This window comes from Rhodococcus sp. UFZ-B548 (genome assembly GCF_903819475.1).
GTDB lineage: Bacteria > Actinomycetota > Actinomycetes > Mycobacteriales > Mycobacteriaceae > Rhodococcus_F > Rhodococcus_F erythropolis.
In genome coordinates this window covers 1-57,671 of sequence record NZ_CAIJDS010000032.1, presented here as the reverse complement: position 1 = coordinate 57,671, position 57,671 = coordinate 1, and the positions used below count along the sequence as shown (strand labels likewise).

Genomic DNA, 57,671 nt, shown 5'->3' with positions numbered 1-57,671 from the left:
TTTTTCGTGTCGTTCGAGTGAAGGTACGGGCATGTCCATAGGTGTGGGAGTGCGAATCGGCACATTGGTGTCGACGGCTGTAGTTGCGTCCAACGATCCGGGTTCGGCCGATCCGGTGGTGTTGGTCAGGGACACGATTCTCAATCAACGCAAGGACGGAACGACCGTGCTCGGCGGTACCGAGCAATTGGGTGCCGGCCGTGAATTCTCGGAATCATGGTCAGGTTTTGTCGGCCGTGTGGGGGACCCGAGTGGCGTCTCCGGAACGGCCGATACCCGTTACCGCGCCGAGGATTTGGTGGCGACGTCGATTCGCTGCCTGTTGCAGGAATGCGAGCCGCTGCCCGATCGTGGTGGTCGAAGTGGGGGAGCGCCCGACATCGTCGCGACCTACCCGTCGCGCTGGGACTCGTCCACAGCGGCCCTCATGCAGGATTCACTGGTCTATGCAGGCCTCGAGCGGGTCACTCTCGTCTCGGACGCCGAGGCGGTCTCGGCGTGGTTCGAGTCGGAAATCGCGGCACTCGCCGGCACGCTCATCGGCATCTATCACGTCGACGACACCGGGGCAGCGGTCACGCTGGTGCGTTCGGGCGTCGCCGCCGGCCGCGCATTCGGCTTCGCCGGCGACGGGAGTTCACCGAGTTCACGCCTCGCGACGGCACTGGGTGCGTTCGGTTGGATGCCGGAGAACCTGGACGCCGTAGTCGTCACCGGTGACGGAGAACCGGCGACAGACAAAGCAGCCATGATGTCCATAGCGGCCGGAATCGCCGAAAAGCTCGGTGTCAGATGTGAACTCGGGCCCGGACCGGAGCAGTCGGCCGCGCTGGGAGCCGCAATTCTGGCTGCCGGTTTCACCTCGACGTCGCACACGATCGTTCCGATCGGTTTGCCGCCTTCACACGACGTGACGGAGGTGTTCGACACTCTCGGACGTGAGAAGGTGGCGGCTGAAACTGCAACCGGGGTGGCAACAGTCGAGCCGGAAACTGCAGTTGTCGCAGGCGAATCGGAGTCACGCGGTTCCAAGCGTGTGCTCATCGGCCTGACGATTGTGGTGGTACTCGCAGCACTTGCAGTGCTCGCGTATTTCCTGCTGCTTTGAGCAGGACAGCTATCTAATCGGTAACACCGTTACCGGGACCCACGTTGCGGCTGTTTCTCGTCCGCAACTCTCGCACATACTCGGCCGGCGCTCCGGCAATCTCGGCGGCGTCGGCCATCACGCCGATGTAGCGGGCCGACGGCAGTCCGCCTTCGTACGCATCCATGACGTAGAGCCAAGCGAGCACCGCATCGCCTGCGGTGTCGACCCGCACGCGGATCTTGCGGTGCAGACCGAGTTCGGCACCTTCCCAGCGGTCCAGACTCACTTCGTCCTCTTCCGGGACGTCGTAGAGGACCACGAAAACACTGGAATCGGGGTCTTCGACCACGGTGGCGAGAGCCCCCTCCCAGCCGAGGTCCTCGCCGCTGAAGGTCAGGCGCCAGCCTCGCAGCCACCCTGTCCCGGACATGGGCGAGTGTGGGCAGCGCAACAACATCTGCTCGGGATGCATGTTGGAACCGTAGGCGGCATAAATCGACACGGGCGCAAGCCTAAACCGTGGTCCGAGGGTGTGGCGAAGCGGACCACCGGACGCAAGTAATCTGGTACAAGCACTGCGCGACACGTGGTGCTCGAATAGCGTGACACTGGTCGACGGGAGACCCCTGCCGGCCACGCGAGGACTTGGAGGACACATGACCCGGATCGTGATCATCGGTGGCGGACCCGCCGGCTACGAGGCGGCACTGGTAGCCGCGCAGCACGGGGCCACGGTCACCCTGGTCGATTCGGACGGCGTCGGCGGCGCGTGTGTGCTGTTCGACTGTGTCCCGTCGAAGACGTTCATCGCGTCCACCGGAATCCGCACCGACATGCGTCGTGCATCCGACCTCGGCATCACTCTGGATCCGGAGCAGGCTTCGGTGTCACTGCCGAAGATCCACTCCCGAGTCAAGAGTCTCGCGTTGTCCCAGTCCTCGGACATTCGCGCACGGTTGCAGACGGTCGGCGTCGAGGTTCTCTCCGGCACCGCCGAACTGACCGATCCGCTCCTCGGTATGGCAGCACACCAGGTTCGCGCGACGCTCGGAAGCGGCGAGCAGAAGACCATCGACGCAGACGTCGTGTTGATCGCCACCGGCGCCAGCCCCCGCATCATCCCGGGAGCCGAGCCCGACGGTGAGCGAATCATGACGTGGCGTCAGCTCTACGACTTGGACGAGCTGCCCGAGCACCTGGTCGTGGTCGGTTCCGGTGTCACCGGTGCCGAGTTCGTCTCCGCCTACACCGAGATGGGCGTCAAGGTCACACTCGTGTCCAGTCGTGACCGTGTTCTGCCCGGCGAGGATGCCGATGCGGCGCTCGTGCTCGAGGACGCCCTCGCCGAGCGCGGTGTCACCCTCGTCAAGCACGCCCGCGCAGACGCCGTCGAGCGCACCGAGAAGGGCATCATCGTCAAGCTCTCCGACGGCCGCACGGTCGAAGGAAGCCACGCACTGATGACCGTCGGTTCCGTCCCCAACACCAACGGTCTCGGCCTGGAGCGCGTCGGCATCGAGTTGGACAAGGGCGGCTACCTGCGTGTCGACCGGGTCTCGCGCACCACGGTTTCCGGTATCTACGCCGCCGGTGACTGCACCGGACTGCTCCCGCTCGCGTCGGTGGCTGCGATGCAGGGACGTATCGCGATGTACCACGCACTCGGTGAAGGCGTCAGCCCGATCAAGTTGAAGACCGTTGCGTCGGCCGTCTTCACGCGCCCCGAAATTGCAACGGTGGGTGTTTCGCAGGCAGCGATCGACAACGGAGAGGTGCCTGCTCGCACCGTCATGTTGCCGCTCAACACCAACCCGCGCGCCAAGATGTCCGGTTTGCGCCGCGGCTTCGTGAAAATCTTCTGCCGCCCGGCTACCGGCGTGGTCATCGGCGGTGTTGTGGTCGCGCCCACCGCTTCGGAACTCATCCTGCCGATTGCGATCGCCGTGCAGAACAACCTGACGGTCAACGACCTGGCTCAGACGTTCTCGGTGTACCCGTCGCTGACCGGATCGATCACCGAGGCAGCTCGTCAGCTCATGCGTCACGACGACCTGGACTGAGAACGGACCAGAGTCTTCTTACAATGTGAGAAGACTGTTTCACATACTGAAGTATTGGTGAGATAGTCGAGATACCGACCGAATCAAGGGTCGGTATCTCGGCGCTCTCCCGCCCCGTTGACCCAGGACGGCTCAGGGTGTTTTCCTCTGACCTTCATTCTGCGTGCCTGGGAGCTTCACATGACACACGCCGCGCTGTCCGCTCGTATGGACGGACTCCGTAGTTCTGCAATTCGCGATCTGCTCACCTTGACTGCCCGACCCGACGTCATCAGCTTGGCCGGCGGACTACCCGATCCTGATTTCATTCCGCGGGAACGAATCTCGAAGGCAGCCCACGACGCACTCGGTGACCCCTCGTCCGTTCAATACGGCGAGACGTCAGGCCTGCGGCGCCTCCGTGAGGTGATCGCCGAGCGCGAATCCTCCAAGATCGGGCGGGCGCTCGACGTGTCCGAAGTTGTGATCACACACGGTTCTCAGCAAGGTTTGAGCCTGCTCGCGCAGGTCCTCCTCGACGCCGGTGACGTTGTGGTCGTGGAGGAACCGGCATATACCGGTGCGCTGCAGGTCTTTCGGACGGCGCAGGCTCGTCTCGTCCCCGTCCAGTTGGACGAGGACGGAATGGACACCGACGCGCTCGAGGCGAAACTCGCCGCCGGTCTTCGGCCCAAAGTTGTGCACACCGTGAGCAATTTCCACAACCCGCGGGGCGCGGTGCTTTCGGCGCCGCGGCGAGCGCACTTGGCGGCGCTGGCGGACCGATACGGGTTCTGGGTTCTCGAGGACGACCCGTACGGCGAACTGTACTTCGGCGAGAAACCGCCCGCACCGCTGGCGGCGTTGTCGGACAGGGTGATTCGGCTGTCCAGTGCTTCCAAAGTGTTGGCACCGGCGCTGCGCATCGGCTGGCTGCACGGCGACCGAAAGGTCTGCGAGGCGGTCGAACTGATCAAGCAAGGCGCTGACCTGTGCGGGTCTTCGCTCACCCAGCAGATCGCCGCAGACCTCTTCTCCGACGTCGAATGGTTCGAAACGCACCTCGACAAGCTCCGGGAAGGTTACGGCGCCAGAGCGAAGGCGCTGGTCACGGCCGCCGAGACGGAATTGAGTGGGCGTGCACGCTTTTCCGAGGTCCGCGGCGGGATGTTCTGTTGGATGGATTTCGTCGACGACGTCGACACCACCGAACTCCTGGGTGCCGCGCTCGAGCATGGCGTGGCATTTGTCCCAGGTTCGGCCTTCGCGGTCGAAGCTGACCTCGGTCGAAGCGCTCGATTGTGTTTCGCGACGTATCCCGAATCCGTGCTGGTCGATGCCGTCGGCAGGCTCCGGAAGAGTGTTACCGCAGGTACAGCCTGACCTTGTCGATAGTGTTGCGGAGCAGATCGATCTCCGTGCTCGATGGTGGGGTGGTGATGGTGACGTGATCGGCGACGGCGAGGTCCCATCCTGTCGATTCCCTGACCTGATCGACCGAGATTCCCTCGTGGACGCTGGTCAACTCCAATTCGCCGCCGGGGCCCTGGTGTGTCAGGACGCCGAGGTTGGTGAATACCTTGGTCACTCCTGCACCTGCCGGCATGATGCCCTTACCGCTGGCGTGGGCGCGGGCAGGGCTGGGTGAGGTGCAGAAGTCGAGCTCGGCCGGAAAGGAACTGAGGTCGTGGCGACGCATCACGACGAAGATCTCGGCGGCGTTCGCGATGATCTCGACGGCCCCGCCTGCTCCGGGCAGTCTGACCGTCGGGTTCTTCCAGTCACCGATGAAACTTGTGTTCAGACTGCCCGTTCGATCGATTTGAGCGGCCCCGAGAAATCCGACGTCGACGTTGCCACCTTGCAGGACGTAACCGAAGAGCGCGGCCATGCTGAGCACGGATTCGGCACCGGAGACAACCACGGAGTCCGCGATACCCTCGGCCATTGCCGACGGATGTGCACCGCACACTCCGGATTCGTAGATCAGCTCGACGTCCGGATTCGACGTGTGCCGCGCGAGATCGACTGCGAGCGTGGGTAGCCCAACTCCGGCGAAGACCCGGCGCTTACCCGCCAATTCGCGTGCCGCGACGGCGACGATCGTTTCGGTGGAGGTGGTGTTACCGGTGTCGATCGTGGTGGTCATAGTCTGCTCCCGTAGTCGACTGGTGTGGAGAGTTTTGGTCCGACCTCGAGATCCGACCAGTAGTCGGCTCCGAGTTTGGCGAGATACTCGCCGTGACTGTCGAGTGCGTACACCCATTCGTCGAGCCAATTTCTCAGCTGTGAAGGGTCTTTGGAGATTTCGGTCCAGCGTCGGTAGAAGCCGCAATCGCGGTCGTAGTATCCCTGCGCGTACGACGGGTGTGCGCCGCGCGGGCAGACGACAACCGCGTCGACTGCATGTGAGGGAATCAGAGTTCGGCTCGGGTCTGACCTGATGACCTCGTCGTCGACCAGTTCTTCGACAACGACGATTGCCTTCTTCGCGGCGTACACGGCCTCTTGCTGCACCCCGGCGATGCCCCAGATCTGCGCGTTCCCGGACGTGTCCGCTCGCTGTGCGCCGATGATCGTGACATCCGGATTCAATGGCGGCACAACGTAGACGCTCCCGCCGCCGTACGGGTCCTCGACGAGTCTCAGTTGTGGGTTGAGTGCGGGTAGATCACTACCGGCGTACGACCGTAGCGGGAAGAAGGGAAGCCTGGCGGCTCCCGCCTGATACCGGCACACCATGCCGTAATGGCTGTATTCCTCGACTTCGAGGGGGAGCGGGTCCTGGTTCTCGATGCGTCTGCGTAACTCGTACAGAGAACCTGCGGAGCCGCTGGCGAAGAACGAAGCGACCAGCTTTCGGACGCAGCCGGCGGCGACGAGTTGATCGGAAACGATGTCCGGCGTCATCCGGCACAGCGTGAGGTCCTTCCTGCCCTGCCGGATGATCTCGTGTGCCGCGGCAAATGGAATGAGATGCGAAAAGCCCTCCAACGCAACAGTCATTCCGTCGCCGACGTATCGACCGATGGCCTCTTTCATCGAGAGCGTCTTGTCCACGTGTGTACCTCTTCTTACGTTCTCGCGCACTTGGTCGGTTTCGGAAACTTGACATGGTCGGCCGGTGTGGCGCAACAATGTCGGGTGGAAATTCATCAGATCAACGCATTTCTCGCGGTGGCTGAGGAGCTACATTTCGGCCGTGCGGCTCAGCGCCTTCGGATTGCGCAACCGCCGCTGAGTCGAACGATCAGGCAATTCGAGAAACAGCTCGGTTCGCCGTTGTTCGATCGAAGTACTCGAACTGTGCGGTTGACTGCTGCCGGTGAAGCACTGCTGCTTCCGGCGCGCGAAATTCTGGACGCGTGCCGGATGGCCGAGATCGCGGTATCCGCGGCAGGCCAGGGAACGACAGGTCGCGTTCGCCTGGGCTTCGCGGGAACCTCGTCGCACCTACTCGTCGGGCGGTGGGCGAAATTGGTGAGAAAGACGAATCCCGGTATCGAATTTGTGCTCGACAGTTCCGCTTTCGCGAACGAGGCGTTGTTGATGTTGCTCGATCGACGCCTCGACATCGGGATGGTCCGGTGGACCGTCCCGCCGCTCGGGATCACGTCGAGATTGATCGCCGAGGAGAACTTTCTGGTTGCCATGTCGAAAGACCATCCGATGGCGTCGAGGGAATCGGTTCGGTTGATCGAATTGGAGTCCGAGAATTGGGTGACGCTTCCGGCGGAGCCGGGTTCGATTCTGCGGGAGTCTCTGCTCTCTGCGTCGAAGAACGCAGGATTCCTGGCTCGAATCGTGCAGACGGCACCGGATTCGATGTCGTTGATCGCGCTGGTGTCCGCGGAAATCGGATGCTCGTTGACTATTTCGTCGGTGGCCCAAAGCATCGTGAACCCTGATGTTGTCTTTGTTCCCGTCATGGATCCACCTCCTCCCCTTCAACTGCGTATCGCCTGGCGAGATGGAGACGACAGACCTGCGCTTCTCGAAGTGTTGAAATTGTCCGAGCAGGCGCTGCCGTCCCTGGCTTAGACGGTTGCCCGACCGGTAGGAATTTCACCCGCTTCGGACTTCGGCGAGTTTGCAGTATCGGCAAGAGCGTTCTCGAGTTCGAGCTCGTCGTAATCCGCTTGCTCGGCCGTCGAGAGTTCGCTTGCGTTGTAGCCGGTACGTCGGAGCAGGAGAAGGGTGCAGATCAGCGAGACAAGTGCGTACAGTCCGGACACGATCGCGACCCCGACGATGTTGCCTGACGTGTTGAGCATCCACTGCGCCAGTACCGGAGTTCCGCCGCCGACGACAAGGGAACACAGTTGATACGCCGTCGACAGACCCGTGTAACGGATGTTCGCAGGGAAGGCGCGAGCGAGAACGCCGGCGATGGCGCCGTAGAACATCGAGTGCGGGATCGTGGCGAGACACATCGCAACGACTGCGATGGTGAAGTTCCCGGTTCTGATGGCAAAGAACATCGCGGGCATGAGAACGAACTCCGGTATCACCATCAGGCACATGGCCTTCCGCATGTCTATCTTGGAAACCAGAACGGCCCCGAACGGTTGGACGATGAACTGCACGACAAGTGCGATCGCGATAGCGGCGAGGAATGTGCCGCGGTCGTATCCGAGTTCTTTTGTAGCCCAGGACAATGCGAAGGTGTTCTTGAAATAGGTGACCTGGGCGAGGGGGAGTGCGCCGGCGCCGAGGAGAACCAGCACCCAATGCTTGCGCAATACTTCGGCGAGCGGAAGTTTGACGACCTTCTTGCGGGCGAGAACGGCCTTCATCTCGTCGGACTCTTCGAGTTTCAGGCGAATGATCATGCCGAGGATGACCAGGCCTGCCGAAACGAGAAAAGGGATTCGCCAGCCGTAGAGAAGGAATGACGGCGTCGGCATCGAGGACAGCAGGAAGAATGCGATGGTTGCCAACAGATTTCCCGCGGGGGAGCCCTGCTGAGCGAACGCGGAGTAGAGGATGCTCTTGCCCTTCGGTGCGTTCTCGCTGGCGATGAGTACCGCGCCACCCCACTCACCACCGACCGCAATTCCTTGGATCACGCGAAGGGTGACCAGACCGATCGGGGCCCACATGCCGACCTGCGCGTAGGTGGGGAGGAGTCCGATCCCGACAGTGGCGACGCCCATCATCATCAAGGTGATGACCAGAGTGTTCTTGCGCCCGATCCGGTCTCCGAGATGACCGAAGATGATCCCGCCGATCGGCCTGGCGAGGAACCCTGCCCACAGGGTGATGAAGGCGAGGAGCGTGCCGACTCCGTTCGGCAGCGTGTCGGAGAAGAAGATCTCGCCGAATACCAGGGCAGCCGCGGTGCCGTAGATATAGAAGTCGTACCACTCGATGGTGGTTCCGATGAATGAAGCGATACCGGCTCTTCGTGCCTTGGCGTTGATCTCCTCGGAACTGCGAGTGGGTGAACTCATGCGTGGCGACCTTTCTCTGCAACATTCGCGGCGCCGAAACGTGGCGCGCCTGAATGAGATTCGCAGAGTGGTGTAGGTCACGTCCAATACCAACTTGGTCGCCTATTGATACCTCAGGAGTATCAATAGGCGACCATGATCAGCTCTTCCGGTATGGAAGGATCGGGGTGATTACTCGGACCAGTTGTACGTCCGCTCGACGGCCTTGTTCCACTCCGCGTACAGCCGTGACCTTTCGGACTCGTCCATCGCCGGTTCCCAGGTTTGGCCGACGGCCCAGTTGTTGCGGATGTCTTCGGTGTCGGCCCAGTAACCGATGGCGAGGCCCGCTGCATACGCAGCGCCGAGTGCTGTCGTTTCGTTGACCACCGGGCGGATGACGGGAACTCCGAGGATGTCCGACTGGAACTGCATCAGGGTTTCGTTGACCACCATGCCGCCGTCGACCTTCAGCGCGGACAGTTCGACTCCCGAATCCGCACGCATGGCGTCGATGACCTCACGGGTTTGGTATGCCGTCGCCTCGAGCGCCGCGCGAGCCAGGTGTCCCTTGTTGACGAACCGCGTCAGGCCGACGATCACGCCGCGTGCATCCGGTCGCCACCGGGGTGCGAACAGTCCGGAGAACGCGGGTACGAAGTAGGCGCCGCCGTTGTCGTCGACACTCGCGGCGAGCGGCTCGATGTCCTTGGCGTTCTGAATGATTCCGAGATTGTCCCGAAGCCACTGGACCAAGGAGCCGGTCACCGCGACGGAACCTTCGAGTGCGTAGACGGCAGGGGCTTCGCCGAGTTTGTAGCAGACGGTCGTCAGCAGTCCGTGCTTGCTGTGCACCGGCTTCGTTCCGGTGTTGAGAAGCATGAAATTGCCGGTGCCGTAGGTGTTCTTGGCTTCACCCTCGGAGAGGCAGGCCTGGCCGAATGTGGCTGCCTGCTGGTCACCGAGGATTCCGGCGACCGGCACACCGGCGAGATTGCCGCGAGGACGGCCGGTGCCGTAGACCTCGGACGAACTACGGATTTCCGGGAGCATCGACATCGGGATTCCGAAGTCCGCGCAGATCGATTCGTCCCACTGAAGGGCCTCGAGATCCATCAGCATCGTGCGTGACGCATTGGTGACATCTGTCACGTGAACACCGTCGGTCAGGTTCCATACGATCCACGTGTCGACGGTGCCGAAGCACAATTCTCCGGCCTCCGCTTTGGCTCTCGCGCCGTCCACGTTGTCGAGAATCCACCGGATCTTCGGCCCGGCGAAGTAGGTCGAGAGCGGCAGCCCGGTCTTGTCTCGGTACTTGTCCGGACCCTCGTCGCCGCCCAGTTCGACACACAGTTGATCCGTGCGCGTGTCCTGCCACACGATCGCGTTGTAGATCGGCTTGCCCGTCGAACGCTCCCAAACGACGGTCGTCTCACGCTGATTCGTGATTCCGACGGCCGCGATGTCGGCCCGCGTGAGGTCGACCTTCGCGAGAGCGCCGGCCACCACCTCCCGGGTGTTGATCCACAGCGCAACCGGGTCGTGCTCGACCCAACCGGCACGCGGGAAAATCTGCTCGTGTTCTTTCTGCGCAACGCTCACCACGGCGCCGTCGTGATCGAAGATCATGCAGCGGCTCGACGTCGTGCCTTGGTCGATGGCGGCGATGTATTGATTCACTGTGCTCCTATGTTCGGGCGCGTTCGCAGTTATCCGTGCGCTGTCGCAGTATGTGGATCAAGCTACTAGCCTGTAAACGGATTCGTCGTCGACTTACAGGAGACCGGGTTGAGTAAGCAGCAAGGTGCGCAGTTTCTCGGCCCGCAGCAGCGTGAAGCTGCTTGGGAACAGCTTCAGACCGAGCAATTCGACGTCGTCGTTGTCGGCGGCGGTGTTGTCGGTGTCGGAGCTGCGCTCGATGCGGCCACCCGCGGACTCAAGGTTGCGTTGGTCGAGGCCCGTGACTACGCATCCGGCACGTCCAGTCGCTCGTCGAAGATGTTCCACGGCGGTCTCCGCTATCTAGAGCAACTCGAATTCGGCCTCGTTCGTGAAGCATTGCGTGAGCGCGAACTCTCGCTGACCACGCTCGCTCCGCACCTGGTCAAGCCGCTGAAGTTCCTGTTCCCTCTGGCTCACCGAGTGTGGGAGCGCCCGTACATGGCGGCGGGAATCTTCCTCTACGACCGAATGGGCGGCGCAAAGTCGGTCCCCTCCCAGAAGCACTTGACGCGGGCGGGCGCGCTACGCATGTCGCCGAGCCTCAAGCGCAGTTCGCTGACCGGTGGCATCCAGTACTACGACACCGTCGTCGACGACGCTCGGCACACCATGACCGTCGCACGGACCGCTGCACACTACGGCGCGGTCGTCCGAACGTCGACGCAGGTCATCGGCTTTCTGCGGGAAGCGGATCGGGTCTCGGGAGTTCGTGTTCGCGACTGCGAAGACGGCCGTACCGCCGAGGTCAAGGGTCACGTCGTCATCAATGCGACCGGTGTCTGGACGGACGAGATCCAAGCGCTCTCACGTCAGCGCGGACGGTTCCGGGTGCGAGCGTCGAAGGGCGTACACATCGTCGTCCCGCGCGATCGCATCGTCAGTGAAGCCGCCATCATCCTGCGTACCGAGAAGTCGGTGCTGTTCGTCATTCCGTGGGGCAGTCACTGGATCATCGGCACCACTGATACCGACTGGAACCTGGATCTCGCACATCCGGCGGCAACCAAAGCAGATATCGACTACATCCTCGGCCACGTGAACTCCGTCCTGGTCACGCCGTTGACGCACGCCGACATCGACGGTGTGTACGCCGGCCTGCGCCCGCTGCTTGCCGGTGAAAGCGATGAGACGTCGAAGCTCTCGCGCGAGCACGCCGTTGCCCGTGTGGCTCCAGGTCTGGTCGCCATCGCCGGCGGAAAGTACACGACGTATCGGGTCATGGCGGAAGACGCCGTCGACGTCGCAGCAGAAGACATTCCGGCGCGGGTTGCGTCGTCGATCACGGAGAAGGTACCGCTCGTCGGCGCCGACGGATACTTCGCGTTGATCAACCAGACCGTGCAACTGGGCGAGCAGTACGGCTTGCATCCGTATCGCGTCAAGCACCTGCTCGACCGCTACGGTTCGCTCATCACCGAGGTCCTCGAACTCGGCCGGCAGACACCGGAGTTGTTGCAGCCCATCACGGACGCGCCCGATTACCTTCAGGTCGAAGCTGTGTACGCCGCCGCGGCCGAGGGGGCACTGCACCTCGACGACATTCTGGCCCGCCGTACGCGTATCGCAATCGAATATCCGCATCGTGGTGTCAACTGCGCACAGCAGGTCGCCGGATTGGTTGCCCCGATTCTCGGTTGGGATGCCGCCACCGTCGAACGCGAGGTCGACACGTACCGAGCGCGTGTCGAAGCCGAAATCGAGTCTCAGACCCAGCCGGACGACGAGTCGGCGGACGCATTGCGCGCCGCAGCGCCGGAGTCGCGGGCCGAGATCCTCGAGCCCGTCGTCGTGGTGCCGGATCGGGTCTGAGTCGCCTGTCGTTTGTTCTCGGTCTGTCGCGGGTAGGCGGATGGCGAATCACCACCCGTGTCAGCACAGACCGGTCGAGCGTCGCCCAGGAGGATCTCAATGTTCGGTAATCGGTCGCGATCTGCTGAGGAACACATAGCTACCGGCTATCTGGTCACTCACCTGTGCGGAGCGATGGTGGGGCTGCAACTCTCGCGGTCACTCTCGGACTCGTACGGCGTCTGGGCCGACGGTGAGCTGGACTCGTTGCCGGGTGAGCTCGAGTACGAGATCGAGCAGCTGCTGCAACTGATCGAGGACACCCAGGGCATATCTCTGCCCCGGTACTCCAAGATCGACGCGACGGTCAATCGGATCAGACGTCTCGTCCATGTCGACGCCATCTGGCGTAATCGCCTCGTGAAGTTGGCAACGCTCGAGATCATGCGGACCGCGCTGTGCGGCAAGAGTGCGATGTGGGAGGTCCTGCGAGACATTCCGGCCGGGGAGACCGAGGAGCAGTATCGCGAACTCAACGACCTGGTGTCCAAGCAGATCACCACGGTCACTGCGCTGCATCACCGCGCAGCTACGGAGGCTTTTCAGGGGACGGACGGGCGGGAATCGGCGAGCGGCGGCGACCCCATCAGGTCGAGTAAGTAAGGTTTGTACCGTTCGATGAAGAATTCGATGAACGGTAGACCCCGAGGTGTATGGAGATGGCTGAGCGCGACCAAGCACTGACAGAACCCAAGGCAGTGTTCGCGGCGTTGGCGGAGATCCTCTACTCCGCGGCAGACAGCGCCGAGGTGTACTCCGCGATCTGTTCGGCGGCTGTCGAGTTGATTCCCGGTTGCGACCACGCAAGTCTGATGCTGCGACGTGGAAACACCAACGTCACCGTAGCGGCGAGCGACGAGATCGCCGATTATGCAGACGATCTCGAGCGTGCCACCGGTGAGGGGCCGTGCATCGACGCCCTCGATACGGAGGCGCCGCAACTCGAGTCGGACCTTCGCACCCCGAATCAGTGGCCCGAGTTCGCTCGGAAAGTAGTGGCAGAGACACCCATTCGCGGATCGATGGGGTTCCGGCTGATGGTAGATCGTCAGAAGTTCGGTGCCCTCAACCTCTTCTCGGACACTCCGGGGGCTTTCACCGAAACCGTTGCAGACCACGCGATCATGTTGGCGTCATTTGCATCCGTGGCCGTCACTGCGCTGACGCGAGGCGAGGACGCCGACTCGCTGCGACGTGGTCTGGCAAGCAGCCGCGAAATCGGTCAGGCCGTCGGTCTGCTGATGGCACTGCATCGTGTGTCCGACGACGAGGCCTTCGACATTCTGGTGCGAACCTCACAGAACATGAACGTCAAGATCGCCGAATTGGCGCGCAAGGTCATCGTCCAGCATCGTTCGACTCTGGACTGAGCGCTTCGTTCGTCCCGGGAGCGCCGAGGAGTTGAGATCGCTTGCGATCCACCGTCTCTCGAAGAGCTGTCACCACCGCTGCGACCTCCGGGCGTCGCAAGGATTCCGAACGGGCCACCAACCAGTACGAAAGTCTGACTTCGATGTGAGCCGGTAGAACGCGAATCAAATCGTCGTGCTGCTCGGCCATGAAACAGGGGAGAAGGCCGATGCCGGCACCCGCGCGCGTTGCCTCGATGTGGACGAACACGTTGGTGGACGTGACGGCCTCGCGCATGGAAACCGTGAGCTTGCGGGCCAGATCGAGTTCGTCGACCTGCAGCATCGAGTCGATGAAATACACGAGCGAGTGTTCGGCCAGCTCTTCGGCACTTTCGGGAACAGCATTCTGACGTAGATACTCTCGGGAGGCGTACAAACCCAGCGCGTAGTCGGCCAGATGGACGGCCTCGGCGCGGTGAACTTGAGGTTTGCCGACAACAACCTCGATGTCGAGCCCCGAGCGTATCTGCGACGCCTTTCTGGTCGCGACGACTATCTCCACGCTCACGCGAGGATGGCGTCTGCGAACCGCTGCGCCGGCGGGGGCCGCGATGTATGCGCTGAAGCCGTCGGTGGCCGAGACCCGCACGACGCCGTCGAGTTGCTGCTGACCGGTGGAGTCGAGTGCCAGTTCGTTCACCGCGGCCTCGATGCGCTCGGCCGCGCTGAGGGCTTGTCTGCCCAGGTCGGTCAACTCCCAGCCGCCGGACGAGCGGACCAGTACACGGCCGCCGAGGCTCTTCTCGAGCGAGGCGATGCGGCGCGAAATGGTGGTGTGGTTGAGGCCCAGGTCGTCGGCGGCGGTGTTGAAGCGGCCGGTGCGACCGACCGCGAGAAGCACCAGTAGGTCGTCCGGGCTCAGTCCGAGTGTCATATCTGCATTTTTGCACCTGTATGGTGCGAGATTTGTCATTGTCGTGCCAAGAATCTGCACCGATACTCATCGAGTCACAAAAAATGTGCGAGCGGTCACATTCCTGATCGTGAAGAGCAGGCGAATCGCGAACTGAAGACGAGGGAGTCCACGATGAGCGTCGACAACATGCCGAAACCCGAGAGCCAAGCCCCACCATCGGGGCTGAAGAAGGTGGTCGGCGCCTCGATGGCGGGCACCGTGGTCGAGTGGTACGAGTTCTTTCTGTACGGCACGGCGGCCACGCTGGTCTTCAGCAAAGTCTTCTTTCCTGGCGGCGGCAACGAGCTGGATGCGATCATCGCGGCTTTCATCACCTACGCCGTCGGATTCGCCGCCCGGCCACTCGGCGGAATCGTCTTCGGATATTTCGGAGACAAGTTCGGCCGGAAGCAGTTGTTGCAGTTCAGTTTGCTGCTGGTCGGTGCCGCGACCTTCCTGATGGGCTGCCTACCGACCTACGGTCAGATCGGCTACTGGGCGCCGGCACTGCTGGTCACGCTGCGCTTCATCCAAGGATTTGCTGTCGGCGGCGAATGGGGTGGGGCGGTACTCCTTGTCGCCGAGCACAGCCCGAATCGATCTCGCGGGTTCTGGTCGTCCTGGCCTCAGGCCGGCGTGCCGATGGGCAACCTGGTGGCCACTGTCGTGCTGTTGATCCTGACGTCGACGCTCTCGGACGAATCCTTCATGAGTTGGGGCTGGCGCGTTGCCTTCTGGCTCTCCGCGGTGATCGTTCTGGTCGGGTACTACGTTCGGACCAAGGTCACCGACGCTCCCATTTTCATTGCGGCGCAGAAGGAAGCAGAACTGGTCAAGGCAACCTCGTACAGCGTTTTCGAGGTGGTCAAGCGTTACCCGCGCGGAGTGTTGACCGCGATGGGCCTGCGTTTCGCCGAAAACGTCATGTACTACCTCGTGGTGACCTTCTCGATCACCTACCTCAAGGTCGTCGTTCATGCGGACACGGCGCACATCCTCTGGTGGATGCTGATGGCACATGCCGTGCACTTCGCAGTGATTCCGTTGGTGGGCAAACTGTCCGACACGATCGGTCGACGCCCGGTGTACATGATCGGCGCCGTCACCGCCGGAACATGGGGATTCTTCGCCTTTCCGATGATGAACAGCGGGCACAATGCAGTCATCTTGTCGGCAATCATCATCGGGCTCGTGTTCCACGCGTTCATGTACGCAGGCCAACCCGCGATCATGGCCGAGATGTTCCCGACTCGGATGCGCTACTCCGGTGTCTCCCTGGGTTATCAGGTCACGTCCATCGTGGCGGGTTCACTGGCTCCGATCATCGCGACCGGATTGCTGAGCAAGTTCGACTCCTCGGTCCCCATCGCGATCTATCTCCTGCTGGCATCCCTGGTCACCATCGTTGCAGTCATTTTCGCGCGGGAGACCAAGGGAATCTCGCTCGAGTCCGTCGACGCCGCTGACGCCCGTGTTCTCGCCGACGAGCGGGCCGGTGTGTCTGTATGACGCTGACCGGAAAGTCTGCTCTGGTCACCGGTGGTGCCAGCGGGATCGGCGAGGCGTGTGCTCGACTCCTCGCCGCCCGCGGCGCGCACGTGACCGTCGCCGATCTCGACGACGTCGCCGCGAAGTCGCTGGCCGAGGAGATCGACGGCACGGCGTGGGCCGTCGATCTCCTCGACACCGACCAACTCGTGGATCTGTCACTCGAAACGGACATACTCGTCAACAACGCCGGCATTCAACGGGTCAGTCCTATCGAGGATTTCGACGTCGAGGACTTCCGGAAGATTCAGCGCCTCATGGTCGAAGCGCCGTTCCTCCTCGCTCGGGCCGCCCTGCCGTACATGTACCGCAACAGTTTCGGTCGCATCGTGAACATTTCCTCGGTCCACGGGCTCCGCGCTTCGGCATTCAAGAGTGCATACGTCACGGCTAAGCACGGACTCGAAGGACTGTCGAAAGTTGTTGCGCTCGAAGGCGCCTCACACGGTGTCACCAGCAACTGCGTCAATCCGGGCTATGTCCTGACGCCACTGGTGCGATCCCAGATCTCCGACCAGGCAAAGGTTCACGGAATCAGTGAATCCGAGGTTGTCGAAAAGGTGATGCTCACCGAGAGCGCAATCAAACGGATGGTCGAGCCTGCGGAGGTGGCATCGCTGGTGGGCTGGTTGGCATCGACCGATGCGTCGATGGTGACGGGGGCGTCGTACACCATCGACGGAGGGTGGAGCGCCAGCTAGACCACCCGAGCTGCTGGGTTTTTCACGCTTCGGGGATCTCGATTCCGAACTTCTCGCGAGTGATGACCTCGGGTTCGGGACCACCGCGAACTCCGGTGTCGAGTGCGTCGATTGCGGAGAGTTCTTCGGCGGTGAGTTCGAAGTCGAACACGTCGAAGTTCTCCGCGATGCGCGAGGGAGTCACCGACTTGGGGATCACCTGGCGGCCCTGCTGGAGGTGCCAGCGGAGCATCACCTGTGCGGGAGACTTGCCGTGAGAGGAAGCGATAGCGCCGATGGTGGCGTCCTCGAGGGTTGAGCCGTGAGAGCCGTCGCGATAGAACGTGATTCCGCCGATCGGTGACCATGCCTGAGACAGAATGCCGTGATCGGCGTCGGCCTCGAGCAAGGTCGACTGCCTGAAGTATGGATGGACCTCGATCTGGTTGACCGCCGGCACTACGGACGTTGCGTCCAATAGTCGGGTGAGGTGATCCGGCATGAAGTTACTGACTCCGATGGCACGAACCTTGCCGTCTGCGAGAAGTGTTTCCAGGGCCTTGTATGCGTCGATGGTGCGCTCGAACTCGCTCGGCAACGCCTGGTGAAGGATGAGGAGGTCAAGTTGCTCGACTCCGAGTTTGCCTGCGCTCTTGTCGAAGGCGTGCAAGGTCTCGTCGTATCCGTAGTCGGTGATCCAGACTTTCGTTTCGACGAAGATCTCACCGCGATCGAGACCGGATCGCCGGATCGCCTCGCCGACACCCTTCTCGTTGCCGTAGGCCGCAGCCGTATCGATATGGCGATAACCCACCGACAGCGCGGACTCGACTGCGGCGACAGTTTCGTCCGGCGGGGTCTGGTAGACGCCGAAGCCCAGCGCGGGGATGTCGACGCCGTTGTTCAGTTTCAGGCTCGGGATGCTCATGTCGTCCACGGTAGCGGCGGCCACTGGTTCGGTGGGAGTGACTGCTCAGCCGGGTAACGGCAGTACCTCCCTCAACCGGCAGTACTTCAGCTCGGTTGGCAGGTGCCGCCGATGGGTAAAGCCTGCGCTCGTTCGCCTACCCAGCGGCCGATGTCGCTGAGCATCGCAGTACCGTCGGCGAAAGTGCCCGAGTCCGGCTTGGCTGCGATGGCGACAGCGAGTTGTCCGGTGCCGCTGCTGATGATCCCGAATTGGCGGACCAGATAGCCGCCGTCGTCGTCAGGCCCCCACCCACCCTTGAATCGAGCGGTTGGGATCACTCCCAGGCCCCAATGTTGGTCGGGGCTGATGCTGCCCATGAGCCCGAAGACTTCGATGGCGTCGCTCCGGCATGGCAGGGTGGCGGCGAATTGCGCTTGGACGGCAAGTGGCCATTGTGTTTGACCGAACGAGCTGAATTCTGGTCGTAGCGTGCGTGATTCCACGGTGGTGGACATATCGCCGGAGGCCACGAGGACTGACTCGACCTTCGCTGCGGCAGTGGTCGGATCGCCGAGGCCTCGCCACAGTTCTTCGGCTGATTCGTTGTCGGAGGTGGTGATCGCCTGCTCGACCGTGGTGAGTTGTGTGCTGTCGGTTTCGTGGAGGGCTGCGATGGACAGTGGGACTTTGATGGTGGACCAGGCGACTCCGTTCTGCCACTCGCCGGCAACGAGTGACTGACCGCCGCCGACGGGCACGAGTGCGATACCCACGACGCCGCCGAGGGTGTTGCCCAGAGCCTCGAATCCGGCGAGCGGGCCGACACCGTTGCCCGGGGCGGCAGGAGTCTCTGTCGGCTCCGGTGGAACGACGACGATCTCGGTGATCGTCTCGACCTTCTCCGACGGCTCGTCTCGCGTCGGAATCGTGCAGCCCGCGAGGGCTGCTGCAGAAGCAGTGGCGAGCGCAACCGCCAGGAGTCGTCGGCGCGTCCCGCTACGAGCCTCGCCGCACTGCTCAATAGACATAGACCACCGCGTTGTTTCCGCCGGTACACGTGACGACTTTGTTGCCGGCGCAGTTCATCGAGTACCGAGTTCCCGTGACCGGACTGACCGCGCTGATGGAGACCGGGCCGCCGCGTCGGCCCTGGCTCACGTACTGGTAGCGCACTTCTTCGGCGAACTCACAAGACGTCACGCTGGTGCCGACGGCGGACGTTGTGAATTCGTTGTTCGAGAACACCGATCCACAACGCGCTGCGCTGGCAGGGACCGACTCGTTGGGCGCGGGTGTGACGACGCCGTTTTGCGGCGCGGCCGCGGGTGAGGTGATCACCACGGTTTCCGTGCGTGCGGAGTTCTCGTCGGAATTGTCGTTCAAGACAAGAGGGAGAACCCATACGTAGACCACGACGGCGACGAGTGCGACTGTGACAACTCCCAGTAAGACCCACAGCCATGCATACGATTTCGGCGGGCGGGGAGGCATCGGCGAATATCCAGTGCCTTGACCGTATGGGGGCCGGGGCGGGGTGTAAGCAGGCTGATGTCCCGAGTACGGCGCCTGACCGGGTGTGATGCCCGGCGGCGGAGGAGGGGGCGGAGGGAGAGGCGTCGTGTGGTTGGGGTCGTTGTTCCAGGGATACGGCGGCTGTGGTGTTGTCATTTCGGGCTGCTCCTCTGCCTACTTGATAGAAGTGGGCCGAGTTAGTCGTCGATCACCGCACATCGAAATTACCGATTGTTAGGTTTCTGCGAATTGCCCGTCTTAGTTATATACGACCGGTCTGACTTCTTTTGCACTTGTGGCTCGTCAATGAGTGAGCACTATCTTCAAGCCGACTATGAGGGTGGCGACGGCAGCGAGGCCGAAGGCTGCCAGATGTGTGTTCGTGCTGACTTTCTCGCCGTGAAGACGGCTGATCACGTAACTGGTGGATCCGATGCGCAGGATCAAGACGATTTCCGCGATCAACTGCGCCGTCCGTGGTTCCAGGAAGTTGAACCACGCCGTCGCGAGAATGGCGACAGGAACAACCGCGGAGGTGAGGATCGGGACAGAATCGCGCAGCGAGTCGATTCTCTCCGCGGTGGTGAGACGGCGGTCGTTGCGAATGCTCTCGCCGACGCTCTCGGCAAATGTGTGGGCGATGTACGTCGACAATGCCGTGCCGACCACAATCGCGGCGCCCAGCGATTCCTGAGATTTCGTCACCGGGACGAGTGCGGCGAGGACAAGAATGTTGCCGTAGATGTACGCGGTGGTTCTCGCCGCCACACGTTCTTGTCCCAGCGGCGCACCGTGAGACGTGATCGGCCGGTTCAGCAGTGTTCGCAGGTCCCACTCCATGTTCAGAGCATGGCAGATCAGACCCTCGGGCTGTAGTGCATCGGATTATCTCGCTGCTCGAGCGGAGGTAGATTGCGCGCCGGTGTGTGGACCAGTGGTGCCCCGGCGGGAATTCTGCCGCTGGCTCGGTCCCATCCCGCGCGAGCGCGCGGTTGATACCGGTATCGCCACGGCACCAGGCGGAAGACGGCGTTGACGGTGCGGCCGACAGCGTTGTGAATTTTCTGATCGCGACTGGTCCACGAGTAGCCGAGAAGGTCGCGAACCGGTTGGTCGTACATGCCCACTGTCAGCCACACGAATCCGCGGGCGAGGGGAATCCGCGTGAGCCGCCACAACGGATCGGGTAGCCACGTCATGTACGGGGGCTTTCCCAGCCCCGACAAATCCAAGACGTCGCGGGTCGCTTTGTTGTCTTCGAGTACGTTGCGGCACATGTGGTCCCAATACTCCTGAAATGCTTCCCAGGTTTCGGGAACCGGGCGCATGCTCATCCCGTACAGGCGGTACCACTGAATGTGCTCGGTGAAGAGTTGTCGTTTCTGGGCCTCGGTCAGGCCACCGGAGAAGTTCTCGGCGGTGACGATGGTGCCCATGAAGAATGTCGCGTGCGCCCAGTAGAAGGTGTCGGGATCAAGTGCGTGGTACCGGCGTCCCAGCTTGTCGATGCCCTTGATCCGTGTGTGATAGCCACGGACTTCTTCGGCTGTCTGCTGCGCGCGATCGCCGTCGAAGACCACGCCGGCAATGGGATACAGCGAGCGGTACAGCCGTTCCCAGCGCTCGTCGAAGAACTGCGAGTGCTCCTCGACCCCGGCGCCGAGACCAGGGTGCATGTTTTGCATCGAACCTGCCCAGACACCTTGGAGCATCCCGCGCCAGTCGCCGAAATACTTCCAGGTCAGGGAATCCGGACCGAGGGGAACCGGGGTGCTGCTGTCGCCAAGTTGACTACGCATGTTGTCAGATTAGGATCGACAACAGCGGTAGTCAAGGATCGAATACCGGGTGCATTGAAGAACAAGTGTCGGCGAAGTGGGGAAGTTGTGAGCATCGAAGAACGCAGGGCCACTCGAAAGGCGACGTTGTTCGACGTCGGAGTGACACTGCTCGGTGCGGTCGACGGTCCGGCCGTCAACGTGCGAGCGGTCTGCAAGGCCGCTGGTCTGACCGAGCGGTACTTCTACGAGAGCTTCACCGATCGCGATCAGTACGTTGTCGCGGTCCACACGTTTGTCGCCGAGCGCGCGCAGTCGGCGCTCGCCACGGCAGTGGAGTCCGAGACGACATCCGAGGCAGTCGCCACCGCTGCGGTCGACGCTTTCGTCAAGCTGATGGTCGACGACCCGGCAATGGGGCGAGTGCTTCTGATCGCTCCGCTCTCGGAGCCGGTGCTGAGCGGACGCGGTATCGAATCGATGCCGGCGTTCGTGGACCTGGTGTACGACCAGTTGTCCGAGATTGCTGATCCGGTGGACAAGCAGCTGGTGGCAGTCGGGCTGGTCGGGGCGTTGTTCACACTGTTCATCGGTTATCTGGACGGCTCGATCGTCGTCGAGCGCGAGCGATTTGTGCGCCATTGCGTCCGGCTGCTGATCAACGCTAACCAGGCGTGAACGGCTGGCACACGGGGCAGAAGAAGATATTTCGCTCGGTGAGCTGATCCGGTCCGAGGGTGTCTTCTCTGATGCGGGTTCCGCATCGGCGGCAAGGTTTTCCGCGTCTGCCGTACACCCACGTTTGCCTACCTGGGCGGGTGTCGCCGGTGGTGACCCGGATGCGACGCGACTTGTTGACGTTGATGGTGCGGAATGACAGATCCACAATCGCGTCGAGGTTCCCGGCGCGGTGTGTCGGCGTCTTCGGGTGAATGCCTCGTAGGAAGCAGATCTCGTTGCGGTACACGTTGCCCAGTCCGGCCATCACGCGCTGATCCAGGAGCGCGATTCCGATCGGTACGGAGTCTGCAGCGCGAAGATTCTCGACGGCCACGGAACTGTCCCAATCGGTCCCGAGCAGGTCCGGTCCGAGGTGCCCGACGGCCTCCTGTTCCTGCCCCAGTTCGAGGATCTCGGTGACTCCCAGTGAAAAGCCCACTGCTACAGAGTCTTCGGTGGCCAAGATTATGCGCGCTTGGTGGGCGGGTCTGCGCCAGCGCTCGCCGGGGCGATAAATCTGCCACTGACCCTCCATCTTCAGATGCGTGTGAATGGACGCTTCGCCCACGCGGATCAGCAGATGCTTTCCGCGGCTGGCGACGGAATCCACACGATGTCCCGATAAATCGACGGTGGCATAGCGAGGAACGCGGACATCGCAGGTGGTGAGTACCTTCTCGGCCAGGGCAGCGCGCAGATCGTTGGCGGCCCGCCACACGGTATCGCCCTCAGGCATGGTCGCCGCTCCAGCACTTCACGATCGCAACCATCATGACCTCAATCCTCATGACCTCAACCGGAATCCGCGAGGAGTGGCGGCGAAGCCGGCTTCGACCAGGACGGGAGCAAAATCGTTGCCGTGGATGGTCTCTCCGTCGACCTTCTCCACTACCAACTTGTCGACAGCGCGAGAAGTCACCTTCTGGGCAAGCGACAGCGCTGCCAGGCGCAAAGTTCCGCTGTCGTCGGTGAATGTCAGGATGGTGCGACCGCCGCGCTCGACGAACAGAACCAACTCGCCCTCCATCAGAACGACCAGTGCTCCCGCCTTACGTCCGGGTCGGTGTCCGGGTGACTCTTCGCCCCCCGACGCCGGCCACGGCAGTGCTGCGCCGTATGGATTGGCCGGGTCGCACGCCGCGAGAGTAACTGCAGCCGAGGAGGTGTGGCGCCCCTCGATGGAATCACCGAACGTGCGCAAGCGGTCGACCACGGGAGGCGTCGAGAATTGAGCGCCGCCCAGGGTGTCCACGAAGTATCCGCGTCGAGCGCGCCCGTTGTCCTCGAATGTGCTCAGTACCTTGTAGATCAACGCGAAACCGCCCGGCACGTTCTCGCTCATCACCGATCCGCGGGTGACGACGCCGTACCGTTCGAGCAACAGATCGGCCGTGGCGTGCGCCCGGATGGTCGGGTCCGGTTCGATGGCCGGCAGCTGGAACCACCGACCGGAGGCGGTTGCCGGTCCCGTGCGAGCCGGGGTTGAAGCGCGCGCCATTCCGCGGTACGGACGGGCACGAGGAACACGTCGAGGCGATCGGTGACTTGTGGTGGTTCTGGTGGTGTCCGAGAGAAGTGCGCGCAGCGGTGCGACGGTGTCGTTACCGATGTGTCCGAGCCACACCAACTCCCACAGTGCCGTCGTCACCGCACTGTCGACCGTGTCTGCAGCCGACTCCGTAGTTTGCAACGCGTCGACCAACTGGCGGAAGAAGTAGGCACCGCCGCCGGACAGCAGGTCGAGGATGCGCTTCTGCAACTCCGAGACGTCGGTGTCGGCGGGCGAATTGAGCGTGATCGGTGCCAGGTCGGCGGGGTGCAGAACTACCCACCCGTCTTTGCCGGAGATTGCTCCGGATCCGGACCACAGGACTTCACCCGTCGAGGTGAGTTCGTCCAACATCGCGGGGGAGTAGTCGGCGACTCGGCTCGGCAGGATCAACGATTCGAGAGCGGACGCCGGAATCGGAACGCCGGCAAGTTGATCGACTACCGTTGCAACACCGTCGATTCCGCGCAGCGTGCCGCCCACATGCTGCCAACCGGGAAGGAAACGTCCGAGCGTTGCGGTACTGACCGGCTCGACCTCTTGCCGTGCCGCGGCGAGCGAGCGACGCCTCAAGCGGCGCAGGACTTCGGCGTCGCACCATTCGCTCCCAGTTGCAGACGGGCGGAATTCTCCTTCGAGAACACGCTTTTCGAGCGCGAGCCGACCGAGAACGTCACGCGCGACGGATACTCCGATACCGAAGCGTGCAGCCGCATCCGTGAGAGTGAATGGTCCGTGAGTGCGTGCGTATCGGCTCAGGAGGTCGTCGAGTGGCTGATCGACCGGCTCGATGAACGCGGCCGGAACCCCGATGGGTAGGGGAACGCCGAGTCCATCGCGAAGGCGCGCTGCATCTTCGACGACGGTCCACCAGCTCTCGCCCGCATAGGAGACGTGGAGGGCACGTTTGTCTGCGACCAACTTGTCGAGCCACGAGACCGGATCTTCGAGACAGCGTTCGGTGACTTCTTCGGTGGTCAGCGGGCCGAGCATACGGAGGAGGTCGGCGACGCCCTCGAGGTCCTTGGCCTTGCGGTCCGGAGCGAGCCGTTGCAGTTCACGTTCTGCCTGCTCGATCACTCCGGCGTCGAGCAGCTCGCGCAGTTCGACGCGGCCGAGGAGTTCGGCCAACAGCGTGGAGTCCAACGACAGTGCGGCGGCGCGTCGCTCGGCCAGGGGGCTGTCGCCCTCGTACATGAACGCGCCCACGTAGTTGAACAGGAGCGCACTTGCGAACGGTGAAGGCGAGGGCGTCTCCACTTCGACTATTCGAATCTGGCGCCGTTCGATCTTGCCGAACAATTCCTTCAGTGCCGGCAGGTCGTAGACGTCCTGCAAGCACTCACGCACGGTCTCGAGCAGGATCGGGAATGTCGGGAACTTGCGAGCGACGTCCAGCAGTTGCGCCGACCGCTGACGTTGCTGCCACAGTGGAGCACGCTTGCCGGGATTGCGGCGTGGGAGAAGCAGTGCGCGGGCGGCACATTCGCGGAATCGGGAGGCGAACAATGCCGAGCCACCCACCTCCTGGGTGACCAGATCTTCGATGTCCTCGACGTCGAAGGTGAACAGTTCGGCGCCGGGAGGTTCGTTCTCGGTGTCGGGGAGACGGATGATGATGCCGTCGTCGGAGGCCGTCGGACTGGAATCGACGCCGTATCGTTCCTGCAAGCGGGCCCCGATGGCGAGGGCCCACGGTGCGTGAACCCGTTGGCCGTACGGGGAATGCAGCACCAGACGCCAATCGCCGAGTTCGTCGCGGAAGCGCTCGACAACCAATGTTCGATCCGACGGGACCTGCCCGGTGGCATTCTTCTGCTCACCGACGAGTTGGATCAGATTGGTTGTGGCGTTGTGATCGAGCCCGCCCACGCGACAACGCTCGACGACGTCGGCTTCGTTACCCAGCGCGGTCTCTCGAACGAATTGTCCCAACGCCTGTCCGAGTTCGGCAGGGCGACCGAGTCCGTCGCCATGCCAGAAGGGCAAACGACCGGGCATGCCGTAGGCGGGGCTGACCAGAACCCGATCGAAGGTGATCTCCTCGATCCGCCAACTGGTGGCGCCGAGCGCAAAGACGTCACCGACCCGGGATTCGTAGACCATTTCTTCGTCGAGTTCGCCGACTCTTGATGCTTTCTCACCGACCATGTAGACCGTGAAGAGGCCGCGGTCGGGGATGGCGCCGCCGGAAGTGACTGCCAAGCGCTGCGAACCCGGGCGGCCCGTCAGAGTGTTGGACTCGCGATCCCAGACCAGGCGCGGACGTAATTCGGCGAACTCGTCCGAGGGGTACCGCCCGGCGAGCAGATCCAGAGTCGACTCGTAGGCCGAACGGGGAAGCGTTGCAAAGGAACCGCTTCGGCGCACCGTCTCGAACCAGTCGTCGACGTCGATCGGTTCCAGAGCGGTGGCCGCAACAGTTTGCTGGGCAAGGATGTCGAGGGGATTGGCGGGAACGGCCATCGCCTCGATCTTGCCTTCGACCATGCGCTCGACGGTCACCGCGCAGTGAATCAGGTCGGTGCGATGTTTGGGGAAGACGACGCCTCGTGAGATCTCGCCGACCTGGTGGCCGGCGCGACCGACACGTTGCAGGCCGCTGGCAACCGAAGGCGGCGCCTCCACCTGGATGACCAAGTCGACGGCGCCCATGTCGATTCCGAGTTCGAGACTGCTGGTGGCGACGACGCATCGCAATCGACCCGATTTGAGGTCGTCTTCGATGAGGGCTCGCTGGTCTTTGCTGACCGATCCGTGGTGGGCGCGAGCAAGGAGGGGTTCTGCGCCGTAGTTGACCTCGGTGGGAGCTCCGATCTGCGCGGGCGGGCGAGGTGTTTTCTCGACGGCCAGACCGATGCGTTCTGCATGAATCTCGTTGAGCCTGGCCGTCAATCGTTCGGCGAGGCGCCGAGAGTTGGCGAACACGATGGACGATCGGTGATCGAGCACGAGGTCGACGATCTGTTCCTCGACGTGGGGCCAGATCGAACCGGCTTGCGGGGTGGGGGATTCGGAACCGTCGGCGGGCGTCGCGATACCCAATTCGGTCATGTCCTCGACGGGGACACGGACCGTGAGATCGAAGGTCTTGGCGGCAGGCGGTGCCACGATTCGGATCGGTGCCGAACCGGCGAGGAACCGCCCGATCTCCTCGTGGGGACGGACAGTGGCCGACAATCCGATGCGTTGCGCCGGACGCTCGAGCAAGCCGTCCAGACGTTCCAGAGAGAGCGCAAGGTGCGAGCCGCGCTTGGTACCCGCCACCGCGTGAACCTCGTCGACGATCACGGTGTCGACGCCGACCAGTGTTTCCCGGGCAGCGGAGGTGAGCATGAGGAACAACGACTCCGGCGTCGTGATCAGGATGTCCGGGGGTCGTTTGATCAACGAGCGCCGATCGGCCTGGGACGTATCACCGGAACGGACACCGACGGTGATCTCGGGCGGAGTGAGGCCTAGACGCTTCGCCGTCTGCGTGATGCCGACCAGCGGCGCGCGAAGGTTCCGCTCGACGTCCACACCCAGCGCTTTGAGCGGCGAAATGTAGAGGACTTTGGTGGCGCGTTCGCCTTCGTCCTTGGCGGCGAGTTGATCGAGGGCCCACAGGAACGCCGACAATGTCTTGCCGGAGCCGGTGGGCGCGACGACAAGTGTGTGAGAGCCACTCGCGATGGATTCCCAGGCGCCGAGCTGCGCAGCAGTCGGAGCGCTGAAAGCGCCGCCGAACCACTCGCGTGTGGCGGGCGAGAACCTACCGAGGACGTTGGTCACGACCACCATATTGCCCCTTCCCACCGACAGCGTGTTCGTGCCTGCAGCCGAAGCGCAGAGCATACTATTTGCCCTGTTATAGCGATTCTCTTGTTATCGAGAAGGCGAGTGCCTGATGGAAGCAGTCAAGATTGTCCTCGAGCTGGCGGTAGTGCTCGGGGCGATTGTCATGGGTACCAGATCGAGCGGTGTCGCTCTCGGTCTGTGGGGCGGCGCAGGTGTTGCCGTCCTCGTGTTCGTCTTCGGAGAGGACGTCGGCAGTCCGCCGGTCGACGCTCTCCTCATCGTCCTGTCCGTCGTCCTCGCGTCGTCGATGATGCAGGCGGCCGGTGGTATCGACTGGATGGTCACCATCGCGGCCAAGTTGATCGAATCTCGCCCGAAACAGATCACGCTGATCGCGCCGTTGGTGTCATTCCTGTTCTCGGTCGGTGCCGGCACGTCCAACATCCTCTACCCACTGCTCCCCGTCATCTACGACGTCTCGTACAAGAACGGTGTGCGGCCGTCACGACCGCTGTCGCTGTCAGTTGTCTCGACCGGTGTGGCGCTGGCGTGTAGTCCGGTGTCCGCGGCAATGGCGGCAATGGTCACGCTGACCGACGTGCCGCCTTACGATTTCGAACTCATCGACATCATCAAGATCACCTTCCCGGCTGCTGTTGTCGGCATCGTCCTTTCCTCCATCGCTGTCAACCGACTCGGCAAAGATCTCGACGACGACCCGGAGATACAGGCAAAGATGAAGTCGGGCGAATTGGCCGGACCTGGTGCAGCCTCCAAGACCGAACTCGTCTCGACGAAGACCGGACGAAACGCGGCACTGATCTTCCTGGCCGGCGTCCTGGCTATCGTGATCTTCGGCCTGTTCAAGGGGATTCGTCCCGAAGCTGCCGACGGTACTCCGATGGGGATGACACCGATCATCGAAATGCTGATGTTCGTCGTGGGTACGTTGATCCTGCTGGTGTGCCGCCCGAATGTCGCCGACGTGCCGTCGTCGACGGTGTTCCGTGCCGGTATGGTCTCGGCCATCGCGCTGTTCGGTCTGGCATGGCTGACGGACACGTTCATCAGCGCCCATTCCGAGCTGATCACGAGCACCGTCGGCGACTGGGTCAACGCCGCGCCGTGGATCTTCGCGCTCGGTGTCTTCCTGGTCTGTGTACTGACGACCAGTCAGTCGACCGCTACGAGGACCATCGTGCCGATCGGTCTCGCTGCCGGGATTGCACCCGGTCTGGTGAGCGGAATGTGGGCCGGAGCGTTTGCCGGCGTCTATCTGTTGCCGACAAACGGTTCGCAGATCGCGGCTGCGAACTTCGACCTCTCGGGCAGCACGAAGCTCGGTTCCAAGCTCGTCGACCACTCGTTCTTCCTGCCGACCATCATCTTGGCCGTCACGACGATTGCGGCCGGCGCGTTGTTCGGAGTGGTGCTCGGTTGAGTATTGCGGCTGAGTCAGCCCTGAGTGACAGCGCTGAGTCAGCTGTTGCGGTAGTGGTCCCAGCTCGCCTTGCACGCGTGGGCGAGCTGGTCCACCCGTTCGGCGTCGGGTGTAGGCCAGTCGACGCCGGGTTCCATGATGTAGGCGGCCAGTTCGTCTCCCAGTAGGAATTCTCGTTTGAATTCGGCCTGAACCGCGCTCAACGCGATCCCGGCTTCGGCGGCGCGGGCGCTCAATTCGGCGAATCTGGCTCCGGCTCGAATGATTTCGAAACTGCCGAGGTACGGCTGATTGAGAGCGACGGCATCCGGATCGTCGACCTGAAATCCCTTGCGATGTGAGATCGCAAGTGTGCGAATGAGCTCCGGATCCATCGTCACGGGATTGTCGCCGCGTCGATTGCCGTCGTGGTCGCCACGATTGGAGAGCGCGACGACGTCGGGGAGCCGATCTGCTTCCGGCCGTTCGACATTGACGGCGCCGTCCTGCCGGGTGGTGTGGTTCATCGTGTCGTGGAACGACAAGGTCGTGAACGATCGACCGAGTTCGAAGCTCTTCGCCACCATGGCTTCGATCAGTGCGTCGCGAGTTCTCTCGTAGACGCCCAAACCGTGTTCAGCTGTCTCGGTGAAGGTCTCGGCGAGGTCCTTCCAACCCGCGTCGTCGGTCGGCTCGAGCAGCAGGGGGTAGAACGAGAAGGTGACAGGGCGAACTGCGTCGACACCGGCGAGGTCCGCTTTGTTGCCGGCACCGGCCTCGTGGACGCGGGCGAATGCTTCGCGCAGTGACGCTTCCAGGTTTTCGGGCTTCGCACGGTTGGGATCGCGAATCATGCGAGGGTGCGGATTCTCCACGTACACGATGCGCGAATCGATTTCGGCCCAACGGCGCACGATGGGACTGGTGGACATGTCGGTGAAGTCGAACTGCAGCCGCTGTGTGAACTCGGGTGCGAGAAAACGTGAGAGTTCTGCTGGAATCGCGGAACCCGAGTGTGGGCAACTGACAAGAAGGTCGGCTTCGGCGATGGCGTCGTCGAGACTGCGGGAGTCGCGATCGGCATAGAACGTCAGGTCCTCCGGCGTGAACACGGTTCCGGCCGGGATGAGTACTGGTTCTCCACTGGTCATGAGCCCCAGCGTAATCGAGTACAACCGTGCGTACTCAGTATCCGCTGAGTCGTTCCACGAGAGCTGTTTTGATCTCCGGGCGACCAGCCGCGACAAGAGTGAAGGTGGCTTCACGCATGAGCCGCTCGGGGGTGTTGCTGCCGACCAGAGCGCGGCTTCCGGTCGCAGTCACGAGTGCGGCCGACGCGCGTATCGCAAGTTCCGACGCTCGGGCGCGGGCGGCCGACATGTCGCCGCCGTCGCGCAGTGCTGCATCGAGATCGGCGCGCGCCCGGGTGGCTTGTTCCTCGAACGCGTCGGTGTCGACTCCCAGATCCGCGAGTTCGGTGACAGCACGGCGGGTGATGCCCATGGCCATCGCGCCGTTGAGCCACAAGCCGGGGAGCTGGGTGCTCTGGAATTGTTCGTCGCTGACGACAGCACAGACGTCGGTATCGGGAATTTCGAAAGCGTCGAACACGATTCGGACGGTGTTGCTCCCGCGCGCCGCGATCAGTGGAAGCTCCTCGATCGTCAGACCCGGGGCCTCGCCCACCGGTACGACGGAATGAACGATAGAATTGTCGAACTCGTCGCGCGCCGACACCAAGAGAACATCGACGATGCCCCAACCGGTGACGAAGGGTGCGATCCCGTCGAGGACGTAGCCGTCGTTCACCCGCTTGGCCCACAGGAGCGGTGGGCGGGGGATAGCGCCGGCATAGGCAACCCCACCGCGAATCGTGCCGGAAACCAGACCGTCCCAGTATTGTTCGCGCAGAGACGTATTGGTACTCGCTGCCAGGGCCCCGACGACGCCGTGATGCTGCATCCAGGTGAACGTCGTCGCGAGGCAACCGCCGCACAAGGTTTCGAGGACCTCGACCAGTTCTTCGCTGCTGGGGCCACCGTCACCGAGGGCGGCGATGCCGTAGAAGCCGTCGGCGGCGAGCGCGTCGAAATGGCTGCTGGGGATTTCTCCGTCGGCGTCGACGCTGTCGGCGACGGGAAACAGAACGGTATCGGCGATCTCACGCGCAAGTTCCGGCCACTTGGTCACGCTGTCAGGGTAAGCCGTGAGCCGGGGTTGTGGTGTGGAACTGAAACGGTGGCGTATCTAGAAGGACGGCGGTGAACTCACGATGAGGAATCTCGCAACTGCAGCGGTGCGATTGAACCACCGATGCGGGATGGTCGAGGTGTAGAGGAGGGTATCGCCGACATGAAGAACGTGATGCTCGTCCAGCCCGACCTCGACCTCGACAGATCCTTCGAGAACATGAATGAATTCTTCGCCGGCATGCTCGGTGTGCTCACCTGCCTCGGAGTGAGGTGCTGCCGTGATCTCGTTGGGTTCCATGGTCCGTGAACCGGTCGAGCAGAATCGGATCACCGAATCGTGTGCCAGTTCGAAGGTTCGCCCCTCGCCGGCGCGGACGAGGCTGGACGGGGTTCGCTCGCCCTGTGCCAAGAGTGAGTGCGCCGTGGTGCCGAGAGATTGCGCGAGGCGATGAAGGTTCATGACGCTGGGTACTGCGTGCCCGTTTTCGGTTTGGCTCAGGAATGGCTGCGACAACCCTGACTTCACGGCAACCTCACGCAACGTCAAACCGGCTTCTTTTCTCGCTGTCCGCACGGCTGCCCCGATTGCGGTCGCTATCGCTCTCTGGTCGTCGTCCATGTGCCGAAGATAGCAGTGCTCTGGTGAAAGTTTTGATTACACAGACGAAACAAATTCGACCACGGTAAGAAATTATCGACGTGCTGAATAGTCCCGTACACGAAACACTTCCAGCTTCGGACGGAGATCGGCGCATGGCCATCCATCCAGTCGACCAGCGGCTCCCCATTGCCCGCCAGTCTGCTTTTGCTCTTCAGCACGTCCTCATCATGTACACCGGTTGCATCACGGTTCCGCTGGTATTCGGTGCCGCAGTCGGGCTGGACCGCAGCACGGTCGCGATGCTGATCAGTGCGGACTTGCTCGTTGCAGGCATCATCACGATCATTCAGAGCCTGGGCGTCGGCAAGGTTGCCGGTGTCCGCCTGCCGATCGTCTGCGGTGCGACGTTCGCCGGGCTGACGCCGATGATTCTGATCGCCAAGGAGTACGGCCTGCAGGCCGTGTACGGGTCCATGCTGGTCGGTGGCGTGGTCGGCATAGCGTTGGCCGTCCCGTTCGCCAAAATCGTCCGATACTTCCCACCCCTGGTCACCGGCGTCGTCCTCACAGTCATCGGCATCTCGTTGATCGGTGTCGCGGGAGGACTGATCGTCGGAAACGACCCGACCTCCCCGTCGTTCGCCGATCCGAAGAATCTGGCGCTGGCTGCCGCAGTCGTTGTGGTCGCGGTGGCGTTCATCTGCCTCGGTCGCGGGATGTGGACGCAACTCGGTGTACTGATGGCACTGGTGATCGGTACCGTGATCGCCATCCCGATGGGTCTGATCGATCTGAGTGGCGTCGGCGGCTCGGCCTGGGTGGGCTTCCCGATGCCGTTCCACTTCGGCGCTCCGGAGTTTCCCGTCACCGCCGTGGTGGCGATGAGTATCGTCATGGCAGTCGTCTTCGCAGAATCGACGGCGAGCATGCTGGCGGTCAGCGAGATCACCGGAAAGCCTTTGAAAAAAGCAGATCTCGCACGCGGGCTGGTGGCCGACGGCATGTCGGGAGTTCTGGGCGGAATCTTCAATGCCTTTGTCGACACCGTTTTCTCGCAGAATGTCGGCGCCGTTGCCACGACCCGGGTGTACAGCCGGTACGTGACCGCTACCAGCGGTGCCATTCTGATCGTCCTCGGCCTCATCCCGCGAATGGGTGAAGTAGTTGCAGCCCTGCCTGATCCGGTGGTCGGCGGCGTCGGAATCATCTTGTTCTCCACTGTCGCCGTGGTCGGAATCAACACACTGCGCAAGGTCGATCTCAGTGACCCGATCAACACCACGATCGCTGCTGTATCCGTCGGAATCGGTATTCTGCCGGAATTTGCGGAGGGGATGTTCGAGCGATTCCCCTCCTCGGCTCAGATCCTCCTCGGTAGCGGCATCACCTTGGCTGCGGCCTCTGCCTTTTCACTCAATCTGCTGTTCAATCACACCCGACTCGGTGAACTCGCGAGGCGATCGCGAGAGAGCCTTCCTGAACCCGCTACCAGCTCTGCAGGAGACGCCAGTGTCATCGTCCCAGTCTGATCCCTTCGAAGTTCCCGTCATCGACATCTCGCCCTACGTGCTCGGTGGTGCCGACCAGGACAAGGCGCGAGTGGCCGCCGAAGTCGACCATGCCTGTCGGACTGTCGGTTTCATCCAGATTCGGGGCCACGGTGTTCCGACCGATGTTTCTTCCGGCCTCGCCGAAGCCATGGACGACTTCTTCGGACTGCCGATGGAGACGAAGTCGGGCTACCGAATCGAGGGCGCGAATCGTGGGTACAGCCCGCCCAAGAGCGAGTCGCTGAGCTTGAGCCTCGGCGTCGAATCCGCGACTCGGATGAATGACTTCTTCGAGGCCTTCAACGTCGGAACCGAAGCCAGATCATTCACCGAACTCGAACTGTCGGAGGATGATTACGGAATCAATCTGTGGCCCGCAGTGCCAGGTTTCACGGAACGAGTGGAGAATTACTATGCCCATGGCGAGCGGGTGGCACGCACACTGACCACCATTTTCGAAGATGCGCTCGGTCTGACCCCAGGATTCTTCGAGTCGATCACCGATCATTCCATCGACGTACTGCGGATGAACAACTACGCATTACCCGAAGGGACGGTGACATTGGACGGTGAGTTGAAGGGTATGGGCGAACATACCGATTTCGGGCTGGTCACCGTGCTGTGGGCGGATCAGGTCGAAGGTTTGCAAGTACTCGGGAGCGACCGACGCTGGCACGATGTCTGGCCGGTCGACGGCGCGCTACTGGTCAATCTCGGGGATCTCACCGCGCGACTGACCAACGACAGGTGGATGTCCACGCTGCACCGAGTTGCGCCTCCGGTGGTGAACGGCACCATCAAGCGTCGGCGATCGGCGGCCTTCTTCCACGACGGAAACGTCGACGCGGTGATTGCGACTCTGCCGAGTTTTCAGGACGACTCCGGCTTGGAGTACGAATCCATTACCGTTCGCGATCACATCAAGGCCAAATTGGCCGGGTCGAGGCAGGGAAAGTCCAACGCCGCCGCAGGTCGTGAGGCGGCTCGGGTACTTTCGGCTGCAGAGCTCGAGATCAAGCAGTGAGTGCACGGAACATCGTCCTCATCCACGGAGCGTGGGCCGGCGGTTGGGTCTGGGATCGTGTGTGTGGCCCACTGACATCGGCCGGCTTCAATCCCGTTGTGGTGGAGCTTCCAGGCTCGGGAAGTTGGAACCCCGACGACGTGATCGATCTCGACGTAGTTGCCGAACATGTTGTGGCAGTCGTCGAGTCCCTGGACGGGCAGTGCACCCTCGTCGGTCACTCCGGCGGAGGCATCGTGGCCTCGCAGGTGGCTGAGTTACTGCCTTCGCGGGTAGCGGGTCTTGTTTACGTCGCGGGGATGATGCTTCCATCGCAGATGGACTTCGGGATGCTCTGCATCGAAGTCGGTCTGGCAAGTCCGGTCGGGATCTCACGTTGGTTGGTCCCCGTGGACGACGGGAATGCGACGGTGGTTCCGCCCGAAGCCGGTGCCGCTGTGTTCTTCCACGAAGCGCCGGTGGCTGATGCGATCTTCGCCGCCCGCATGCTCGTTCCACAACTGGAGTCGGCCCGCCTGATGGCACCCGTCTGGACGGAAGAACGATTCGGAACCGTCCCGCGTTTGTATGTCGAATGCACGCTCGATCGAACCGTGCCGATCGAAGCTCAACGTGCCATGCAAAAACTTGTTCCCGGTGCCCAGGTGGTCAGCCTGGACACCGACCACGCCCCGCAGTTGTCGACGCTCCCGGAGTTGATCGAAGCGATCGCCGATTTTGCCCAGAACGCGTTCAGCCGAACTCGACGCCTTGAGCCAGCGGCAACTGGTCCGAGTAGTTGACGGTATTGGTGGCTCGGCGCATGTAGGCCTTCCATGAATCCGAACCCGATTCGCGTCCGCCGCCCGTCTCCTTCTCGCCGCCGAATGCGCCGCCGATCTCCGCACCGGACGTTCCGATGTTCACGTTCGCGATGCCGCAATCGGAGCCGTCGGCGGCGAGGAAGCGCTCTGCTTCTCGCTGATCGAGTGTGAAGATCGAGGATGAAAGTCCTTGAGGTACACCGTTGTGCAGCGCAATAGCGTCGTCGAAGTCGGTGTAGGTCAAGACATAGAGGATGGGTGCAAATGTTTCCGCCCGTACCACCTCGGTCTGTGCGGGCATGCGAACGAGAGCAGGTGTCACGTAGAACCCGGATTCGCCGACGCGATCACCGCCACACACCACGGTTCCGCCGTCGCCGCGCGCGGCCGAGAGGGACTTCTGCATTGCCTCGTACGCGGCTTCGTTGATCAGCGGTCCGACCAGAACACCGGAATCGAAGGGACTACCGACCTGGAGTTGCGCGTACGCGGACGCAATGCGATCGACGACGTTGTCGGCGATCGACTCGTGAACGATGAGTCGGCGCAGTGAGGTGCAGCGCTGCCCGGCAGTTCCCGCGGCGGAGAAGACAATTCCGCGCACGGCAAGCTCGAGATCCGCCGACGGCGTGACGACTGCGGCGTTGTTCCCACCCAACTCCAGAAGACTTCGTCCGAAGCGCGCGGCGACCCGCGGAGCCACGGCGCGGCCCATCCGCACAGAACCCGTGGCGCTGACCAAGGCCACGAGTGGGTTGTCCACCAGCGCCTCACCGACGTCACGTCCGCCGACGACCAACTGGTGCACGTCGATCGGTGCTTCACAATCCGCGAGCGCACGCCGCAGGAGCGCATGACATGCCAGAGCGGTCAACGGAGTGGTTTCCGAAGGCTTCCAGACGACGGAGTCGCCGCAGACCAGAGCAATGGCGGTATTCCACGACCACACCGCTACCGGAAAGTTGAACGCAGAGATGACCCCGACAACGCCGAGCGGGTGCCACGTTTCCGACAACCGGTGGCCGGGACGTTCGGACGGCATGGTGCGCCCGTAGAGCTGCCTGGAGAGACCGACCGCGAACTCGCAGATGTCGATCATCTCCTGTACCTCGCCTAGAGCTTCCGAGGTGACCTTGCCTGCCTCCAGCGTCACGATCTCCGCGAGATCCTCCTTGTGCTCGGTAAGTAGGCTGCCCAGCCGCCGCACCACCGCGCCGCGCGCCGGAGCGGGGACGGTGCGCCAGGTGAGGAACGCTCGATGAGCCGCCTCGACGGCGTCGTCGACCTCTCGGCCGGAGTGCTGCCGGACCGTACGCAGCTGTGTGCCGGTGATCGGCGTGTGTGCGCTCAGATCACCGGCGGGCCACTCGACGCCACAGGCAGCGAGGGCTCTCTCGGCGCGATCGGCGAGGCTCGAAGGATCAGGCAGGTTCACGGGGAGTCCTCTGTGTTTGAAGGCGGGAGTGTTTGTAGGCGGGAGTGGTTGTTGGCGGGAGAAAGCAGGGCACGTGATGCCTCTTGTTGTGCGCGGTACAGCTCGAACGGATCTTCGATGGTGCGGTCGAGGGCGCCCTCCAATCGATCCTGCCCGTATTCGGCGCCGGGCGCATCGGAAACGAATCCGGTCACGGAATCGAGATTGGACGCGAAGATCCCGGCCGCGGACGCCGGTAGGAAGTCCTCGTAGACGATCGGGTCGCGGACGACAACAGTTCCTTCGTTTCGGAACGTGAAGTACGCCAACCCCGCGTCGTCGAGTCCGTCCTCGGTGTGCGGAAATTCGCTGTCCCAGTCGGCGTCCGCGGGCTTTGCGATCAGTCGGTCGTAGATCGCACGCCCGCTGGGGGTCAACGCGATTCCGCGTGCCTCGACCTCGCCGAATCTGACGCGGACAGGTTCTGTGGTGACCGATCCGTCCGGCCGCCGAAAACGTCTGTCTTCGGCGAGTGCGCGAAACGACGTCTGCCGCAGAAGCAGTGGCGGTCCATTCCATCTCGGTGGGCCTTGGATGCGGTCGATCATGATGATGCCGCGCTCGGTCATTCGGCGGTACAACTCGTCGATGTCGAGCACTCGCGGGGTGAGGTGGTTGACATGTGTCGAGCCCTGGCCGGCGATGTCTGCGGCAACAGGTGAGATCGCGGCAAGTTCGCGATACCAACCGGCGTCGATGGGATCGGTGCCGAGCCGAAACGCCGAGGTCGCCGCTTCGACGAATTGTGTCGCCTCGGGCTCAGGTAGGCCGCGCTCGCGGTTCGCTTGCCGTGCCCACTGCAGAAGTTCTGGAGAGAACAGGGTGCGGCGACGCAGGAACCCGGTGATCCGACGCGCGAGGTCGGTGTCGAAGAACCTGGAATCGGAGCCGGTCAGTACCGAAGTGAAAACACGGAACGGGTTCCGGGCGAGTTCGGCAGGTTCGGTGGGGCGAAACGCCGTCGAGACAACGGGAATGGGGGAGTCGGTGAGCCGGAGGTCGTAGTAGCCGACCGGAAACATACCGAATCCGCCGAAGACGGTGGCTACGTCACGTAGTTCGTCGAGAGTCCCCAGTCTGATGGCGCCGTGACGCTCGGCGCTGACTCTCGCCAGGCTGCCCAGGCGCTCCGCCGAATCCGGATGTTCGGCGGCAAAATCACGGTTCACCTGCATCGTTACATCTACCAAGGTGTTGTAAGCAGGGACCTCGTCGCCATACATCTTGGCGAGGGCCGCTGCGAACCGTGCACGTAGCTCCCAGGTTTCAACCATACGAATGTCCGATTGCGTTAGCCTGCGCAGGTGCGAGAAACAGAAACCAGTGACGCTGCCGGGGTTCCGGTCGACGAAACCGATCGACTTTTGATGCGTGAATTGGTCTTGGACGGCCGTGCCACTCTCGCGAGTCTTGCTGAGAAGGCAGGACTCTCGATCTCTGCAGTCCAGTCGAGAGTGCGTCGATTGGAGTCTCGCAAGGTGATCCGTGGCTACTCGGCGAAGATCGATCCGGAGGCACTCGGTCATAATCTGTCCGCATTTGTCGCCATCACTCCTCTCGATCCTTCGCAGCCCGACGATGCGCCTGCTCGCTTGCGTCATCTACCGGCCGTAGTCTCGTGTCACTCCGTGGCCGGGAGCGAAAGCTACGTCCTCCTGGTCCGAGTGGCGTCACCTCGCGCGTTGGAGCGATTGCTGCAGGAGATCCGTACGGCAGCCAACGTCAACACGCGAAGCACCATCATCCTACAAACTTTTTACGACGAATGACGAGTGTTCCGTAACTTTTACGGCCTCCTATCGACACTTTCGTAAAATTGACATAATCTTCGCAGTATGAGTACTGCGATGCGAGACTTCGGTGACAGTGCGCTCTTTCCGGTCTACGAGGTGCTGAAGGCCAGCATTCTCGTCGACGGATTCGATCTGATTCTCGATGTGCAAAGGTCGCAAGGTTCGTATCTCCGCGACCTGCGAGACGGCACCGAGTTTCTGGACATGTTCGGTTTCTTCGGCTCTTCCTCCCTGGGGATGAATCACCCGGCGATCACCGACGACGAGGAATTTCAGCAGGAATTGGCCGTTGTAGCCTCCAACAAGCCGAGTAATTCCGACATCTACACCGAGCCTATGGCGCGCTTCGTCGCGGCTTTCGCTCGGGTCCTGGGGGATTCGGCGCTCCCTCACTTGTTCTTCGTGGACGGTGGGGCACTTGCGGTGGAAAATGCGCTCAAGGTTGCCTTCGACTGGAAGAGTCGGTTGAACGAAAGCCGTGGATTGTCAAGCGATCTGGGGACGAAGGTCCTGCATTTGACCGAGGCCTTCCACGGTCGGAGCGGATACACGATGTCGCTCACCAATACCGAACCGGGCAAGGTCGCGAGATTCCCCAAGTTCGACTGGCCCCGGATCGACTCGCCGTATCTCGCAGACGGTCGCGATGTCGAAGCTGCGGAGAGGAAAGCTCTCGACCAAGCGCGCCGAGCGTTTTCCGACAACCCCGACGATATAGCCTGTTTCATCGCCGAGCCGATCCAAGGCGAAGGCGGTGACCATCACCTCAGGCCGGAATTCCTGCAGGCGATGCAAGAGCTGTGTCGTGAGAATGACGCCCTCTTCATTCTCGACGAGGTGCAAACGGGATGCGGAATCACCGGAACCGCTTGGGCCTATCAGCAATTGGGATTGCATCCGGATGTGGTGGCCTTCGGTAAGAAAACGCAGGTGTGCGGCATCATGGCCGGCGGTCGAGTGGATGAAGTGCACGACAATGTGTTTCACGTCAGTTCCCGGATCAATTCGACGTGGGGTGGCAACCTCACCGACATGGTGCGCGCCCGGCGGATACTCGAAGTCATCGAGCAGGACCGACTGATCGACCGCGCGCGATTCACGGGTGCGCATCTCCTTGCCCGGTTGACCGAAGTCTGCGGGCGCTACGCGGCGGCGACCGAGCCGCGCGGTCGTGGTCTGATGTGCGCGATTACCTTGGCGGACAGGGACCTTCGTGATCGCGTCGTCCAGCGACTGCGAGAAGACGAGCATGTGATGATACTGCCAACCGGGAAGAGAGGAATCAGATTCCGTCCCGCGCTGACGGTGACCACCGGTGAGTTGGACGACGCGGTCGACGCAGTCGAGCGAGTGCTCGAGCGCGAAGTCTAGGCTCTGGCCTGGAGTTCGCTCCACACTCGATCCGGTGTCATCGGTGTGGAGTACATACGCACTCCACACGCGTTGGCTATCGCGTTTGCCAACGCCGGTGCTACCGGATTGAAGGGGGCCTCACTCATCGATTTTGCGCCGAAAGGCCCGAGTTTGTCGTACGTGTCGGCAAACAGTACTTCGGTGATCGGCAAATCTCCGATCTGTGGAACGTGGTAATTGCGTAGCTGAGGATTGATCACTCGGCCTTCTTCGATGACGATTTCCTCCGACAGTGCAGCGCCGAGGGCCTGTCCCACACCGCCTTCCACCTGCCCTCGCAGTTGTGCCGGGTTCATGACGGTGCCGGCATCGGCGGCCTGAACCGACTGCAGGATCTTCACCCGGCCGGTATCCGTGTCGACGGCAACGCGAAGACCGTGAACGTTGAACGAGACCGAGCGCGGTGTTCCGTCGTGGCGACCGTCAGCGGCGAGCGGGCCACCTTCGAGTAACGTCGCGAAATCGAGGCAACCGTGGGACGTTTCGACCCCGTCCGGCGAAAGATCGTCGATCTGCGCGCCGCGGCCACTCAATCGCACCGCACGGGTCAGTATCCGCTCGCGAAGGCGCTCGCAGGCGATCAGGAGCGCCTTGCCGGCGACCACCGTTCCCGTCGACCCGAATGCTCCGGTGTCGTATCCGCCGGCATCGGTGTCGGATTGAACAATCGTGATGCGATCGACTGTCGTCCGCAATTCGGTGGCCGCGATCTGTTGGTGAATCGTGGTGGTTCCGTTGCCGAACTCAGCGGTGCCGATGTTCACGACGTACCGACCGTCGGCCTCGAGTGCGACGGTGGTGTCGGAGAAGTGACCACGCGGCGGGATCGTCGCGATCATGGCAATTGCCATGCCCCGACCGATCTGCCAACGCGACCCTGCCGGTGCAGCCTCCCCGCGTCCGCTCGACAGTGCACTGTCGACGAGGTCGATGCACTGGTCCAGTCCGTAGCTGCCGAATTCGAGATCACCGTCCTCGACGTGCCAGTCGACAAAATCGTCTCCGGGTACGACGACGTTTCGCCGCCGAAACTCGAAGGGGTCCATGCCGAGACGATCAGCGAGCTGATCCATGGCCGACTCGACGGCGAAGATGATCTGGCCGAGCCCGTAACCACGGAAGGCGCCGGACGGAACGTTGTTCGTGTAGACCGCTTCGGCGTCGACGCGTTTGGTTGCAGCGCGATAGACTGCCATGGATTCGGCGCAACCGTGGAACATGACTCCGATCGAATGGTTCCCGTACGCCCCGGCGTCGGAAAGGACGTCGATGGCCAGTGCAGTGAGAGTTCCGTCGGCATCGGCGCCGGCGCGAACCGAAACTCGCATCGGGTGCCGTGACGGTGCGATGGTGAACTGATCGCTGCGGCTGAACTCGTAAGCAACGGGCCTACCCGTTCGCAGGACGGCGAGTGCGACCAGATCTTCGGTGAGTAGTTCCTGCTTCCCGCCGAAGCCTCCACCTACCCGCTTGGCGAACACCCGGATTCGGCTGCGATCGAGATCGAAGATGTGCGCCAATTCGTCCCGAACCAGAAACGGCACCTGTGTGCTGCTTCTGATGACGAGACGGCCGTCCTCGTCGAGCCACCCCACTGCGCCGTGAGTTTCCAAGGCCACGTGCTGGACTCGCGCAGTTTTCCACGTACCTTCGACGACTGCAGTGGCATCCGCGAGCGCACGGTCCAGATCGCCGACACCATCGTGAAGCGCGGCAACCACGTTGCGAGGGACTTCTGCGATCCGCGAGCTCTCGTCTTTGTCGCCGTGCAGGAGCGGAGCGCCGGGGGAACGCGCCAGATCTGGTTCGAATACCGCGTCGAGTACCTCGTAGTCGACTTCGATCAGCGAGAGCGCACGTTCCGCTTGCGTCGGGGTTTCGGCGATGACCGCGGCGACGCGCTGGCCGCGGAAACGGACGGTCCTGTCGAACACCCGCGTATCGTCCGGATCGTCGTTGCGGTCCTCGTGCCGGGCGGTCGAGAACAGCACGTCCGGACTGTCCTGAAAGGTGAGGACCGCGGCGACGCCCGGCGCCGCTTCCGCTGCTGCCGTGTCTATCCGGGTTATGTGTGCATGTGCGTGCGGACTGCCGAGTACTGCGACGTGAAGCAGGCCGATCGGCTTCTCACCCGGGGAGAAGTCCATGGTGTACTGCTCGGTCCCCGTGGCGATGCGTGCGGACGCCGGGGCTGCGATGGAACGCCCTTGTGCCCCGCCTGTTTTGGCGGTCTCGGTATTGGATGTACCCGCGAGGGCGTCACGAATGGACCGATAACCGGTGCAACGGCACAGGTTACCTTTCATCGAGCACGCGAGATCGGATTTTTGTTCGACCGACAGCGCTGATGCGGTGACTACCATTCCCGCTGTACAGAAACCACATTGGAATCCACCGGCGTCCACGAATGCCTGTTGAATGGGGTGAAGTTTCTCCGGTGTTCCGAGGCCGGCGGCGGTGACGACGTCGCGGCCGCCGAGGCGGTGGGCGGGAAATATGCACGAATGGGTGGGGTGTCCGTCGACCAGAACCGAGCAGGCGCCGCAGTCTCCGGCATCGCACCCCTTCTTGACGGAGTTCGCTCCGTGCTCGCGGAGGAAGGTTCGCAGGCACTGTCCTGGGCGGGGCTGGTCGTCGCGGGGAACTCCGTCCACCGAGTACTTCATTCCAGTTCACCTCGGATTTCTTCGGCGAGAAGGTCAGTCATCGCCTTCCGCCACGGCGCAGTTCCATGGACATCGGTGAAGTAGGCGTCTTCCGGAATCCTGCTGTGCAACGCATCCGCAAGTGCAGCGGCGTCGGGGAGTTCGTCGAATTTCAGAGCGTACGGACGGCGGGTCGCGGCGGTGATCGCCAGTGTGAAACCGTCGGCACCGCAGCGTCCGGCAACGGCTACGGCCGATCGCCCGAGTGACGTCTGTGCCAGCTTTCGCATCGCGGTACGTGCGGTCAGTGCATGCACGGGAATCCGGATACTGCGGATGATCTCGCCGGGGCCGAGCACGTTGCGAGAATCGTCGATGACGAAATCGACTACGGGGACTGAGTATTCGGTACCGTCCGGACGCCAGATCGTCAGTTCGGCATCGAGAGCGGTGCACAGAGTCGTCATCGCTCCGGCCGGGAAGGAGAGCGCGATGTTGCCGCCGACTGTCGCGTATCGCAACACCTTCCACGATGCGAGCAGTGCGTCAGCGCAGTGTTGGAACAGCGCTGCGGCGGACCATGAGGTGGGAAGATCGGCACGGCACAGTTCCTCGATGGTGCAGGTGGCCGCGATTTCGAGACCGAGATCGCCGACCGCGACAGCTTTCCAGTCGAAGCCCGCAAGGTCGACAAGAGTGGTCAGGTGCGGCTGCGGTTCCGAGTACAGCCAGGTGCCGCCGCCGATGAACCCGATACCGGGTGAGGCACAGGGGAGCTCGGCGCGGGTCCGCGGCACCAGAACTTCGTCGACGCTGTGCAGATCCATCGCTGCCTCAAGCCTTTCCGAGTAGGTCGCGGTGTGCGCGTGCGACATCCGAGGCCACGACGTCCTCGTCGACGGTGGTGACTCGTCCGTCGGCAACTACGATTCGCCCGTTGACGAGTAGTAACTTCAGCGGGGGCGTCGAGCCGAGTACGAGCGCCGCCACCGGATCGGTGATGCCGGCATGCGCGACGGTGTCGAGTTTCCACACCGCCAGGTCGGCAAGTTTTCCGACCTCGATCGATCCGATCTCGCCCTCGCGGCCCAGAACTCGTGCGCCGCCGATCGTTCCCAATTCCAATGCTTTTCGCACCGTCATCGTCTGCGGACCGCCCTTGGCACGAGCAAACAGAAGCGCATGACGAGACTCCTCGATCAGACTGCATGCTTCGTTGCTCGCCGCGCCGTCCACACCGAGCCCCACGGTGACCCCGCCCTTCACCAGATCGGCGGCACGGGCGATACCGGCCCCCAGGCGCGCATTGGAGGTCGGACAGTGCGCCGCCGCAGTTCCGGATCGCGCCATCGTCTCGATACCGGCGTCGTCGAGATGGACTGCGTGGGCGTACCAGACGTCCGGGCCCACCCAGCCGACGCGCTCCATGTATTCGACCGGCGTGCAACCGAAAAGCTCTCGGCAGAAGCTCTCCTCGTCCAGGGTCTCGGCGAGATGCGTGTGCATTCGCACGCCGTTTTCGCGGGCCAGCGTCGCGGACTCTCGGAGCAGTGACTCCGTCACCGAGAAGGGTGAGCAGGGAGCTACCGCGATCTGCAGCATCGACCCCGCGTTCGGATCGTGCCAGCGGTCGATCACCGACTGCGTGCCGGTCAGGATGTCGTCGAGTTTTTCCACGACGTGATCCGGTGGCAGTCCGCCGGAACTCTGACCGAGGTCCATCGACCCACGACACGGGTGGAATCGAAGGCCAACCTGCGCAGCGGCGGTGATCTCGGCTTCGAAAACGTCGCCGGCGTCGCGGGGAACGACGTAGTGGTGGTCGGTGGTGGTCGTACATCCGGTTTTTGCCAACCAGGTGAGTCCGCCGGTGGCCGCCACGTGGACGGCGTCGGCGTCGATACCCGCCCAGACGGGGTACAGCGTGGTCAGCCACTCGAAGAGCGTCGAGTCTGCTGCCAGGCCACGGGTGATCCATTGGTAGAGATGATGATGTGTGTTCACCAGACCGGGCGTGATCAGGCAACCGTTGCCGTCGATCACGTGCGCATTGGGGTACACGGGAGCCTTTCCGGCCCCCACGTCGACAATCTTGTTGCCCGAGATCACGACGTAGCCGTCGGGGTACTCGGAACGCTCGCTGTCCATCGTGACCACATGGGCATTGGCGACGACGAGAGTGGTCCCGAGGGCCGGGTCGGTCACGACAACCAACCTGAATAGGGTGTCCACGACGGCCCCGCGTCTGGTGCGTCGGATCGGCTGACCGCAGCTTGGATCAGCCCGTACGGACGATCGGCGGCGTGGAACACCTCGTTGTCGTTCTCGACTCCGAAGCGGCCGAGTGCATATTCGAAATGATGCTTGTTGGGTGCCGACAGTCGAACCTCGGCAATGATCGGAAACTCTTCGAGAATTGCTTTGCCGATGTGGAAGAGCGTCTGCTGCAAGGCAAGTGAATGCACCTGCGCGAACTGTTTGACGATTTGTGCCTTGATACCCACGTAGACCGATTCCCAGTCGACGTCGGTGGTGACGAATCGCCACTGGGCGACCAACGTCGTCGCCATGACGCGGTCGTCTGTCGGCTCGAGGATCGTGTACGGGTCTTCGAGGAAACCCGAGAACTCACTACCGGTCGATTTGAGGATCACCAGGTCCTTCAAGCCGCCGATCACCCACGTCCCGGCATCGGCTGTCCCAGTATCGGAGATTGTGATCGACGCCGTCCGAACTTCCTGACCCTTCCGAATCCAGGTGTAGTCGTGCTCGCTGCCGTCGACAATCGCACGCTCCCAAGCGTATTCCTCGATCTCGATCCGCGCGCCACTGACCGGTTCGATGTCGTCGACGAAATGACGGGCGAGTTCGAGTCCGTACGTCTCGATCGAGATCAGACCCTTTTCCTTGGCGTAGGAATAGGCCGTTTGTTTCTGCGTGTCGGTCGGCAGAACCTTCGACTGATCGCCGGTGAGGTACGCGTCGGCGAAATCTCCACGCAGGCAGGTGGAGACGTTGATGTCGTGGATCTCGTGACGAGGAGTGTCGCGGTAGATTCGGACTACCCTGTTCTCAGCTTTGCCGTACTGGTGACCGGTAAGTTCGATGGATCCGCTCAACCGGTCGGTGCTTGTAACACCGGTCGTGATGTTGCCGGTCGTGATGTTTTCGGTAGTCACGTGTTCAGCTCCCGCGATAGGTGGAATAAGCAAAGGGCGACAGCAACAGTGGGACGTGATAGCCCCGCGCCGTGTCGTCCACCCGGAAGGTCACTGTCACTTCCGGGTAGAAGTTCTCTTGTCCGTTGGTCTCGAAATACGTTCCCGTGTCGAAAGTCAGGGTGTAGTGACCGGTGACCAGACCACCAGGAGCAAGTTCGGGGATGCGGCCGTCGGAGTCGGTCTCGGCGCTGGTGATCGTGACGCCGTCTCGATCACGAAGTTCGACGCGAATCCCCGCCGCGGGAATGCCCGTCGTCGCGTCGAGAACGTGCGTGCTCAGGGTCTTGCTCATGCTGCGCCTCCGGCGAGTGAATCGATCAGACGGGCAAGTCTGATTCGATTGATGGCGGCCAATTCGGTTCGAAGCACGGAACGCTCGGTCGCCGGGTCGTTTCGGAGACGGCCTCGAAGGATGTCGAGGAGCTCCGTTCCAGATTTCCCCGACGCGCAGACCAGGTAAACATGGCCGAATGTCTCTTCGTACTCGGCGTTCTTCTGTCGAAGTTCCGCGAGGACGTCTTCTGTCGCGGACGAGACTTCCGACTGTTCACGGGTCGAGGCCGCGCTTTCGCTTCGCTCACCGATTCGTGGGTGGCCGGACAGAGCGTCGTCGATCTCGGACTCGGGAAGCTCGGCCAGCACCGCATCTGCTTTGTCGAACAGAGCTTCCAGATCGGTGAACGGGCGAGACGAGGCGATTTCCTGTGCCCACACGGCGGAATGGCAACACTCGAGCAGCGCCGCGACTGCCTGGTGGTCACCGAGCGTATCGAAGGCTCCGAGACCACTGGAATTCGTTGTAGGCATGTCCACAGGATTACTTGAGCATGTTACGGATCTGTAGCGCAGCAATTACGGGAGATGATGTGTCTCGATCTTATTTCTCCGGCGGTCCTTTTCCGGTGACAGATACATTCTTAGGTATGACCGATACTCCCAAGCTGTCTTCCGTCGTACCGTCCCTGGCGAACCTCCGAGACATCGGAGGCCCCGAATCGAGCTTCGGTGGCACCATCCGCACCGGGAGTGTGTTTCGTTCCACCGATCTGGCATCGCTCAGTGCGGAGGGCGCACAGACCCTCGCCGATCTGGGCATCGTCACGATCTACGATCTGCGCACCGAGTCCGAACGCGAGACGGCGCCGGATCTGACGCCGGACGGAATCCGAGAACTCGGCCTGGACGTATTGGCGGACAAGCAGTATCGCGCCATTCCGGCTCAAATGCAGCAGATGATCGCCGACCCGGCGTTTGCTGCCGAAGCGTTGGGCGGCGGCCAGGCGCTCGAGTACTTTCAGGGAAGTTACCGCGATTTCGTGACCTTGCCGAGTGCGGTCACGTCGTACCGGCAACTGTTCGTCGACTTGGCGCAGCCGCCCAGCTCGCCGGCACTCATTCACTGCACCACGGGCAAGGACCGCACGGGCTGGGCCGCAGCCGCGCTACTGCTGTTCCTGGGTGCCTCCGAGGACGCGGTCTTCGCGGACTACCTCGAAACCAACAAGGTTCTGTTGCCGATGTTCGCGCCGCTCCTCGAGCGATTCGAGGCCAAGGGTATCGATCCGACCCTGCTCGAAGGTGTCCTCGGTGTCAGGCGCGAGTACCTGGAGGCGTCGATGGCAGAGCTTGCGCAGGTCCACGGATCGATCGAGGCCTACTTCACCGACGGCCTGAAGATCGACGCGTCGACCCAGGAACAATTGCGGAGCAACCTGCTCAGCTGATCAGGACCTGCTCGGCTCGTCGTCGCGGGCCGTTCGACGCCGCATCACGAGGCTGACGATACCGATCCCGATGGCGATGCCGAGCAGGTCGGCGGTGCCGTCCCAGATCGAACCGGAACGCGAAATGGGCAGCGCTGCTTGAAGAACCTCGGACGTCGCAGCAAAAATCACGAGCCAGACCGCGGTGATCCACGCCGGGATCCGGGCGTGCAACGAGGTGATCGCCAGCACCGCGAACATCAACGTGTGAGTGATCTTGTCGGTGTTCTCCGGGCTCGACGGGACGGTGGAGCCCGGGGAGAAGAGCATGATCAGGGCAATGACCACGGCGATCGCCAGCGGCCAGTATCGGTTGTTCTTCAATTCGTCTGCCCCTCGACGACGACGAGTCCGAGTGCACCTTCGGCGAATCTGGTGACGGCGTCGGCGGCTGTCGTGAGCGCCTCGGTGTGCCCGTCGCGGGCCCAGCCGGTCAGCAGGGCGGTGGAGTCGAGAGGCGTCAGAACGACCTCGGCGAGAAGCTCACCGGTGTTGGGCTGGCACACGGCCCAGGAGTAGACGCTGTTTTCGTGCCACTGAGCGCTCCGCTGACTCACGTAATCGGGGTCGGTGATACCGCCGTCGGCAAGGGCAGGGCGGTCGTCCACACGCTCGTCTGCGCGCAGTGCTCGCAGATACCATCCGCCTGCGTTGATCTCGATCGGCTCCATCAGTCGGAGTCCCGCTCGCGGCGACGCTTGGCTTTGCGTTCCCTGTCGGTACCGAACAGCAGTGCACCGGCGAGGGGAATCGCGAGGAACCACAACCAGGTACCGGTGACGAAGAACAGGATCACCGCGAGAATCGGGATGACGGCCATGACGCGACCGGACCAGTCGGGGTTGAATCGTCGCTCCGCCGGTGCGGCGGGAGGTGTCACCATCGACAGGGGAGCGGTGCCTGGAGCTTGATAGTTGCCCGGTAGATCGGCGAACACCGGAACGAGTTCACTGCGAGTTGTTGCGGCACTGACGATTCCGCTTCTCTCGTCGAACTCCGTGACGGTGAGGCGGCCTGCGGCGAAGTGCTCGCTCAGGAGATCGAGTGCCTGCTCGCGTTCTGCAGTGCCGATGCGAATGTCGGGGACGTCAGCCATCGTTACAGCCTACTCAAACGACTGTGCGCCTTTCCGGTAGTGGGGACTACCGGAAAGGCGCACGGGGCCGGAGGCCTTACTTCAGTTCTGCGAGAACCGTTCCCTGCGTGATTGCTGCACCCGGCTCGACGGACAGTCCGGTGACGACACCGGCCTTGTGCGCGTTGACGGGGTTTTCCATCTTCATGGCTTCGAGAACCGCGATCAGGTCGCCTTCGGCGACTTCCTGGCCTTCGGTCACTGCGACCTTGACGACGGTGCCCTGCATCGGAGCGGTGACGGCGTCACCGGATGCTGCGCCGCCGCCGGCGCCGCCGCGCTTGCGTGCCTTCGGCTTCTTGCGGATGGCACCGGATGCTGCGCCGCCGCCGTTGCCGAGCGAGAACTGGCCCGGGAGGGAAACCTCGACGCGACGTCCACCGACCTCGACGACGACGTTCTGACGCGGCAGAGCCTCGTCCTCGTCGTCGACCGGTGCACCGGAACCGGCGTACGGCTCGATGGTGTTTTCCCAGTCGGTTTCGATCCACTTGGTGTAGATGTCGAACTTCTCGCCGTCACCGACGAACGCCGGGTTCTCGACGATGTGGCGGTGGAACGGGAGGACGGTCGCGAGGCCGTCGATCTCGAACTCGGCCAGAGCGCGCGATGCCCGCTGGAGGGCTTCTTCGCGGGTGGCGCCGGTGACGATGAGCTTGGCGAGCATGGAGTCGAACTGTCCGCCGATGACGTCGCCGGCGACGACACCGGAATCGACGCGGACGCCGGGGCCCGTGGGCTCACGGTAGACAGAGACCGGGCCGGGGGCGGGCATGAAGCCGCGGCCGGCGTCTTCACCGTTGATGCGGAACTCGAAGGAGTGTCCACGCGGGGTGGGATCTTCCTTGATGGAGAGTTCTTCGCCGTTGGCGATGAGGAACTGCTGACGCACCAGGTCGATGCCCGCGGTCTCTTCCGTGACGGGGTGCTCGACCTGCAGGCGGGTGTTGACCTCGAGGAAGGAGATGGTGTCGCCCTGAACCAGGTACTCGACCGTTCCGGCGCCGTAGTAGCCGGCTTCCTTGCAGATGGCCTTGGCGGACGCGTGGATGCGTGCGCGCTGGTCGTCCGTCAGGAACGGAGCCGGAGCCTCTTCGACGAGCTTCTGGAAGCGACGCTGCAGTGAGCAGTCGCGGGTACCGGCGACGACGACGTTGCCGTGCTGGTCGGCGATGACCTGAGCCTCGACGTGGCGGGCCTTGTCCAGGTACTGCTCGACGAAGCACTCGCCGCGACCGAAGGCTGCGATGGCCTCACGGGTGGCCGACTCGAACAGCTCGGGGATTTCCTCGATGGTCTGGGCGACCTTCATGCCGCGTCCACCGCCGCCGAAGGCAGCCTTGATCGCAACCGGTACGCCGTATTCCTTGGCGAATGCGACGACCTCGTCTGCGCCCTTGACGGGGTCCTTGGTGCCGGCAGCCATCGGAGCCTTCGCGCGTTCTGCGATGTGGCGTGCCGTGACCTTGTCGCCGAGGTCGCGGATGGACTGCGGTGACGGACCGATCCAGATGAGGTTCGCGTCGATGACGGCCTGGGCGAAGTCGGCGTTCTCGGAGAGGAAGCCGTAGCCGGGGTGGATGGCGTCGGCGCCGGACTTCTTGGCGGCATCGAGGATCTTGTCGAACACGAGGTAGGACTCGGCGGACGTCTGTCCGCCGAGGGCAAATGCCTCGTCTGCGAGCTTCACGAACTGCGCTTCTGCGTCGGGCTCGGCGTAAACGGCAACGCTGCCGTAGCCGGCATCCTTGGCCGCCCGGATGACCCGTACCGCGATTTCACCGCGGTTCGCGACAAGCACCTTCGTAATGTGCGCGCTGGCATGACTGGGCACTGAGCCTCCTGTGGTTCGCATAGTCTGTCTCCGCGGTGTATTCCTCTGGGATTTCACCATCGGGGGATTGGCATCACTTCGGAGTGTATGCATCGCTTCGGCGCTGGCTGTAACCGGATCGCTAAAGCCCACTCCGGCTTAGGAAACGGTTTCGAAAACTACCGATGAGTAGCTGCCGGAGGTGCCGGTGTCCGGTTCGGCGACGATTTCTTCGACGGTCCGGCGCAGTGCGGCCACGTAGGCGTGAACCGCGGCGTTCGCCGTCTCGTTGCCTGGATACCTGACTGCGAGATTGAGGCCTTGGGGTGTGCGGTTGATCCAGATGTAGACGTCGTGCGTGTATGCCTTGCTTCGAAGTGCTCTGGCGTTCCATTCGGGCCACTGTGCGGCCTCGGGTACAAAGCGAACGTCCATGTAGGACACCACGAATCGCGGTCGAATCGGGGTTTCGAGGTGCTCACCGATCCGATCGAACGGGACAGCGGCGGCAGGCTTGACCGAAGCGATCGATTCGGCGGCGCGTGTCGCGAGGTCGCCGAACGAACAGTCCGATCCAACGGCGAACTCGACCGGGCACAGTCCGACGAACCAGCCGAGCGCACCCGCCCACTCCTGAGCGCTGCGGGTGTGAACCGGCGTCACGACCTCGAATTGATCGGATCCCGCGACTTCGCGACCCACGGCCGCAAGTCCGCCGAGTAGTCCGGCGAAATAACCCACGCCGGCGGCTGCACACGTCGAACTGAAGGCCTTGGACTGCTCGGCGTCGAGCAGCCAGGTCGACAGGCCGTTCTGAGAATCGGTTCCGCGTTCACCGATCGGTAGCGGGAACTGGGGTAACCCGTCCGTTCCGAGAGCCTTACGCCAGATCTCCACCGCAGCCTTCTCGGCTTCCATGTCGGCCATCTGCTCGCGTTCGACGGCACCGAAATCGACGTAGCTGCCGACCGGAAACAGATTTGCAGCGCTGCCGGTCGAGGCCTCGCGGTACAGCGCTGCGATCTCGTGAGCGACCAGCACGATCGAGAAACCGTCGATGATCGAGTGGTCCGCCGCGAAGAACACGGTGAACGGACCGTCGCCACCGCGGGGCGTCAACGTCGCGAAGACGTACGACGGCCAACTGTGAGGGGACGCGTAATCGTCGAACAGGCGGTGAAGGTGGTCGAAGTTGTCCTGGCTGGACGCGTCGTAGCCGTGGCTGACGACCCCGATGTCGATTCCGCCGATCGGGACGGTGTGCCGGGTGATCTCGCCACTCGAGGGCTCGAGGACGGTATGCGAGCGCAGAACTTCATGACGGTCGATCCAGCGGCCGAGGGCGACTCGGAACGCATCGACGTCGAGCGGGCCGGAAATCTCGAAAGCTGTTCCCAGCCAAGACTTGTCGCCCGCGCCTGCAGCGGAACGGTTGAGATGTGCCTCGTGAATGTAGGAGACGGGCCGCGGATCCGGAACCCAAGGCCCGGTTGCGCACGGCAACCATTCGACGAGTGCGCCGGCCGGAATCGCATAGTCGGCCAGTTCGGTGAACTCCATGTTTTCAGCCCCGCAAGTGCCGCTTGATGCGCGCGAGCATGGCCGACATTCCGCGCAGACGGAGCGGGCTCACAGCTTCTGCGAGACCGAGCGCCGAATAGAAGTCGTCGGGTACACCGAGGATCTCGTCCGCGCTGTGACCGTCGAGCCCCTGCGCGAGGATCGATGCGAAACCACGCGTCGTGGGAGCCTCGGGGGGCGCGCTGAAGTACAGACGGACGTTGTCGCGATCCGAATCGTCGACCGAGAGGAACAGCGGCGACTGACATTCGGGGACCGGCTCCATCGCGCTCTGCTCGAGCTCCGCCGGCAACGGCGGTAGCTCTCGGCTGAACTCGAGAAGAAGAGTGAGCTTGTCCGAGGCGCCGACGGCTGCGAAGTCGTCGACGATCTCGGCCAGAGCCGAAGGAAGAGTGCTCATGACGCCGATACGGAGGAAGGAACTGCGCCGGGCTCTTCGCCCTGGACGATCGGGACGCGCACTGCATTGCCCCACTCGGTCCAGGAACCGTCGTAGTTACGAACGTTCGGGTAGCCGAGGAGATGGGTCAACACGAACCAGGTGTGGCTGGAACGCTCACCGATGCGGCAGTACGCGACGATGTTGTCGTCGGCCGACAGACCGCCGTAGATCTCGCCGAGTTCGGTGCGGGTGCGGAAGCGGCTGTCCGGTGCCGCTGCCTTCGCCCACGGGATGCTGAGAGCGCTGGGAATGTGTCCACCGCGCAACGCACCCTCTTCGGGGTAGTCGGGCATGTGGGTGCGCTCGCCGGTGTACTCCTGCGGAGATCGCACGTCGATGAGCGGCCCGTCGCCCAAGTGCGCGAGTACGTCGTCCTTGAATGCGCGGATGGGAGCGTCGTTGCGCTTGACGACCGGGTAATCCGTTGACGTGATGTCGGGAACGTCGAATGCGGTGTCACGGTTCTCGGCGATCCACGCATCGCGGCCACCGTCGAGAAGACGGACGTCCTCGTGGCCGAACAGAGTGAAGACCCAGAGTGCGTAGGCGGCCCACCAGTTGCTCTTGTCGCCGTAGATGACGACGGTGTCGTCGCGGCTGATGCCCTTGCGGTTCATCAACTCTGCGAACTTCGCACCGTCGATGTAATCGCGGGTGACCGGATCGTTGAGGTCGAGATGCCAGTCGATCTTCACTGCGCCGGGAATGTGGCCGACGTCGTACAACAACACGTCTTCATCGGATTCGACGACCTTGAGGCCCGGCGTACCGAGATTCGCCGAGAGCCATTCCGTCGAGACCAAACGGTCGGGATGCGCGAACTCGGCAAACGCGGTTGAGGGATCGGGGGCAACGGGCACGGGCGTACTCCTGAAGACGAATCGTTCGGTTCGAACACGGACTTGATCGATTCTATGCGCTGCGCGCAAGGGGAGACGCCCGGAAGCAGGTTCTGCCTGCTCGTACCCGTTGCCGACACTAAATCCTCGGTGTTCCTGCCCCGACGCTCGAATCTCTCAATTGTTCGGTGACACTTCCGATCGGCGTCACGCCCCGGGCGCAGACTTCCCTCAGAATCCGGTCGAGATCGGTGAGGAAATTCACCATGGTTTCGTTTGCCGTGTCGGTGTCCGGGAAGCGCGAACGCAGCGAGAGACCACGGTTCGTTCGCGAAATCCAGAACTGGGCATCGTCGGCGACCGTCACATTGCTGATGTGATGAGCGTTGAGGAGATCATGATCGTCGGTGCCGGGTAGTTTGCGGTAATCGATGTACGACACCATGAAGACGTCGGTGCGCGTGCGTCGAATCTTGTCGCCCAAAGCATCTCGAACCTGGGCCATGGTGACGCCCTCGAGCGTCAACGCAACTCGGAACGACGCGTGCGTATGTGCAAGGGATGCACCGAAATCCGCATCGGGAGTGATCTGGACCGTGATCGGCGCGCTCGTGGTGAGCCAGCCGATGGCGTCGGCCCAGCGTGGATCTTTGCGGATGTGCAGCGGGAATTGCAGTGGAAGCGTCGCCTGTCCGGTGAACGAGTGGACGGAAAGTCCCATCGCAGTGAGGATTCCGGTGAACACGCTACCGCCGGCGGATAGGCAGATCTCGTCGAAAGTCGCGGTCAGTTCCTCGTCGAGCAGCACGCGCACATCGGCGCCCTGAGGCGCGGGCTTTCCTGCCTCGACGCCGAGATCCAAGGGGAAACTCGGCGATGTGCCACCACAAATCTCGTAGAACCTTGCCCACTCTCGGATTCGAGGGTCGTTGTCGACGGGAAGCAGAGCGTCGGCCTCCAGTTCGCAGTACCGCACGAAACTTCCCGGGTCACCCAGTCGGCTCATCACTGCGTCGACGGCCTCGTGGTCGGTCAGCTCGGGTATGGCGATCAGTCCCTCGTAGATCTGTCGCAGTTCCCCGAGAGCGATGACCAACGAGTAGCCGTCGACGAGGGTGTGATCGAAGGCGCTCAGGACCGTGTAGTGCTCTTCGCGTTCGACCGTGGCAAACGTGTAGGCGGGGAAGGTCAGTGGATCGCATACCGTCGTGAATCGCTTCTTGAGGTGCGCTCGGAGGTCTTCGGTCGAATCGAACTTCACAGGTTCCGAAGTCTCGATGTGTGTGCCGTCGGGATCGAGTCCCATTCGGGTGGTGGTGAACTCGCCCACCTCGAATCCTGTGTGCAGAGTGTCATGGCGACTGATGAACAGGCGCAGCGCGAGATCGAGTGCGGGCCGATTCAGTTCTCCGGGAAGGTCGAATGCGGCTGCCATCCACACACTCCGGCCCATGCCGTGTGTTCGCGCAGTCTCGAGATGGAAATGCTGGTTGTAAGACGGTGGTACTTCCGACTCGGTGACGGCGCCGTCCGCGGGCTGGAGCGACCATTCGGTGACGATTCCGGGCTCGAGTCCGTATCGATCGATCGAGGTGACATGCATCAGGACGCTCCCTCTGGTGCCGAGAACGAGTAGTCGCCCTGAGCTGCAACAGTTTTGATGATCTTGGAGACGTGCTCGGCGAAGCGGGTGGCCGATTCGTGGGCAATGGGGGTGTCAGGGTGGGACACGGCGATCCAGGTGCCGGTGTGCATCCGGTTGATCCACATCGACGCGATCTGAGTCTCTTTGCCGCCGACGATTCCCGTTGCCTTCGTCTCGGCGTAACTGTATGGATCCGGCATGCGGCGGCCGTCGATGTACGAGACGATCGGCGGTGGGGTGAGCGTCTTCGACAATCCGCCGGGTGCGGAATCCGACTCGGCCAAGCTCGACAGAACCAGATCGATGACTTGCTGCACAGAGACATCGAGGAGTGCCTTGCCGTCGTGGTACCCCTGCTGCCCGAGCTTTGCCAACTCGGTGAAGCGTCGCTTGTCGTCGACGTCGATGCCGACCGGGATCAGGTTGATGTACCAGCCCTGTGCAAACGAGTCGGCCTCGGTTCGTGTGCTGACCGGCGAGAGGGCGATGTACTTGTCGCGTCCGGCCAGTTCGAATTCCGCAATCGCGAGGGCGGTGAATATTCCACCGATGAAGTTGGCGCCGTTGGCTTTACAGACCGCACCGAACCTTTCGCACTCATTGTCGTCGGCCAGGTCGAAGCGTGAACCGATAGCCGGTTTGGGCGCGTCTTCCGCCCCGAGCGGGAGCGGAAATCCGGGGAACGAGCCGCCGCTGCGCATGAGGTAACCGAGCCACTGGTGCACTTCGGGGGACTGCATAGTCAGTTCGGTTGTTCGCTCGCGTTCGACGCGACCGAACTGTGCGTAACTTCCCGCGGGGCCTAGTTCGGGATGTGACCCGGTCGTTTCCGCGGCGTAGAGCTGACGCAATTCCGCGTACATCAGCACCATCGAGTTCATGTCCGAATGGGCGTGGTCGACTGCGTGGAACAGGGTGAAGCTCGGATCGGCTTCGAGGTCGGCATGGTGGTGCTCGACGGCACCGAACACGAAGGCCGGCCACTGAAGGGCACTGGTTTCCGTTGCGAACTTGGTTGCGACGAGTGCGCGGATCGCCTCGGATTCGGAGACGTCGTCGCCGACGCGGTACTCGAGTTCGATGCTCTCGACCGGCACCACGTGTCGACGGACCTCGAACGCGGTGTCCGCAGCGTCGGTGGTTGCTTCGTCGAAGGAGAACCAGCTGTGCAGCGTGTCGTGGCGACGGACGTAGCGCTGCAGGGCTCGCGTCATGGCGTCGCGGTCGAGTGTTCCTGCGAAATCGAAGGCGATACCGATCCACGGAGACTGCGGATCGCCTTTCTCTGCGGTGACGCGGGCGCGTCGCAGGTGGCGATCCTGCATCGTGGTCGGGGGTAGTTCTCGGTCGATCTCGGCTTCGGCGGCTCGTTGAGCGGAAGCATGCGTGACGCCCCATTCGATTACCCGTCCAGGAAGCGGGTGCCAATGGGTGATCAAGTTCAGATCCATCGAGTAGAACTCCTGCGTGTGTCGTCGAGAAGCCTGCTCTGAAAATGGGCAGACGACGAACTATCCCATCTGGGGGACTGAATTGTCCGAAATACTACAATCTAAACAAGAACAGGTTCTAGAAGCGTCCTGTTCGATTAGGATAATTCGGTGCTTCCGGACCCTTTAGGTGACGCTGTCGGCGCCGACCACAAGGGCGGACGGCGAGCTGGTTCTCTGACGCCCTGGCTCGGGTTGGCGACGAGTCTGGCGGCGGCGTTCATGCAGTTGCTCGACGCGACGATCGTCAACGTCGCGCTTCCGAGTATCGCCGTCGATCTTCAAGCAGGCGTATCGGCGCAGTTGCTCATGGTCAGCGTGTACATCCTGGCTTTTGCGTGTTCGTTGATCACCGCGGCCAGGTTGGGGGACCTGTTCGGTCGTAGGGTTGTTTTTCTGACCGCCCTGTTCGTATTCGTCGCGGCCTCGTTGCTGTGCGGGCTCGCTCAGAGCGCGACGATGTTGATCGTCTTCCGGGGTTTGCAAGGGTTGGCGGCCGGTTCGATGTCCGCCCAGACGTTTGCCATCATCTCGGGTCTGTTTCCGAAGGCCAGGCATCCGCGAGTGTTCGGGATCTACGGTGCGACCATCGGGCTCGCAACGGTCAGTGGGCCTCTGATCGGCGGGCTGCTGATCGAGTGGAATCTCTTCGACTGGGGCTGGCGCCTGATCTTCTTCGTCAACATTCCGATCGGCATCGCCGCCTTGATTCTCGGGTATTTCCATCTCGTCGATGCTCGCGCTGAGCATGTGCGCTCACTGGACCTCATCGGCGCCGCACTGTCATCGCTGGCGCTGTTCCTGCTGATCCTTCCCCTGGCCGAGGGAAGGGCGCGTGGATGGCCCACAGGTCTTGTTGTCATGCTCGCGATGTCGGTGCCGGTGGCATTGGCGTTTGTGCTCTACGAATCGCGTCTGGCGAAACGAGGCGGCGATCCGGTCCTTCGTCTGGAGCTTTTCCGCGACCGAGCCTTCGCGATCGGCGCGGTTCTTGCGTTCGTATTCTTCGGAACCCTGACTTCGTTGATCTTCACCATCAGTCTCACGCTTCAGTTCGGGTTCGGGTTCTCCGCATTGCGAGCGGGCGTGATGACGCTCCCGTGGGCCGTCGGCATGGGCGTGGCTGCGGTTCTCTCATCCGCGGTGTACCGGATGCTTGGAAACCGCGTTCTGATCTTGGGGATGGTCGTCTTTGCCGGCTCGCTGATCGCGTTGTCGGTCATCCTCGAACACGAAGGAACTGATCCACGCTGGCTCGCGCTCGCCGGTCCTCTCCTCCTCGGGGGCGCAGGGCTCGGACTGTTCGTGGCGCCACTGCAGACCGCGATCCTCGCGACGGTCGAACCCGCGCACGCGGGTTCGGTGTCAGGGCTGCTACCGACCGTTCAGCAGGTTGGCAGCTCGATCGGACTGGCCTTGATCGGAGTGGTGTTCTTCTCGCTCGTCGCGGGGCAAGCTCCGCAAGCAGTGCAGGGGGAGCGGCCCGAGTACGTTGCGAATCTTGAAGCTGCCGGCGTGAATCCCGGCCTGGTCGACATCGCCGAAAAGGCATTTGTCGATTGCGCGACAAGTCAATTGGCATCCGGAACACCGATGGAGGTGGCGCCGGAATGTCGCCGCGAAGGAACTGCCGGCGCCGGGGGCCAATCCGTTCAAGTGGCAGTTGATGCCGCGTACGCATCTACTCGCGCGGCGGCCGGCGAAGCGTTTCTCGAAGCCCAACGCCGCGTGCTCGCGATCATCGCAGCAATTGCGCTCGGCATCGGATTGGCCTCGACTGCCCTGCCGCGGGTCAATTCCCCAGTCTGAAAAAATACCCTTGACTCGAACGAGTGTTCGAGTATTGTTTGGGGAGGGGATCGGGGGATTCAATGAGTGTCTTGTTATCGGATGTGGTGTCTGGTTCTGC

Annotated in this window: 51 protein-coding genes; 18 read left to right on the top strand and 33 right to left on the bottom strand. The window is 62.6% G+C overall.

Annotated features, from left to right (window positions below; all coding sequences use genetic code 11):
- The first annotated feature begins 31 nt into the window (after positions 1-31).
- Positions 32-1,108, top strand: coding sequence for a hypothetical protein (locus tag H7C86_RS23880; protein WP_019747704.1), 1,077 nt, complete (start codon positions 32-34; stop codon positions 1,106-1,108).
- Between the two features lie 13 nt (positions 1,109-1,121).
- On the opposite strand, the gene H7C86_RS23875 is transcribed toward H7C86_RS23880, so the two are convergent.
- Positions 1,122-1,592 (bottom strand): gamma-glutamylcyclotransferase, encoded by a 471-nt coding sequence (locus H7C86_RS23875; RefSeq protein WP_003940753.1) that lies wholly within the window; start codon positions 1,590-1,592, stop codon positions 1,122-1,124.
- Positions 1,593-1,746: 154 nt separating this feature from the next.
- Here H7C86_RS23875 and H7C86_RS23870 point away from each other — a divergent pair, with 154 nt between their 5' ends.
- Positions 1,747-3,150: an NAD(P)H-quinone dehydrogenase gene (locus H7C86_RS23870; RefSeq protein WP_020969166.1), complete on the top strand. Its 1,404-nt coding sequence runs from the start codon at positions 1,747-1,749 to the stop codon at positions 3,148-3,150.
- Between the two features lie 180 nt (positions 3,151-3,330).
- Complete coding sequence (locus H7C86_RS23865; RefSeq protein WP_182262350.1) at positions 3,331-4,512, top strand: PLP-dependent aminotransferase family protein; 1,182 nt, start codon at positions 3,331-3,333, stop codon at positions 4,510-4,512.
- Here H7C86_RS23865 and H7C86_RS23860 read toward each other — a convergent pair.
- Both H7C86_RS23860 and H7C86_RS23855 read right to left on the bottom strand, forming a co-directional pair.
- Positions 4,493-5,278, bottom strand: a complete 786-nt coding sequence (locus H7C86_RS23860) for a CoA-transferase subunit beta (protein WP_182262349.1) — start codon at positions 5,276-5,278, stop codon at positions 4,493-4,495. The two genes, H7C86_RS23865 and H7C86_RS23860, sit on opposite strands and share 20 nt — an antisense overlap.
- A complete protein-coding gene (locus H7C86_RS23855; RefSeq protein WP_080945652.1) occupies positions 5,275-6,189 on the bottom strand; it encodes a CoA transferase subunit A in 915 nt (304 codons plus the stop codon). Before H7C86_RS23855 ends, H7C86_RS23860 begins: the two co-directional genes overlap by 4 nt.
- Positions 6,190-6,273: 84 nt before the next feature.
- Here H7C86_RS23855 and H7C86_RS23850 point away from each other — a divergent pair, with 84 nt between their 5' ends.
- Positions 6,274-7,170: a LysR substrate-binding domain-containing protein gene (locus tag H7C86_RS23850; RefSeq protein ID WP_047890289.1), complete on the top strand. Its 897-nt coding sequence runs from the start codon at positions 6,274-6,276 to the stop codon at positions 7,168-7,170.
- Here H7C86_RS23850 and H7C86_RS23845 read toward each other — a convergent pair.
- Together H7C86_RS23845 and glpK are read right to left on the bottom strand one after the other, a co-directional pair.
- On the bottom strand, positions 7,167-8,582 hold the full coding sequence (locus H7C86_RS23845; protein ID WP_019747710.1) for an MFS transporter: 1,416 nt from the start codon (positions 8,580-8,582) through the stop codon (positions 7,167-7,169). The genes H7C86_RS23850 and H7C86_RS23845 overlap by 4 nt on opposite strands.
- 171 nt (positions 8,583-8,753) lie before the next feature.
- Entirely contained in the window at positions 8,754-10,244 is a 1,491-nt protein-coding gene (glpK, locus tag H7C86_RS23840) for a glycerol kinase GlpK (RefSeq protein ID WP_182262348.1), read from the bottom strand.
- A gap of 108 nt (positions 10,245-10,352) precedes the next feature.
- Between glpK and H7C86_RS23835 the strand changes: the two genes are divergently transcribed.
- The 3 genes from H7C86_RS23835 (at position 10,353) to H7C86_RS23825 (ending at position 13,504) form a co-directional block, all read left to right on the top strand.
- Positions 10,353-12,095, top strand: a complete 1,743-nt coding sequence (locus H7C86_RS23835; protein ID WP_182262347.1) for a glycerol-3-phosphate dehydrogenase/oxidase — start codon at positions 10,353-10,355, stop codon at positions 12,093-12,095.
- A 99-nt stretch (positions 12,096-12,194) separates the two neighbouring features.
- Positions 12,195-12,737, top strand: coding sequence for a hypothetical protein (locus tag H7C86_RS23830; RefSeq protein WP_019747713.1), 543 nt, complete (start codon positions 12,195-12,197; stop codon positions 12,735-12,737).
- A gap of 50 nt (positions 12,738-12,787) precedes the next feature.
- The gene (locus H7C86_RS23825; RefSeq protein ID WP_019747714.1) at positions 12,788-13,504 is read left to right on the top strand and encodes a GAF and ANTAR domain-containing protein; all 717 of its coding nucleotides are present in this window, start codon (positions 12,788-12,790) and stop codon (positions 13,502-13,504) included.
- Here H7C86_RS23825 and H7C86_RS23820 read toward each other — a convergent pair.
- A complete protein-coding gene (locus H7C86_RS23820) occupies positions 13,473-14,420 on the bottom strand; it encodes a LysR family transcriptional regulator (protein WP_021343675.1) in 948 nt (315 codons plus the stop codon). The two genes, H7C86_RS23825 and H7C86_RS23820, sit on opposite strands and share 32 nt — an antisense overlap.
- A 153-nt stretch (positions 14,421-14,573) precedes the next feature.
- On the opposite strand from H7C86_RS23820, the gene H7C86_RS23815 reads away from it, so the two are divergent.
- Both H7C86_RS23815 and H7C86_RS23810 read left to right on the top strand, forming a co-directional pair.
- Positions 14,574-15,950 carry an MFS transporter gene (locus H7C86_RS23815; protein ID WP_021343676.1) on the top strand — a complete coding sequence of 459 codons (1,377 nt, stop codon included), beginning with the start codon at positions 14,574-14,576 and terminating at the stop codon, positions 15,948-15,950.
- Positions 15,947-16,690, top strand: a complete 744-nt coding sequence (locus H7C86_RS23810; RefSeq protein WP_060938853.1) for a 3-hydroxybutyrate dehydrogenase — start codon at positions 15,947-15,949, stop codon at positions 16,688-16,690. Before H7C86_RS23815 ends, H7C86_RS23810 begins: the two co-directional genes overlap by 4 nt.
- Positions 16,691-16,712: 22 nt before the next feature.
- On the opposite strand, the gene H7C86_RS23805 is transcribed toward H7C86_RS23810, so the two are convergent.
- The 5 genes from H7C86_RS23805 to H7C86_RS23785 all read right to left on the bottom strand — a co-directional run bounded on the left by H7C86_RS23805 (position 16,713) and on the right by H7C86_RS23785 (position 20,890).
- Positions 16,713-17,597: an aldo/keto reductase gene (locus H7C86_RS23805; RefSeq protein WP_029537905.1), complete on the bottom strand. Its 885-nt coding sequence runs from the start codon at positions 17,595-17,597 to the stop codon at positions 16,713-16,715.
- 86 nt (positions 17,598-17,683) lie between these two features.
- Positions 17,684-18,607, bottom strand: coding sequence for a hypothetical protein (locus H7C86_RS23800; protein WP_182262346.1), 924 nt, complete (start codon positions 18,605-18,607; stop codon positions 17,684-17,686).
- On the bottom strand, positions 18,597-19,247 hold the full coding sequence (locus H7C86_RS23795) for a hypothetical protein (protein ID WP_020969177.1): 651 nt from the start codon (positions 19,245-19,247) through the stop codon (positions 18,597-18,599). The genes H7C86_RS23800 and H7C86_RS23795 overlap by 11 nt, the downstream gene beginning before the upstream one ends.
- 147 nt (positions 19,248-19,394) lie before the next feature.
- Entirely contained in the window at positions 19,395-19,931 is a 537-nt protein-coding gene (locus H7C86_RS23790; RefSeq protein ID WP_019747719.1) for a hypothetical protein, read from the bottom strand.
- A gap of 17 nt (positions 19,932-19,948) precedes the next feature.
- A complete protein-coding gene (locus H7C86_RS23785) occupies positions 19,949-20,890 on the bottom strand; it encodes an oxygenase MpaB family protein (protein ID WP_019747720.1) in 942 nt (313 codons plus the stop codon).
- Positions 20,891-20,977: 87 nt separating this feature from the next.
- On the opposite strand from H7C86_RS23785, the gene H7C86_RS23780 reads away from it, so the two are divergent.
- Positions 20,978-21,547, top strand: a complete 570-nt coding sequence (locus tag H7C86_RS23780; protein ID WP_019747721.1) for a TetR/AcrR family transcriptional regulator — start codon at positions 20,978-20,980, stop codon at positions 21,545-21,547.
- Here the strand turns inward: H7C86_RS23780 and H7C86_RS23775 are convergent.
- Both H7C86_RS23775 and H7C86_RS23770 read right to left on the bottom strand, forming a co-directional pair.
- Positions 21,534-22,325 (bottom strand): DNA-formamidopyrimidine glycosylase family protein, encoded by a 792-nt coding sequence (locus H7C86_RS23775; RefSeq protein WP_070796158.1) that lies wholly within the window; start codon positions 22,323-22,325, stop codon positions 21,534-21,536. The genes H7C86_RS23780 and H7C86_RS23775 overlap by 14 nt on opposite strands.
- Positions 22,326-22,373: 48 nt before the next feature.
- On the bottom strand, positions 22,374-26,921 hold the full coding sequence (locus H7C86_RS23770) for an ATP-dependent helicase (protein ID WP_182262345.1): 4,548 nt from the start codon (positions 26,919-26,921) through the stop codon (positions 22,374-22,376).
- 106 nt (positions 26,922-27,027) lie between these two features.
- On the opposite strand from H7C86_RS23770, the gene H7C86_RS23765 reads away from it, so the two are divergent.
- Positions 27,028-28,359, top strand: coding sequence for an anaerobic C4-dicarboxylate transporter family protein (locus tag H7C86_RS23765; protein WP_003940851.1), 1,332 nt, complete (start codon positions 27,028-27,030; stop codon positions 28,357-28,359).
- Between the two features lie 38 nt (positions 28,360-28,397).
- Here H7C86_RS23765 and H7C86_RS23760 read toward each other — a convergent pair whose 3' ends face one another.
- The 3 genes from H7C86_RS23760 to H7C86_RS23750 are packed head-to-tail and all read right to left on the bottom strand — an operon-like array spanning position 28,398 to position 31,149.
- Positions 28,398-29,489 carry an N-formylglutamate amidohydrolase gene (locus tag H7C86_RS23760; protein ID WP_021343684.1) on the bottom strand — a complete coding sequence of 364 codons (1,092 nt, stop codon included), beginning with the start codon at positions 29,487-29,489 and terminating at the stop codon, positions 28,398-28,400.
- Between the two features lie 34 nt (positions 29,490-29,523).
- Positions 29,524-30,528, bottom strand: coding sequence for an acyl-CoA dehydrogenase family protein (locus tag H7C86_RS23755; RefSeq protein ID WP_021343685.1), 1,005 nt, complete (start codon positions 30,526-30,528; stop codon positions 29,524-29,526).
- A 57-nt stretch (positions 30,529-30,585) separates the two neighbouring features.
- A complete protein-coding gene (locus H7C86_RS23750; protein WP_003940980.1) occupies positions 30,586-31,149 on the bottom strand; it encodes a helix-turn-helix domain-containing protein in 564 nt (187 codons plus the stop codon).
- A gap of 134 nt (positions 31,150-31,283) precedes the next feature.
- On the opposite strand from H7C86_RS23750, the gene H7C86_RS23745 reads away from it, so the two are divergent.
- Genes H7C86_RS23745 through H7C86_RS23735 form a run of 3 tightly spaced genes read left to right on the top strand, consistent with a single transcriptional unit; the run spans position 31,284 to position 34,487 of the window.
- The gene (locus tag H7C86_RS23745) at positions 31,284-32,660 is read left to right on the top strand and encodes a uracil-xanthine permease family protein (protein ID WP_021343686.1); all 1,377 of its coding nucleotides are present in this window, start codon (positions 31,284-31,286) and stop codon (positions 32,658-32,660) included.
- Positions 32,641-33,705, top strand: a complete 1,065-nt coding sequence (locus tag H7C86_RS23740) for an isopenicillin N synthase family oxygenase (protein ID WP_182262344.1) — start codon at positions 32,641-32,643, stop codon at positions 33,703-33,705. The genes H7C86_RS23745 and H7C86_RS23740 overlap by 20 nt, the downstream gene beginning before the upstream one ends.
- On the top strand, positions 33,702-34,487 hold the full coding sequence (locus H7C86_RS23735; protein ID WP_031333145.1) for an alpha/beta fold hydrolase: 786 nt from the start codon (positions 33,702-33,704) through the stop codon (positions 34,485-34,487). The genes H7C86_RS23740 and H7C86_RS23735 overlap by 4 nt, the downstream gene beginning before the upstream one ends.
- On the opposite strand, the gene H7C86_RS23730 is transcribed toward H7C86_RS23735, so the two are convergent.
- Together H7C86_RS23730 and H7C86_RS23725 are read right to left on the bottom strand one after the other, a co-directional pair.
- Positions 34,438-35,943 (bottom strand): aldehyde dehydrogenase family protein, encoded by a 1,506-nt coding sequence (locus H7C86_RS23730; protein ID WP_021343689.1) that lies wholly within the window; start codon positions 35,941-35,943, stop codon positions 34,438-34,440. The two genes, H7C86_RS23735 and H7C86_RS23730, sit on opposite strands and share 50 nt — an antisense overlap.
- The gene (locus H7C86_RS23725; RefSeq protein ID WP_021343690.1) at positions 35,940-37,256 is read right to left on the bottom strand and encodes a VOC family protein; all 1,317 of its coding nucleotides are present in this window, start codon (positions 37,254-37,256) and stop codon (positions 35,940-35,942) included. Before H7C86_RS23725 ends, H7C86_RS23730 begins: the two co-directional genes overlap by 4 nt.
- A gap of 30 nt (positions 37,257-37,286) precedes the next feature.
- Here H7C86_RS23725 and H7C86_RS23720 point away from each other — a divergent pair, with 30 nt between their 5' ends.
- Together H7C86_RS23720 and lat are read left to right on the top strand one after the other, a co-directional pair.
- Positions 37,287-37,751: an Lrp/AsnC family transcriptional regulator gene (locus H7C86_RS23720; protein ID WP_019747732.1), complete on the top strand. Its 465-nt coding sequence runs from the start codon at positions 37,287-37,289 to the stop codon at positions 37,749-37,751.
- Between the two features lie 66 nt (positions 37,752-37,817).
- Positions 37,818-39,146 carry an L-lysine 6-transaminase gene (gene lat, locus H7C86_RS23715; protein WP_182262343.1) on the top strand — a complete coding sequence of 443 codons (1,329 nt, stop codon included), beginning with the start codon at positions 37,818-37,820 and terminating at the stop codon, positions 39,144-39,146.
- Here lat and H7C86_RS23710 read toward each other — a convergent pair.
- The 6 genes from H7C86_RS23710 to uraD form a co-directional block, all read right to left on the bottom strand.
- Positions 39,143-41,854: a molybdopterin cofactor-binding domain-containing protein gene (locus H7C86_RS23710; protein ID WP_182262342.1), complete on the bottom strand. Its 2,712-nt coding sequence runs from the start codon at positions 41,852-41,854 to the stop codon at positions 39,143-39,145. The two genes, lat and H7C86_RS23710, sit on opposite strands and share 4 nt — an antisense overlap.
- A complete protein-coding gene (locus tag H7C86_RS23705) occupies positions 41,851-42,660 on the bottom strand; it encodes an FAD binding domain-containing protein (protein ID WP_029537912.1) in 810 nt (269 codons plus the stop codon). Before H7C86_RS23705 ends, H7C86_RS23710 begins: the two co-directional genes overlap by 4 nt.
- A gap of 7 nt (positions 42,661-42,667) precedes the next feature.
- Entirely contained in the window at positions 42,668-43,981 is a 1,314-nt protein-coding gene (locus tag H7C86_RS23700; protein WP_259349287.1) for an 8-oxoguanine deaminase, read from the bottom strand.
- Between the two features lie 53 nt (positions 43,982-44,034).
- Positions 44,035-44,952, bottom strand: a complete 918-nt coding sequence (pucL, locus tag H7C86_RS23695) for a factor-independent urate hydroxylase (protein WP_024487453.1) — start codon at positions 44,950-44,952, stop codon at positions 44,035-44,037.
- A 64-nt stretch (positions 44,953-45,016) separates the two neighbouring features.
- Positions 45,017-45,346 (bottom strand): hydroxyisourate hydrolase, encoded by a 330-nt coding sequence (gene uraH / locus H7C86_RS23690; RefSeq protein ID WP_020907070.1) that lies wholly within the window; start codon positions 45,344-45,346, stop codon positions 45,017-45,019.
- Positions 45,343-45,861, bottom strand: coding sequence for a 2-oxo-4-hydroxy-4-carboxy-5-ureidoimidazoline decarboxylase (uraD, locus tag H7C86_RS23685; protein WP_020907071.1), 519 nt, complete (start codon positions 45,859-45,861; stop codon positions 45,343-45,345). Before uraD ends, uraH begins: the two co-directional genes overlap by 4 nt.
- A 116-nt stretch (positions 45,862-45,977) precedes the next feature.
- Between uraD and H7C86_RS23680 the strand changes: the two genes are divergently transcribed.
- Positions 45,978-46,778, top strand: a complete 801-nt coding sequence (locus H7C86_RS23680) for a tyrosine-protein phosphatase (protein WP_021343698.1) — start codon at positions 45,978-45,980, stop codon at positions 46,776-46,778.
- Here the strand turns inward: H7C86_RS23680 and H7C86_RS23675 are convergent, their stop codons facing one another.
- The 9 genes from H7C86_RS23675 to H7C86_RS23635 all read right to left on the bottom strand — a co-directional run bounded on the left by H7C86_RS23675 (position 46,779) and on the right by H7C86_RS23635 (position 55,723).
- Positions 46,779-47,141 carry a VanZ family protein gene (locus H7C86_RS23675; protein WP_019747741.1) on the bottom strand — a complete coding sequence of 121 codons (363 nt, stop codon included), beginning with the start codon at positions 47,139-47,141 and terminating at the stop codon, positions 46,779-46,781.
- Positions 47,138-47,488: a hypothetical protein gene (locus H7C86_RS23670; RefSeq protein WP_003940792.1), complete on the bottom strand. Its 351-nt coding sequence runs from the start codon at positions 47,486-47,488 to the stop codon at positions 47,138-47,140. The genes H7C86_RS23675 and H7C86_RS23670 overlap by 4 nt, the downstream gene beginning before the upstream one ends.
- Positions 47,488-47,913, bottom strand: a complete 426-nt coding sequence (locus H7C86_RS23665; RefSeq protein WP_020907074.1) for a DUF1707 domain-containing protein — start codon at positions 47,911-47,913, stop codon at positions 47,488-47,490. Before H7C86_RS23665 ends, H7C86_RS23670 begins: the two co-directional genes overlap by 1 nt.
- A gap of 76 nt (positions 47,914-47,989) precedes the next feature.
- Positions 47,990-49,786 (bottom strand): acetyl/propionyl/methylcrotonyl-CoA carboxylase subunit alpha, encoded by a 1,797-nt coding sequence (locus H7C86_RS23660; protein WP_019747743.1) that lies wholly within the window; start codon positions 49,784-49,786, stop codon positions 47,990-47,992.
- 138 nt (positions 49,787-49,924) lie between these two features.
- Positions 49,925-51,325 carry a condensation domain-containing protein gene (locus H7C86_RS23655; RefSeq protein WP_020969197.1) on the bottom strand — a complete coding sequence of 467 codons (1,401 nt, stop codon included), beginning with the start codon at positions 51,323-51,325 and terminating at the stop codon, positions 49,925-49,927.
- A 4-nt stretch (positions 51,326-51,329) separates the two neighbouring features.
- Positions 51,330-51,746 (bottom strand): SufE family protein, encoded by a 417-nt coding sequence (locus tag H7C86_RS23650; RefSeq protein WP_019747745.1) that lies wholly within the window; start codon positions 51,744-51,746, stop codon positions 51,330-51,332.
- The gene (locus H7C86_RS23645; protein ID WP_019747746.1) at positions 51,743-52,648 is read right to left on the bottom strand and encodes a sulfurtransferase; all 906 of its coding nucleotides are present in this window, start codon (positions 52,646-52,648) and stop codon (positions 51,743-51,745) included. Before H7C86_RS23645 ends, H7C86_RS23650 begins: the two co-directional genes overlap by 4 nt.
- A 118-nt stretch (positions 52,649-52,766) precedes the next feature.
- The gene (locus tag H7C86_RS23640) at positions 52,767-54,230 is read right to left on the bottom strand and encodes a condensation domain-containing protein (protein ID WP_020907076.1); all 1,464 of its coding nucleotides are present in this window, start codon (positions 54,228-54,230) and stop codon (positions 52,767-52,769) included.
- Positions 54,230-55,723 carry a condensation domain-containing protein gene (locus H7C86_RS23635; protein WP_020907077.1) on the bottom strand — a complete coding sequence of 498 codons (1,494 nt, stop codon included), beginning with the start codon at positions 55,721-55,723 and terminating at the stop codon, positions 54,230-54,232. Before H7C86_RS23635 ends, H7C86_RS23640 begins: the two co-directional genes overlap by 1 nt.
- Positions 55,724-55,873: 150 nt before the next feature.
- Here H7C86_RS23635 and H7C86_RS23630 point away from each other — a divergent pair, with 150 nt between their 5' ends.
- Positions 55,874-57,571 (top strand): MFS transporter, encoded by a 1,698-nt coding sequence (locus tag H7C86_RS23630; RefSeq protein ID WP_019747749.1) that lies wholly within the window; start codon positions 55,874-55,876, stop codon positions 57,569-57,571.
- Positions 57,572-57,671: the final 100 nt, after the last annotated feature.

Coding starts and splice junctions, on each gene's coding strand:
- H7C86_RS23655 (WP_020969197.1), bottom strand. CDS start 51,325: ATGGAGTTCACCGAACTGGCCGACTATGCGATTCCGGCCGGCGCACTC.
- H7C86_RS23640 (WP_020907076.1), bottom strand. CDS start 54,230: ATGCATGTCACCTCGATCGATCGATACGGACTCGAGCCCGGAATCGTC.
- H7C86_RS23865 (WP_182262350.1), top strand. CDS start 3,331: ATGACACACGCCGCGCTGTCCGCTCGTATGGACGGACTCCGTAGTTCT.
- H7C86_RS23790 (WP_019747719.1), bottom strand. CDS start 19,931: ATGGAGTGGGACCTGCGAACACTGCTGAACCGGCCGATCACGTCTCAC.
- H7C86_RS23700 (WP_259349287.1), bottom strand. CDS start 43,981: ATGGACAGCGAGCGTTCCGAGTACCCCGACGGCTACGTCGTGATCTCG.
- H7C86_RS23680 (WP_021343698.1), top strand. CDS start 45,978: ATGACCGATACTCCCAAGCTGTCTTCCGTCGTACCGTCCCTGGCGAAC.
- H7C86_RS23810 (WP_060938853.1), top strand. CDS start 15,947: ATGACGCTGACCGGAAAGTCTGCTCTGGTCACCGGTGGTGCCAGCGGG.
- H7C86_RS23845 (WP_019747710.1), bottom strand. CDS start 8,582: ATGAGTTCACCCACTCGCAGTTCCGAGGAGATCAACGCCAAGGCACGA.
- H7C86_RS23860 (WP_182262349.1), bottom strand. CDS start 5,278: ATGACCACCACGATCGACACCGGTAACACCACCTCCACCGAAACGATC.
- H7C86_RS23760 (WP_021343684.1), bottom strand. CDS start 29,489: ATGACCAGTGGAGAACCAGTACTCATCCCGGCCGGAACCGTGTTCACG.
- H7C86_RS23770 (WP_182262345.1), bottom strand. CDS start 26,921: ATGGTGGTCGTGACCAACGTCCTCGGTAGGTTCTCGCCCGCCACACGC.
- H7C86_RS23880 (WP_019747704.1), top strand. CDS start 32: ATGTCCATAGGTGTGGGAGTGCGAATCGGCACATTGGTGTCGACGGCT.
- H7C86_RS23800 (WP_182262346.1), bottom strand. CDS start 18,607: ATGTCTATTGAGCAGTGCGGCGAGGCTCGTAGCGGGACGCGCCGACGA.
- H7C86_RS23745 (WP_021343686.1), top strand. CDS start 31,284: ATGGCCATCCATCCAGTCGACCAGCGGCTCCCCATTGCCCGCCAGTCT.
- uraH (WP_020907070.1), bottom strand. CDS start 45,346: ATGAGCAAGACCCTGAGCACGCACGTTCTCGACGCGACGACGGGCATT.
- H7C86_RS23820 (WP_021343675.1), bottom strand. CDS start 14,420: ATGACACTCGGACTGAGCCCGGACGACCTACTGGTGCTTCTCGCGGTC.
- H7C86_RS23765 (WP_003940851.1), top strand. CDS start 27,028: ATGGAAGCAGTCAAGATTGTCCTCGAGCTGGCGGTAGTGCTCGGGGCG.
- H7C86_RS23665 (WP_020907074.1), bottom strand. CDS start 47,913: ATGGCTGACGTCCCCGACATTCGCATCGGCACTGCAGAACGCGAGCAG.
- H7C86_RS23750 (WP_003940980.1), bottom strand. CDS start 31,149: ATGGACGACGACCAGAGAGCGATAGCGACCGCAATCGGGGCAGCCGTG.
- H7C86_RS23805 (WP_029537905.1), bottom strand. CDS start 17,597: ATGAGCATCCCGAGCCTGAAACTGAACAACGGCGTCGACATCCCCGCG.
- H7C86_RS23870 (WP_020969166.1), top strand. CDS start 1,747: ATGACCCGGATCGTGATCATCGGTGGCGGACCCGCCGGCTACGAGGCG.
- H7C86_RS23795 (WP_020969177.1), bottom strand. CDS start 19,247: ATGACAACACCACAGCCGCCGTATCCCTGGAACAACGACCCCAACCAC.
- H7C86_RS23635 (WP_020907077.1), bottom strand. CDS start 55,723: ATGGATCTGAACTTGATCACCCATTGGCACCCGCTTCCTGGACGGGTA.
- H7C86_RS23705 (WP_029537912.1), bottom strand. CDS start 42,660: ATGGATCTGCACAGCGTCGACGAAGTTCTGGTGCCGCGGACCCGCGCC.
- H7C86_RS23775 (WP_070796158.1), bottom strand. CDS start 22,325: ATGCCTGAGGGCGATACCGTGTGGCGGGCCGCCAACGATCTGCGCGCT.
- uraD (WP_020907071.1), bottom strand. CDS start 45,861: ATGCCTACAACGAATTCCAGTGGTCTCGGAGCCTTCGATACGCTCGGT.
- H7C86_RS23725 (WP_021343690.1), bottom strand. CDS start 37,256: ATGGTTGAAACCTGGGAGCTACGTGCACGGTTCGCAGCGGCCCTCGCC.
- H7C86_RS23785 (WP_019747720.1), bottom strand. CDS start 20,890: ATGCGTAGTCAACTTGGCGACAGCAGCACCCCGGTTCCCCTCGGTCCG.
- H7C86_RS23650 (WP_019747745.1), bottom strand. CDS start 51,746: ATGAGCACTCTTCCTTCGGCTCTGGCCGAGATCGTCGACGACTTCGCA.
- lat (WP_182262343.1), top strand. CDS start 37,818: ATGAGTACTGCGATGCGAGACTTCGGTGACAGTGCGCTCTTTCCGGTC.
- H7C86_RS23670 (WP_003940792.1), bottom strand. CDS start 47,488: ATGGAGCCGATCGAGATCAACGCAGGCGGATGGTATCTGCGAGCACTG.
- H7C86_RS23815 (WP_021343676.1), top strand. CDS start 14,574: ATGAGCGTCGACAACATGCCGAAACCCGAGAGCCAAGCCCCACCATCG.
- H7C86_RS23825 (WP_019747714.1), top strand. CDS start 12,788: ATGGAGATGGCTGAGCGCGACCAAGCACTGACAGAACCCAAGGCAGTG.
- H7C86_RS23710 (WP_182262342.1), bottom strand. CDS start 41,854: ATGAAGTACTCGGTGGACGGAGTTCCCCGCGACGACCAGCCCCGCCCA.
- H7C86_RS23830 (WP_019747713.1), top strand. CDS start 12,195: ATGTTCGGTAATCGGTCGCGATCTGCTGAGGAACACATAGCTACCGGC.